The following is a 56,493-nucleotide window of genomic DNA, read 5'->3' on the forward strand; positions in this document are numbered from 1 at the left end:
TGAGGTAGCCGCGGTTGCGGTAGTAGTAGTAGCGCTTGAAAGCGCCCTCGGGAACGATGACGTGCCAGCGGGGGCCAAAGACGTGCTGCGTCTCCGAAAACGCATGCGGGTGCGTGATGCTTGCTGTTGTTACGGTGCCGAAGCGGATCCCGGCTTTGCGCAGCCTGATGGTGAAGTCCACCTCATCGCCCCGAATGAACAGCCGGATATCGGGCAGCCCAACCTTGAAGAACACGTCCGAACGGATCAAGGCACCATTGAAAAAGTGTCCGTCATTCGGAATGAAGCCGATCTTTTCAACCTCAGCGCGGCTGTGGGTCACCTTGCCGTCGAGGCGGAAGAAAAAGGAGAGCCAGTCCGGCTCGCCCGGAGCCATCACCAGCGGGACCACGGCTTCGAGGTCACGCGACTCCGCCTCCTGGATCAGCGTGGCGAGGCACTCGGCGTCGCCAGGCTCGGCGTCGTCGTCCATCATCCAGATCCAGCGGGCACCGCTGGCCATCGCCTTCAGTACCGCGAGGGAAAATCCTCCGGCTCCACCAAGGTTCGCCTCTGAGCGGATGTAGTCAACGTTCTTGTGCGACTCGGCTACGTCCCTCGCCGGTACCGTGCCGCTGTCAACAAGGCAGATGGTCTTTACCGGTGCGGTCTGGCTGTTGATCGCGTTCAGAAGTACTGCGAGTTCCCCGGGTCGGTCAAACGTTACTGCGGCTACTGCAACCGACGAGGGCATCGCGGTTTCCTTTCGTCACGGCGTGGCGCTTAGGGCGTCACTCGGCCGTGTGACGCGAGCCATTCAGCCGTTGGCATTAGTATCTTGAATAGAGTCCACTGTATTACAGCCCCAAGTGGCATGACGCACCGCCTGCGCAGGCATGGCAACGGAGAACTTCCATTAATCAAGAATCAGACCTACATCCATTGAGCCCCCGAATCCCAAGATGCACCGCTGTGGCGCGCCCTCGGGCCGTGGATTCGTCATCGTCTGCGGACGCCCGGTTGGCGCTGCATCCTGGAGCCGCCTCGTGATCATGTACCTGCTTATGGGGCTTACAGCTGCCATAGTGTCGTACTCGGTAACGTGGGGGGCGCGGTTCGTTGGCAATCGCCTCAAGCTGTTCATGCCCATCAGGAGCCGGGACACACACTCGCATCAGGTTTCCAGGCTTGGCGGCGTAGGCATCTTTGCCGGTTGCCTGGTTGCCCTGATCGTTGCCAGTCAGTCCACCTTCGTCAAGGACATCTTCCGCAACAATGACGCCCCGTGGGGAGTCATCGCCGGGGCCATAGTCATTGTCTTCGTGGGAGTTGCCGATGACCTCCTTGACCTGCGCTGGTGGATCAAGCTCATTGGCCAAAGCGCTGCGGCCCTTGTGGTGGCCATCTGGGGCGTCCGCATGACGGTGATTCCGTTTATCTCCGACCAACCCATCCACGTCGGCTCCGAGCTCCTCACCATTATCCTGACGGCCGGATTGATCGTAACCACCATGAACGCCTTCAACTTCATCGACGGCCTGGACGGCCTGGCCGCCGGAGTGGCCATCATCGGCGGGGCAGCCTTCTTCCTGACGGCGTACTGGGTTCACCGGAACAACCCGCAGACTGACAACTCGGACCTGGCTACGCTCCTCACCGCAGTGCTCGTAGGAAGCTGCATCGGCTTCCTGCCCCACAACTGGTTCCCGTCGAAAATCTTCATGGGAGACTCCGGTGCCATGCTGATCGGCCTGCTGATGGCATCGGCAGGCATCGTGGCAACGGGCCAGATCACCTCGGGGCTGTACGACCGGGCGAACGGTATCCCCACCATCATTCCCATCCTGCTTCCGTTCGCGGTGCTCTTCCTGCCGCTGCTGGACCTCGGCCTGGCGGTGGTGAGACGCACGGCTCTGGGGCGTTCGCCCTGGTCGGCTGACCGTGGCCATCTCCACCACAGGCTGATGGATATTGGCTATTCACACCGCACAACAGTCCTGCTGATGTACGTGTGGACGTGCATCCTTGCCTTTGGGGGACTGGCCTTCGCTGTGTTCCCATGGCAGATCGTCCTTGCCGTGGACCTGTTCCTGACACTGGGAATGGCGCTCGTCACGGCATGGCCGTACCTGAGTCGCCGCGGTAACGGTACCTCGGCGTAACAGTGGTTCAGTAATAATTTCTATCTCGTGTAGAATTCAGGGGCAGCCAAAGCTGCCACTCCACCACGCCGCCAGCAGGCACCGACGATTGGGATCTGATGACCTCCAACGCCGAGCACGGACGTTCGTCCGGCACTGCGGCCGTTGGCGTCTCCGGCCCCGCGAAGTCATTGTGGCTTGGCTTGTTAGTGCTGAGTTCTGTCGCGGCTGGTGCAGCCGTTCTTATCACAAGCCTGATCGCACTCGCCTTTAATGGCTCCAGCGCGCTGCTCTCGAGCAGTTTCGGCGGAGCGCTGGTCATGTTCTTTTTCGCCATCAGCCTTTTGATCGGCCATTTTGTTGGCCGGACAAATCCATCAGGTGCCGTTGGGCTCTTCGTAGCCACATACTTCGTCAAGGTGGTCGGCTTTGCCGTCGTCCTCTTTATAGTCGGAGAGCCCGAATGGCTGCACGAACGCTGGTTCCTGATCGGCGCCGTCGTGGCCGTGGTGATCTGGCAAGGCGCAGAAATCCGTGGCTTCAGTAAAGCACGCTTGCAAATCTACAACGACCCCACATCCACCAAAGGCGGCAGTGATGACTAGTCGCAAACCAGGACGCAAAGTCCGCCCCAAAGCTCCCCGCACGGGTACCGGCGCTCCCGGTGTATCAGCGGACGGCCGCGACGGCGGATACAACGCTGGGATTGCCGTATTCAGCTACATCATTGGCGGAATCATCGTCTGGAGTTTGATAGGGTGGGGTCTGGATAATCTGTGGGGAACCCGCTGGATTGTGCTCGCTGGCGCTCTGCTTGGAGCCGCGGGAGGGTTCTATCTTTCCCATATGCACGGCCTTACCAGTTCACGAAAAACTACTGGGCAGAGCAATGCTTCCAGCGGCCCGTCCGATGATGGGAACAGTAATGCCAAATAATTTCACAACGGGGGACGCGGATACGAATTTCGCCGGACCCCTACCAACGCCCAATGACGGACACTGCAGAGAGGAAACGCGTTGATCGCGCTTGCGCTCCCGGCCCAAAATACAGGAGACTTCACTCCTCCTGGAATTAACGAAATGCATCTGCCGGCAATCCTGCCGTGGGGTGCGGCAGACGGATTTTCCAAGCAGATGCTGCTGGTGGTCCTGTCGGTCGTAATTATCGCTACATTCTTTCTGCTCGCTGCGCGGAAGCAGCAGTTGGTTCCCGGCAAGCTTCAGTTCGCTGGCGAAATGGCCTACGGCTTCGTCCGCAACAGTATCGCCAAGGACATCATTGGCGGCAAAGACTTCATGAAGTACGTGCCGCTGTTGTTCAGCCTCTTCTTCTTCATCCTGGTGAACAACATCTACGGCGCCATCCCGCTGTTCCAGTTGCCCACGTTCTCGCACGTCGGCGGCGCTTACGTCCTCGCAGGCATTGTTTACGTCACCTGGATTGCCATCGGCATCAAGAAGAACGGCGTCAGGTACTTCAAGCTGGCAACCGTTCCGTCAGGTGTTCCGTTCTACATCCTGCCCATCGTTGTCCCGATCGAGATCATCTCCAACTTCGTGGTCCGCCCGGTGACGCACAGCCTCCGTCTTTTTGCCACCATGCTCGCCGGCCACCTCATCGTGATGATTGCCGGCTACGGCATCGAGTTCCTCGTGACGCAGGAAAACATCCTGCTCCAGGGCACCTCTGTGCTTGTGCTGGCAGGTGCGATCGCCATGTACATGCTCGAGGCCCTGATCATGGTGCTGCAGGCTTACGTCTTTACGCTGCTGACAGCGATCTACATCGAAGGCGCGCTGCACGCCGACAGCCACTAGGCACCCACAAACTTCCCCTCGCGGGGATGAAGCAACCCAAACAACCTGCCACACGGGTGGCATCTTGAAAGGAAGAAAAATGGAAGGCTCCATCAACGGCTCCCTCAACCTCATCGGCTACGGTCTCTCCGCAATCGGCGGTGGTATCGGTGTTGGTCTCGTGTTCGCCGCTTACATCAACGGTGTGGCACGTCAGCCGGAAGCCCAGCGCGTTCTCCAGCCGATCGCATTCCTCGGCCTCGCGCTGACTGAAGCCCTCGCCATCCTCGGCCTGGTCTTCGCCTTCGTCCTGAGCTAGTCCTCAGAACGAAGCGACAATTCAGAACCGAGAAGATAAGGACGGGTGAAATATGAATCAGCTGATCATCTCAGCCGCCACTGAAGGCGGCGCGGCAGCCAACCCGCTGGTGCCCAACCTGTGGGAAATGTTCGTCGTTCTCGTTGGCTTTGCACTCCTCATGTTCATCGTGGTCAAGTTTGTTGTCCCGATGTTCGAGAAGACGTTTGCAGAGCGCGCCGAGGCGATCGAGGGTGGCATCGCCAAGGCTGAAAAGGCCCAGGCTGAAGCTTCTGCCGCACTCGAAGAGTACAAGCAGCAGCTCACCGACGCCCGTGCCGAAGCTAACCGCATCCGCGAAGAAGCCCGCGCAGAAGGTGCCCAGATCCTTGCTGATCTGAAGGAAAAGGCTGCTGCCGAGTCTGCACGCATCACCGCTCAGGCTCACACGCAGATCGAATCAGAGCGCCAGGCGGCTGTTGTCGCCTTGCGTTCCGAGGTTGGCACGCTGGCCACGACTCTCGCCGGACGCATTGTGGGCGAAGCCCTCGATGACGACCAGCGGGCCGCCCGTGTGGTTGACCGCTTCCTGGCAGAACTGGAGAGCCAGAACGCAGGTGCAGCTAAGTAATGGCAGGTGTATCGAGCGAATCGCTGACCAAGGCTTTGGCTGCGTTGGAAGCTAAGCTTCCTACGGCTTCGCTGCAGTTGGCTAAAGAACTCTTCGGCATTTTGGGAACGGTAGACACGTCCGCTGGCTTGCGGCGTGCGCTTACCGACCCCTCCCGTAACGGCGAAGAAAAGGCGGCGCTGGTCCGGCAGCTTTTCAGCGGCAAAGTGTCCGCTGATGCTGTCGAAATCGTGAGCGGACTGGTCAGCTCACGCTGGGCGTCGGCACGCGATATTGGCGATGCACTCGAGACCCTTGCCGCTTCGGTGGTTATCGCCGTCGCTGAAAACAAGTCGGCCGTCTCTGCCTCAGGGATCACCGGGCTGGAAGAGCTGGAGAATGATCTTTTCTCCTTCAACCAGGCCGTTGCCTCCAACCATGAGGTTCAGCGTGCTCTGTCCGAGCCGCAAGCAAGCGCTGCAGCGAAGGTAGCTTTGGCCGAAAAGCTTGTTCCTGGAGCAGGCGAGGAAGCAAAGGTCCTGATCGGTCAGGCTGTAACCCAGCCTCGCGGCATCAAGCCCACCCGGCTTGTGGCACGCTTTGCGGAGTTGGCAGCCAAACGCCAGCAGCGTTGGATCGCAACGGTGAGCGTTACCCGTCCGCTGACGGAAACGCAGGCCAGCAGGCTTCAGGCGGGGCTCAACGCCCTTTACGGGCGCGAGCTCAAGGTCAACATTAATGTTGACCCCACCCTCATTGGCGGAATCCGGATCCAGGTGGGCGATGAAGTTGTTGACGCTTCGGTCGTCACCCGTTTGGGTCAGTTGCACCGTCAACTCGCCGGCTAAACCGGACAAAGCACAAACCTTACTGATAGAAACCCCGGTCATCGTGAGCAACGATGATCACGAAACAGGAGAGCAGGGACTGCAGATGGCCGAATTGACCATCAACGCCGACGACGTCCGTAATGCGCTGAACGAGTTCGCGGCGTCCTACGAACCCGGAAACGCAGAGCGCGTAGAGGTCGGCCGCGTGACCACCGCAAGTGACGGCATCGCCCGTGTTGAGGGCCTTCCCTCGGTCATGGCGAACGAGCTGCTTCGCTTCGAAGACGGCACTCTGGGCCTCGCCCAGAACCTCGACGTCCGCGAGATCGGTGTCATTGTCCTCGGTGACTTCACCGGGATTGAAGAAGGCCAGGAAGTTCACCGTACGGGACAGGTTCTGTCTGTCCCCGTTGGCGACGCCTTCCTTGGCCGTGTTGTTGACCCGCTGGGCGTGCCCATCGACGACCTCGGTGAAATCAAGGCCGAGACCACCCGCGCCCTGGAACTCCAGGCACCGGGCGTCACTCAGCGCAAGTCTGTGCACGAACCGATGCAGACCGGCCTGAAGGCAATCGACGCCATGATTCCGATCGGCCGTGGCCAGCGCCAGCTGATCATTGGTGACCGCCAGACAGGCAAGTCGGCAATCGCCATTGACACGATCATCAACCAGAAGGCCAACTGGGCTTCGGGAGATGTGACCAAGCAGGTTCGCTGCATCTACGTCGCCATCGGCCAGAAGGCATCGACCATTGCTGCCATCCGCCAGACCCTCGAGGACAATGGCGCGTTGGAGTACACCACCATCGTGGCGTCCCCGGCTTCGGACCCCGCAGGCTTCAAGTACCTGGCACCGTATGCAGGTTCTGCCATCGGCCAGCACTGGATGTACGGCGGCAAGCACGTTCTGATCGTGTTTGATGACCTGTCCAAGCAGGCTGAGGCCTACCGTGCAGTTTCGCTGCTGCTCCGCCGTCCGCCGGGACGCGAAGCTTACCCGGGCGACGTCTTCTACTTGCACTCCCGCCTTCTGGAGCGTTGTGCCAAGCTCTCTGATGAGCTCGGTGCAGGCTCCATGACCGGACTGCCCCTGATCGAGACGAAGGCAAACGACGTCTCGGCCTACATTCCGACCAACGTAATTTCCATTACTGACGGTCAGATCTTCCTCCAGTCGGATCTCTTCAACGCCAACCAGCGTCCTGCTGTTGACGTGGGTGTATCTGTGTCCCGCGTTGGCGGTGCCGCGCAGGTCAAGTCCATGAAGAAGGTCTCCGGTACCTTGAAGCTGGACCTGGCTCAGTACCGCGACATGCAGGCCTTCGCCATGTTCGCCTCGGACCTCGACGCTGCTTCCCGCCAGCAGCTGACCCGTGGTGCGCGCCTGATGGAGCTGCTCAAGCAGGGCCAGTACGCGCCGTTCCCGGTAGAGGACCAGGTTGTCTCCATTTGGGCAGGCACCAACGGCTACCTCGACGACGTTCCCGTGGAAGACATCAACCGCTTTGAGTCAGGCTTCCTGGAGCACCTCAAGCACCGGTCCTCCATCCTGACCACGCTTGCACAGACCAACGTCCTCGACGACGACACCGCTGCCGCACTGAAGACCGCAATCGTGGACTTCAAGCAGGGCTTCTTCGGGGAGGGCGACAACCACTTGGTCGGCGCCGGCCACGAGGAGCACTCGGCCATCGATGAGGCTCAGGTCGACCAGGAAAAAATCGTCAGGCAGAAGCGCTAGTTTCGCTGGCAGGGACTGCCGGGACCCCTCGCGGTTCCGGCAGTCCCGGCCATCGGGATCTTAGGAAAGGATAAGTATGGGAGCCCAGATCCGGGTCTACCGCCAGAAGATCAGCTCGACGACGTCGATGCGCAAGATCTTCAAGGCGATGGAACTGATCGCTACCTCGCGCATCGGCAAGGCCCGCGCACGCGTAGCAGCTTCACTGCCTTACGCGAACGCGATCACCCGCGCTGTTTCTGCTGTCGCAAGCCAGAGCGAAATCGACCACCCGTTGACCACCGAGCCGGAGCAGGTCCGCCGCGCAGCAGTCCTGGTAATTACCTCGGACCGCGGCCTGGCAGGTTCCTACTCGGCGAGTGTGCTCAAGCAGGCGGAGGGGCTAAACGAACTGCTTCACGCCGAAGGCAAGGAAGTCAAGACGTACCTCGTCGGCCGCAAGGCACAGGCGTACTTCGAGTTCCGGAACCGCGAATATGCCCGCGTTTGGACCGGCGGCACTGATGCGCCTGAGTTCGAAACGGCACGTGAAGTCGGCGAGGCTCTGCTTGCGGACTTCGCCACGGAATATGAAGAGGGAGGCGTGGACGAGATCCACGTTGTCTACACCCGCTTCAAGTCCATGGTGACCCAGGAACCCACCGTCGTCCGTCTGCTTCCGCTCGAAGTTGTTGAAGAGCAGGCCGCGTCGGAATCGGAACTCCTGCCGCTTTACGAGTTTGAGCCGGAAACCGAGCGGGTACTTGACGCTTTGCTGCCGCGCTACATCGAATCGCGTCTCTTCGCGGCAATGTTGCAGGCTGCTGCCTCTGAGCTTGCTGCCCGCCAGCGGGCGATGAAGTCTGCCGGCGACAACGCCACGGACCTCATCAAGAAGTACACGCGTCTGCGCAACACTGCCCGCCAGGCTGAGATTACGCAGGAGCTTTCAGAGATTGTGGCCGGTGCCGACGCGCTCAACGCGTCGTAGCAGCCACACCCTCTGTTCCAGCTGTACCTGCACAACAAATAAACTTAACCACGCCATCTACTGAGTGAAGTGAGAGAGATGACTGCCACTGCTACCGAACACGTAGCCGCAACGTCCGGTGCCACCGGCCGTATTGCACGTGTTATTGGCCCGGTTGTCGACGTCGAATTCCCGGCTGACGCAATCCCCTCGATTTACAACGCCCTCACCGCCGAGATTACCCTCAACGGTGAGACCCGCCCCATCACGTTCGAGACCTCCCAGCACCTTGGCGATAACCTCGTTCGCGCCATTGCCCTGCAGGCAACCGACGGACTCGTCCGCGGCACGTCTGTGGTTGACAGCGGCGCTCCGATTTCAGTTCCCGTCGGCGACGGCGTCAAGGGACACATCTTCAACGTTCTGGGCCAGCCCCTGGACATTGCTGAGTCCGAACTGGAGACCACGGAACGCTGGCCGATCCACCGCAAGGCGCCTTCGTTCGCCTCGCTCGAAGGCCAGACCGAAATGCTGGAAACCGGCATCAAGGTCATCGACCTTCTCACCCCCTACATCAAGGGTGGAAAGATCGGCCTCTTCGGTGGCGCCGGTGTCGGCAAGACCGTGCTGATCCAGGAAATGATCACCCGTGTTGCCCGCAACTTCGGCGGTACTTCCGTTTTCGCCGGCGTCGGCGAGCGTACGCGTGAAGGAAACGACCTCTGGGTCGAAATGGAAGAGGCAGGCGTCCTCAAGGACACCGCCCTTGTATTCGGCCAGATGGACGAACCGCCGGGAACGCGACTGCGCGTTGCCCTCTCTGCTCTGACCATGGCGGAGTACTTCCGCGATGTCCAGAAGCAGGACGTGTTGCTCTTCATCGACAACATCTTCCGTTTCACCCAGGCAGGCTCCGAGGTTTCCACCCTCCTCGGCCGCATGCCGTCGGCTGTGGGCTACCAGCCCAACCTGGCTGACGAGATGGGCCTCCTCCAGGAGCGCATCACGTCCACCAAGGGCCACTCCATCACCTCGATGCAGGCCATCTACGTTCCCGCAGATGACTACACCGACCCGGCACCGGCCACGACGTTCGCACACCTCGATGCAACCACGGAACTTTCCCGTGAAATTGCTTCCCGTGGTCTGTACCCCGCTGTGGACCCGCTGACGTCGACGTCTCGAATCCTGGACGCCCAGTACATCGGCAAGGACCACTACAACACGGCTGTCCGTGTGAAGCAGATCCTGCAGAAGAACAAGGAACTCCAGGACATCATCGCCATCCTCGGCGTTGACGAACTGTCTGAAGAGGACAAGATCGTCGTGTCGCGTGCGCGCCGTATCCAGCAGTTCCTCTCGCAGAACACCTACACCGCCAAGCAGTTCACCGGCGTCGAAGGTTCAACCGTTTCCATCAAGGACACCATCGAGGGCTTCACCGCTATCTGCGACGGCGAGCTGGACCACATCGCAGAGCAGGCGTTCTTCAACGTCGGCGGACTGGATGACGTCGAGCGCCAGTGGGCCAAGATCCAGGAACAGACCAAGTAATATGGCTGAGCTTGAGGTTGAGATTGTCGCAGCGGACCACTTCGTGTGGTCCGGAGCGGCCAAGATGGTCAAGGCCCGCACCAGCGATGGTGAAATCGGAATCCTGCCCGGCCACTCGCCCCTGCTGGCGATTCTGGCCGAAGGTGAACTGGCGATCCAGCCTGTTTCCGGTGACCGCATTGCTGTAGTTGTTGACGGAGGTTTCTTCTCGGTCGACAACAACAGGGTGGTTATTGTTGCTGACAACGCCCAACTGGGTGACGCGGCTACTGCGGGGATCCGCTAGCAATACCTTGATGGACGCTCTTGGTTATCCGTTCATCGCATTGGCAACTGTCTTTCTGTTGCTGATTTTCACACTGTGCCTTTTCGGGGTGCGCCGCCACAATCTGCGGCGCGCCCTGGGCACCGTGGAGGCCTCCATTTGCACGGCTGGTAACAGCTGGCAGATGGGGGTTTGCCGTTATCAGGACAATGATCTCGAGTGGTTCCGCCTCGTGTCCCTCAGTGTCCGCCCCAAGCACACTTTCCGCCGCAGTTCCCTAGAGCTGCTTGGCCGACGCAAGCCCACTGAGGCCGAGCTGATCAAGGTGCTCCCCGATTCAGTCATTGTCGAACTGCGTTATGAAGGCCAGGAAGTCTTGCTGGCCATGAAGTTTGATGCCTATACCGGATTGTCGTCCTGGCTCGAAGCCGGACCGGTTATCGGTGTAGGCACCTGGCGTTAGCCCCCGTGGACTTCCTCGCTGACGTCCATCTCACGTCCGGACCGGTCATCTGGCTTGCCTGGCTTGCGGGGATCGCGGGCCTGGGCTACCTCCTCTGGCGTCGGGCATCCCGCTGGCCCCTGAAAGTCCTGATCAGCATTGGGACTGCAGCCGTGGCTGTAGTGTCCGTTCACTGGTTGCTTCTGTATGTTTTTGCCGTCTTTTCTGAATCGCTGCCCTCCGAGGTGCTTGCGTGGTCGGTGCCCGCGGTCGCTGCCTTAGTGCTGTGCCTGGCCCGGCTTCCGCGCTCCGGCTGGCGGGCACGGACCCTCTCAACTTTGTCGATGCTGGCTGTGGTGCTCCTTACAACAGTGCAGATCAACGCATACTTCGGGCTGAACCGTACCGTCAGCGACCTTTTGGGTACGGCTGTAGCGCGGGTTCCGCCCTTGGAACCGGCCCTGATGGCCCGTGACGGCGATCCGCCGCCCCGGGACCTGGCCACATGGAGGCCCCGTGGGGAACCTGCCGACGGCGGGGTGCTGAGGACGGCGCACATTCCGGCTCCCGCTTCCGGATTCACGGCCCGTGACGCCTACATCTACCTGCCACCTGCCTACCTTGACTTTCAGCGGCCTGCTTTGCCTGTGCTGGTCCTGTTCGCCGGTCAGCCGGGAGGTCCGGCTGATTGGCTTACCGGGGGAATGCTGCGCGCACACATGGACCGGTTCGCCGCACAGCACCACGGGATAGCACCCGTTGTTGTGGTGGTGGATCCGAACGGATCGGCCAACGGCAACACCCTCTGTATGGACAGCAGGATAGCGAAAGTGGACACCTACCTGTCCCAGGACGTGCCGAACTGGATTACCCAAAACCTCGACGTCGGGAAGGACCACCGCAACTGGGCGGCCGGCGGATTCTCTTTCGGTGGAACCTGCGCCCTGCAAATGGTCACGCGGCACCCGGACGTCTTCAATGCCGCCCTTTCTTTTTCCGGTGAAAGGGAGCCTGCCCTCGCGAAGGAGAGGCAGAAAACGGTAGAAGCAGCTTTTGACGGAGATGTGGCAGCATTCGACGCACAGACTCCCTTGAATATCATGGCCGAGCAGCGCTTTGACGCCAACGCGGTTTTTCTGGGAGCAGGAGCGGGTGATCAGGAGTTCGTCTCCTATCTCGAGGAACTGTCAGCCGCAGCCCGGAAGGCGGGCTTCGCCGTCGACACCAAAGTTGTGGCGGACACCGGGCACTCCTGGGAGGCAACCGCGGGAAGTCTTCCCCAGGCGCTGGACTTTATGGCCGTGCGCTGGGGGATCGGGTCATGACGTCAACGATCCAGAAGGCCCACCTCAGGAGCAGCGCAGGAAAGGGCCTGGTTGCCGGCACCAGGAGAGCGGCCGCCGCCCATTTCAAAGCGATCCCGTTCACTTTGGCTGTCCTCGGTGTTTTCCTGCTGACCGGGTTGGGGACGGGAAGTGTGCTGTCAGGCCCGCCCGAGTGGTCCTTGGATGTGGCCAGTGTCACAGCGTCAGGTCTGAAGGCGGGCCATTGGTGGTGCATGTTCACCTCGCTGTTTTTTGCCACGAATCCAGTGGCCTACGGGCTGGCCGCGCTCATGATCCTGCTGTTGCTGGGGCTCGCCGAGCGCAATCTCGGCACGAAACTGGCAGCCGCTTTCTTTGCCGCCGGTCAATTCGCCGCAGTGACTCTCTTTTTGTTGGTCACACAGCTGGCCCGCTTCGCCGGTGATGCCTGGCTGGGAGCTATGGTCGATGTCCGTTTGATCGGCCCGTACGGCGCGGTCCTGGCGGCCGCCCTCGCTGCCAGCGGGCGACTCCCGACAGTTTGGCAACGGCGCCTGCGCACGGCCGTGCTCTCGGTGTCGTTGTTGCTGGTCCTTTACATCGGTCATGCCGAGACGGTTGTGGGCCTGCTCGGGGCCCTTACGGGGATCGCCGCAGGATGGTGGATCCAGAGTGATCAGGGAAGGCCACGGCGGCACCGTTCGACAGGCCGTGAGACCCGCAACCTCCTCGCGTTGACCGTGGGAATTTTTGCTGTGGGGCCAATCCTGACAGCTGCCGCCCGCAGCCCCAGCGGCCCTTTGGCCCTGCTGCGGGATGTGGTGCTTAATCCGCTGCCCACGCTGAACCAGCTGGAGGTAAGCTGCGGCGGAACTGTCGATGTCAGTTGCCTTGAGGTTGGCAGGCACGGCTTTGCCGGGCCGCTGGGCTTGGCCTTGGCAGTTGTGCCCGTGATTCTCCTGCTGATCTGCGCTGACGGAATGCGGCGCGGACGCAGGCTCGCCCTTCGGATAGCGTTGACCGTCCAGCTGGGTGTTACAGGGCTTTCGGCAGTGTACCTGTCACTGTTCGCACGGATCCCGCACTCCGCTTCCCACCTCCACACACCGGTGATGAGTTCGGGATTTGTCCACGTACTGCCGCTCGTTGTGGTTCCGCTCCTGCTGGCGGCAGTGTTGTGGGCGAACCGGCGACAGTTCCGGGTGGAGTCGACGTCCCGTGCGCGGCGCAGCGTCACCGCGGTGGTCGCTGGATCCTGGTGTGTCCTGGCGGGATCGTATACGGCGGTCTGGTTCGCGGCAGGCGGGATGGAGCGCGACAGCGGCCTCGGCGGGCTGGGGTCGGAGTTAGCCCGGCAGTTCCTGCCCGTGCCGATCCCAAGCATTTACCACCGCATCTTTGACGGCCGTAATACCTTGGAGGGGTTCCTGTTTGCCTATTCCGGACCCGTCTTCTGGCTGGTGGCGTTATCGGCCGTTTGGCTTGTCCTCCTCCGCCGGCATCATCCAAAGGACACCGCCGAAGAGGATCGGGAAGCAGCCTTGAAACTGATCCGGCAGGGCGGCGATTCGTTGTCCTGGATGGCATCGTGGGAGCCCAACAGATACTGGTTTACCGGAAACCGCGTCGGCGCCATAGCCTACCAACAGCACGGCAGCGTGGCACTGACGTTGGGCGGCCCGCTGGGCCTTGCCCGCCACGGAGAGCAGACGGCGGCCGGCTTTTTGGGCTTCTGCACTGAGCAGGCCTTGATCCCTTGCTTCTACTCCTGCACCGGTGAGCTGTGGCCGTTGTTGCGCGAGCGGGGGTTCAAGAGGGTGGTGGTGGCGCAGGAAACCCGGCTTGCCATCCGGAACCTTGAATTCAAGGGTAAGGAATGGCAAAACGTCAGGACAGCCCTGAACCGGGCAGCAAAGACCGGCGTCAAGGCAGTCTGGGGAACCTACGGAAGCCTCCCGACAGCCTTGCGATCGCAACTCATCGAAGTGTCAGAGGAGTGGGCTGCCCAAAAATCGGTTCCGGAAATGGGGTTCACGCTTGGGGGAATTGATGAGTTGATGGATGACGAGGTGCTGTGTTGCCTCGCGGTGGACGCCGAGGGCTTGGTCCATGCGGTGACCAGCTGGCTTCCGGTGTTCGACGGCGGGAGCCGGACCAGCTGGACGCTGGACTTCATGCGGCGGCGCAGTGACAGCTTCCCCGGAATTATGGAGTTCCTCATCGCCTCCGCCGTTTTGGAACTCCGTTCCTCGGTGGAGGTTATATCCCTTTCGGGTTCCCCACTGGCCCAGGAAGCCCAGGGGTTGCCTCCACACCAAGAGCAAGACGACCTGGCCGATCGTTCAGAGGGGTTGGCGGCGATCCTGGATGTTGTGGGAGGAGCACTGGAACCGGTCTACGGCTTCCGTTCCCTCGCGACTTTCAAGTCCCGCTTCAAGCCCGAATACCGGACCCTCTATCTGTACTACCAGGACCCACTCCAGCTGCCTGCCATTGGCCGCGCGCTGAGCCGGGCCTACCTTCCTGGACTATCGGTACGGCAGAGTGCACGGTTGCTTCGCACGCTGGTTAGGTGAAATTCACCAGCCCGATATTTTCAAGGCCTGTAAAACATTTGTTACCGGACAAGACAAAAGCCCTGTCCTGCAAATGAATGAAATTGATAAAGCTCCGGACGCAAAGATGGTCCCCGGCATGAATGTCGGGGACCATCTTTGCGTTCGCGGTGGGACTAGACCAGCGTTACGCCAGTAGCCTGGGGACCCTTGGCGCCCTGACCGATCTCGAACTGAACGCGCTGGTTCTCATCGAGGGTCTTGAAGCCACCGGTCTGGATTTCAGAATAGTGAACGAAGACATCGCCATCGGAGTCATCCGGGGTGATGAAGCCGAAGCCCTTTTCAGCGTTGAACCACTTGACGGTTCCCTGTGCCATTTATTTCTCCTCATTGTGGAACTTTATATAAGACCGGCACACTTCGTGCTGGACTTGGGTCACTCCGCGAGAAGAATCCTGGCTTGCAACCCGGAACCGGGTTTCAGCTGCAGAAGCTTCGCGCTCGCAACATGTCTTGCGAGCATGAAAAACACCTACACAAAGACTGATATAAGAATTTCACGCGAGCCGCGTCAGGTCAACGGTCAAAACGTGCAAATATGTAAAATTTGCGTGAAAAACACTCGAACTTCAACCGGGTTAGCCAAGCACAGCAGCCGGAACTGCGGTGATGACGTGAGCCGTCAGCGCTGCCCGCAACCAGGACGACAGCTCGCGAGCCTCACAGGTCGTCAGAGGTTGCCTTGGGAGGAGACGAGTTCCATGCATCGAGCTTAGAAGAGGCGTGACTCGCTGTCGTCAACACCGCGCATGGCGTCGTAGTCGAGGGTTATGCAGTCGATGCCGCGGTCGTTGGCGAGGACCTTGGCCTGCGGCTTGATCTGTTGGGCTGCAAAAATGCCCCGGACAGGGGCCAGCAACGGATCCCTGTTAAGCAGCTCAAGATACCGCGTCAATTGTTCAACGCCATCGATGTCGCCGCGGCGTTTCAGTTCAATGGCCACGGTGGCGCCGTTTGCGTCCCTGGCGAGGATGTCTACCGGTCCGATAGCGGTGAAGTACTCGCGGCGGATGAGGGAAAAACCGGAGCCCAGGGTTTCGATCTGTTCGGCCAGCAGCCTCTGCAGATCAGCTTCGACACCGTCCTTGATCAGGCCGGGGTCCAGACCCAAATCATGGGAGGTGTCGTGGAGATGCTCATGGATGTTGATGATGAGGCGATCATCGGTTTTGGCCGACTGAACTGTCCACTGCTCCGTGACCCCTACCTCCAACTCAACTTCGTCCGGGGACGAGACTCTGAGTACGGCAGGAGGGCTCATCCAGTTCAGCGGCTTGTAGGATCCGCCGTCGGAATGAACCAGCACGGAACCGTCAGCCTTGACCAGCAACAGCCTGGTGGCAAGGGGAAGATGGGCTTTGAGTCTTCCGACGTAATCAACTGAACAACGGGCTATGACGAGGCGCACCCGGTACACATTACCGGGTGGCCGCCGTTCGGACTGTCTCAGCGGGCGGGCTCCGAAATGGGGCAGAATGAAACCATGCCCCGCTCCAACCGTCCTCGCCGCCGCCCCGCCTCAGGAAAACCGGGGCAGGGAAAAGCAGGTCCGGGAAGACCTGTCAGACAAGACGGCGGCGAGGTTCCTGAACTGGATCTTGAAAGGGCGCGCTCAGGCTTTACCCGGCGCGAAAGTGCGCCTGACGGTGAATGGATGGTGCGGCCCATGACGGCCAAGAGGGCTGAGAAGGCGTACATCTGCCCGGGCTGCTCCACAGCAGTGCTTCCCGGGATCGCGCATTTGGTCGTTTGGCAGGACGATCACCTGTTCGGAGCGGCCGCCGGGCTCGCTGAGCGGAGGCACTGGCACACGAACTGCTGGACCTCCCGAAGCTACCGCCACCGCTGAAACCGCCACCGCTGAAACCCCGGGCGCTGAATCTGCCGCCGGCAGAGAGGGTGGCTAAGCTGATAGGCATGACTTTTGACCCGGCGTCGTACGCATTCTCCCCGTCCTCAGGCCCCGCCGCGATCCGGGCCTCCACCGTTCTTCCTGCACTGCGCGAAAACGTGGAAATCACCACCGACGACGGGCATGTGCTAGTGGGTGAGCTCGCAGTGCCGGAGTCGGGAGAGATCAGGGCCACGCTGATCACCCTCCACCCGCTGCCCACGCATGGCGGCTTTATGGATTCCCACGTGTACCGCAAGGCCTCCTACCGTCTGCCTGCGCTCGCCGGGATCGCCGTCCTGCGGTTCAACACCCGCGGAACGTCATCCCCCCGGGGGACTAGCCAGGGGAAATTTGAGGAGGGCATCGGTGAACGCCATGACGTGGAAGCGGCCGTCCGCTTCGCCGTCGAACGCCGGCTGCCCAACCGGTGGCTCGTCGGGTGGTCCTTCGGCACAGAACTCGCCCTGATGTACGGTGCAGCGGAACCGGTGGCTTCGCAGGTGGAGGGCGCAATCCTTTTGTCTCCCCCGCTGCACCGGGCAACGGACGTGCACCTGAAGGAGTGGGCTGCCTCCGGCAAACCCCTAAAGGTCCTGGTTCCCGAACACGACGATTACCTGCAGCCGGCAGCAGCGGCGGAACGGTTCAGGCTGGTTCCGCAGGCAAAGGTTGTAGGAGTCGACGGCGCCAAGCACCTGTGGGTGGGGGAGAAGTACGCTGCGCGGGCCCTTAACGAAATCGTGGCGAAAGTGATCGGGGAAGATGCAGCCTCGGAGCTGCCCCAGGAGTGGAACGGGCCGATGGCCACGGCAGCCCCGTAGTGCCTGTTGCTTAGGGCTTGCTGCGCTTAGTGTTTGCCGTTCCCTAATGCTTGTCCTGGCGGACGATGAAGATCTCGCGGACCAGCAGCATGATGGCCGCCGCAGTCGGAATGGCGATCAGGGCGCCAAGGACGCCCAGCAGGCTGCCGCCGGCAATGACTGAGATGACGGCAACGGCGCCCGGCACGGCAACAGCCTTCTGCATGATCCGCGGGGAGATGAAATAGGCCTCGAACTGCAGGTAAGCGAAGTAGCAGATCGCATAGCCGAGCGCGGTTTGCCAACCGGCCGTGAGGGCAATCAGTGTTACGAGGATTCCCGCAATGAGCCCGCCCACCAGCGGAATGAAGGCGAGCAGGGCCACCACAAAAGTCAGCAGTACTGCGAACGGAATGCCAAGCACCGACATCACAATGAAGGCGAAGGTTGCGTTGAGTCCGGCAACCGCCGCCTGGCCGATGACATAGTTGCCGACCGACCCCGTGATTTCCTCCGAGAGTGCTTCCACCCTGGCGCGGCGCGACCGAGGCGCCAGCCGATAGGCCCACTTCTTCATGTTCGGCAGGGCCGCCAGGAAGTAGAGACTCAGTACGAGGACAATCAGGGTGCCGAACAGGCCGTTGGCCACGGTGGATCCGAAGCCAAGAACTCCGCCGAAAATGCCGCCCATTGCTGCGGGATCATTGACGAACTTTTCCAGTTCCTCGGTGATCCGGTCCCGTACGCCAAACTGGTCATCGAGCGTGCGGAACAGATCGGAGTTGATGAAGTCACGGACCCAGACCGGCGCCTGCTCAACAATCTCAGTGACCTGCTCAACGATGGTGGGGATCAGTGTGGCGAAAAAACCGGCGACGGCCGAGGCCAGGACGGCAACGGCAACGAGGATACCCACAGGCCGGGGCAACTTTCGGCCCTCAAGCCAGCGCACCACCGGATCCAGTCCCAGGGCGATGAAAAGCGCCGCCACAATCCACAGCAGCAGCTGCGTCGTGTTGGATCCGATCCAGTAGACCAGCAAAGCCATCCCGACGCCAACGGTCCCCATGAAGCCCACATAGACGGGATGCTGGGCAGACATACGTGGTCCGGGAGCGCCGAACCGCTCAGCGTCTTCCCCGCTTAGCTGTTCGTCATCGATGTGCTCGGGCGGCATTTCGAAGCGCACGCGCGGCTGGGCTCCGGGCAGTGGCTGGCGCAGCCGCCGGATGACCGATCCAAGGAAAGCGGCCCGGGGCGGGTTCTTTGCGGGCCGTTCAACGGAAACAGGTTCCGGGGCAACGGATCCCTGGAGATCTTCCTGTCCTGAGGGGGACGAATCCGTGTGTTCAGTCACAGCTTTTTAGTGCCCTTTTCCGTGCATGTTTCTATGCGTTACACCGCCTTCGGCGCCGGTGTGATGATCATCGCAAACACTATCAGCAGGCCCATTGGGGCCCGGGTGAAGCGCCGCGGAGGGGCGTCGATTGAACGTCGCACCCAACCCCAAACTCAGAGATTGGTAACAAAACGGTTACTATTGAAAGCAAACCCCCGCTGATGATAGGTGATTCTTTGCGTTTCAAGACTGCAGTTGCACTAGTGCTGCTCGGCCTCCTGGTGTTGCTGGCCGGGATCGGACAGAAGACAATCTGGGCCCCGGCCGAGACCGTAACGGCCACGGCGCCCTCGGACTCCGCTGCCGCGCCCCTGACCGTCATAGACCAAAAGCTGCGCACACACGGCGGAGGAACGGTCAAGATCAGCGTCAAGGGCGAAGGCAGCTTCCTGCTGGCCACGGGCCGCCCCGATGACGTCAGCGCGTGGGTCGGAAAAACCGCCCACAACACTGTCTCGGGTGTGTCCGAGGACAGCAAGTCACTGCAGGTGACACACACTGACGGTGAAGCCACGTCACCGACGCCCGCCGGTTCGGATCTCTGGGTGTCCACGGAGAACGCCAGTGGCGACCTCAACTACACCTGGAATGCACCTGCCGACGGCGAATGGAGCCTGTTGCTCGCTTCTGACGGTACAAAGCCGGCGCCGTCGTCCATTTCCATGACGTTCGACAACGACACTTCAACTCCCTGGGCAGTGCCCTTTATGGTCCTGGGTGCGCTGATCATGCTGGCGGGCCTTGCATTGCTGATGTTCAAGCCCAAGCGCGGCAGGAACAGGCGCACAGGTGGAACGGGCGGCATTGACAGCACCCACCCGGACCACGACTCCACGTCTGCAGACCGCGGAAGCGCCTCTGGCTCAACCGCTGTCAACACAACCCGGTTCAACTCCACCATGCGTATGAGCGGTCTTCGCCGGATGGGCTTGGCCCGCGGCGGCTTCATCGTTGCCGCGCTCACTGCCACTGCGGTAGCCGGAAGCGGTGTTGCCGCCCAAGCCACGACGCCGGCTCCATCGCCCTCCGCAGCTTCTTCCGCCCCGGCTGAGCCGGAGGCAGGAGAGGAAGCTCCCGTCCTGTTGGACGCGCAGCTCCGCCGGATCCTGGAGCAGGTAGCCAGCACCGTTGACACAGGCGACGCCGCGAAGGATGTCGAAAAGCTCAGGGGCAGGGTCGCTGGAACCGAGCTGGATGTCCGCGGGCAGAATTACAAGATCCGGTCGCAGGTGGGATCGTATGAGGCCCGCATGCCCGTACGTGCCACGAAACAGCTCACGGCAGTTGTCCCCGGTAAGAGCGATTGGCCTCGGTCAGTACTCGCGGTGACGCAGGGTGAGGGCAACGTGGTCCCGCAGCTCCTCACGCTGGTGCAGGCGGGCCCGCGGGAAAACTACAAGCTGGTGCTCACCACACCGCTGCAGCCGGGAACCACGCTCCCGGCCATTGGGGCTGAGGGCAGCGAGTCCTTGGCCGCCGGTGACAAGTCAGGCCTCCTGTACAGCGGCGAGGAAGCTCTCGCCGGTCTGGGTGATCGCCTTACCAAGGACGACTCCACGTTCAAGGACAAGCTTGTTGAAGGCCAGTCTTCGCCATACATCGCCGACACCCTCGCCTACCAGGCAGATGCGGTGAAGTCGGGACCGAACGGCAATTTCGCCTTCACCCACAAAGTTGACCCGAAGCAGACAGTTGTCTTCCGGACGGCCGACGGCGGCGCCCTGGTGCTGGGCCGCCTCGACTTCGCCTTTGACGGAACGCCCAAGGCCTCCGGCGACAAGCTGACCATCGGGGATGACGCTGCAGTCCTGGCTGGCGGCAAGGAAACCACATCAGGCATGGTCCTGAACTTTGCTGAGTCAGTTGCCGTGTACGTGCCGCCCACGGGTTCCAAGGACCCCATGAAGCTGGTAGCGGCAACCCGTGGACTCATCGGGGCAAGCTTCAAGTAGCATCCCGGGTTGACGCCGGCAACGGCCGGAGTGGCTAGAGTGGAAGCTATGAGTTCGCCAGCTTCCCGCCCTGTCCCTCCGGCCGCTGCCAGTCAGCTGAACCTTCGCGGCGCCGTCGATCTTTCCGCCCTGAAGCAGCGCGCTGCCTCAGGATCGCCTTCAGGTCCGCCCGCCGCCCAGAGTTCCATGCCCGGCTCCGCCGGGGGAGCTGAGCGCCCCGCCGGTGGACGCCCGCTTCGTGTGGCCGCCACGGAAGCGAATTTCCAGGAACTCGTTGAGCTTTCCACCCAGGTGCCGGTTGTTTTCGCACTGTGGGCAGGGTATTCGCCGGGTTCTGAAGCCATGCTTGACGTCCTGGAACAAATCATCAACGGCTATGACGGCCGGCTGGTCCTGGGAACAGCCGATATTGAGGCGTTCCCGCAGCTTGCCCAGGCCTTCCAGGTCCAGGCCGTCCCCACGGCTGTTGCGGTGGTGAAGGGCCAACCCGTACCGCTTTTCCAGGGTGGCGCTGATGAACAGCAGGTACGAAGCCTGTTGGACGAGCTGCTGAAGGTTGCAGCGGCCAACGGGGTAAACGGCAGGATCGGCGGTTCCGAAGAACCAGCCGGGGAACCAGAGCCAGCCCCGCTTCCGCCTTTGCACCAGGAAGCCTTCGACGCCATCGAAGCCGGCGACTTTGCTGCCGCGGCAGCTGCGTACCGGAAGGCACTGGCAGAAATGCCCTCGGATCTGGAGGCCAAGGCCGGGCTGGCCCAGGTTGAGCTGATGGGCCGTTTGCAGGCGCTGTCGGTTCCCGAGGGTGAGGCGCTGCGCAATCTCGCGGCAGACGAGCCGGACAATCTTGAGGCACAGTTGGCGGTTGCTGATCTGGATCTTGCCGGCGGGCACATTGAGGATGCGCTGAACCGCGTGGTTTCGTTTATCGGCAGGAATTTCGGTCCTGAGCGCGAGACTGCCCGGGTGCGGCTCCTTGAATTCTTTGAAGTTGTAGGTCCCTCGGATGAGCGGGTGGCCAAGGCGCGGCAAGGACTCGCCAGGGTTCTTTTCTGATGGGCTCAGTTCTCTTCACGCCTCTGACATTGCGTTCAATGACGCTGCAGCACCGGGGGTGGGTCTCACCCATGTGCCAGTACAGCTGTGGGGCTGAAACCGGCGAAGGGGTGCCCAACGACTGGCATCTGATGCATCTGGGCTCGTTCGCGGCAGGGGGCGCAGCCTTGATTCTCACGGAAGCTGCGGCGGTAAACCCTATAGGCAGGATCAGTCCGCTCGATGCGGGCCTCTACAACGATCAGCAGGCCTCGGCGTGGGAGCGGATCATCCGGTTTGTGCACCTGCATGGCGCAGCTGATGCCAAGATCGGAGTGCAGCTGGCCCACGCCGGACGCAAGGGCTCCACATACTGGCCCTTTTCCGGGCGGAACGGTTCAGTGCAGGAGGCCGACGGCGGTTGGGCCACTGTCGGGCCAGGAACCGGCGCCTTTGACGGCTACGCTCCTCCGTCTGCAATGACTGAAGCGGACATTGAGGGTGTTATCAGGGATTTCGCTGCGGCCGCGATCCGGGCGGTGGATGCAGGCTTCGATACCGTGGAGATTCACGGTGCCCACGGCTACCTGCTTCATGAATTTCAAAGTCCCTTAGTGAACGACAGGACCGACGCCTGGGGCGGCAGCGAGGACGGCAGGAACCGGCTGATGCTCGCAGTCATCGATGCCGTTCGGGATGTTATCCCGGATTCGATGCCTTTGCTGCTGCGCATTTCCGCCTCCGACTGGGCTGAGGGTGGAGTGGAGGTGGACCACGCTGTGCGGCTGGCCCGCCAAGCGGCAGAGCGCGGTGTTGACCTCGTTGACGTCTCAAGCGGCGGCGCTGTGGCGCATCAAAAGATCCAGGCGGGACCGGGATATCAAACTGGCTTCTCCTCCCGTATCCGGCATGAGGCTGACGTCGCCACGGGAACCGTGGGACTTTTGACGTCCGCCGGCCAGGCAGAACACGCTGTAGCTACCGGGCAGGCGGACGGGATCTTCATTGCCCGCGCCGCATTGCGTGATCCCCACTGGTGGCTCAGGGCGGCCTTCGAACTGGGGCACGACATTTCCTGGCCACCTCAGTACCAGCGCGCCAGGCCACGTCACTCTTTCTGACGATTACTCTGCCCGCAGGATTCCTCCTTTCGGACGAGTCCGGCGGAGGCAAGCGGCGGATAGTGTGGAATCATGACTCTTCCTCTGCCGGACCAGCCAAGCCTGCCGCCATCCGTACCGGCTCTGTCCCTGCGAGGGATAGCGAAAAGGTTCGGAGGCAAGATCGCCGTCGACGGAATCAGCCTTGATGTGCCGTCCGGTTCCTTTTTCGGGATAGTCGGTCCCAACGGGGCGGGTAAGACCACCATGTTGTCGATGGCCACCGGGCTCCTGCGCCCGGACTTCGGAACTGCTGTGGTGCAGGGTGTGGATGTGTGGGCGCATCCGCTGGAGGCAAAGAGGCTGATGGGAATCCTGCCTGACGGAGTACGCCTGTTCGACAGGCTGACCGGGGAACAGCTGGTCACATATGCCGGTCTCCTGCGGGGGATGGATCGGGCTGTGGTTTCCTCGCGTGTCCGGGAGCTGTTGGAAGCGTTGGACCTCACCCAGGATGCAGGAACACTGGTGGTGGATTATTCGGCAGGTATGACGAAGAAGATAGCCCTCGCCTCGGCCTTGATTCACGCGCCCCGCGTTCTTGTGCTGGATGAGCCTTTCGAATCCGTGGACCCCATCTCGGCTGCCAACATACGTGACATCCTTGACCGTTACGTCGCTTCCGGCGGGACCGTGATTGTGTCGAGCCATGTGATGGACCTCGTGCAGCGGATGTGTGACCATGTGGCCGTTGTTGCGGCGGGCCGCCTGCTTGCCGCCGGCACCATTGATGAAGTGCGTGCCGGAGCCAGCCTGGAAGACCGTTTCGTCCAACTGGTGGGCGGCCGCAGCAAGACGGAGGGGCTGGAATGGTTGCGCACCTTCTAAGGCTAAAGCTGACGCTGCTCCGCAACAGTTTCCGACGGAGCCCATGGCAACTTATTGGCCTTGCCATTGGCGGCTTGTACGCTTTAGGAACCGCCGGAATCTGCGCCGTCGCCCTGATCCTGCTGCGCTCTGCAGAGGTGGAGCTGGCACAAACATTCGTTGTTCTGGGTGGAGCCACCGCTGTCCTGGGGTGGGCCGTTATCCCGGTGGTGGCTTCCGCCGTCGACATGACGCTGGATCCTGCACGATTCACAACCTTCAGCGTGCCCATGCCCAAATTGCTGGCCGGGCTCGCTCTTGGCGGCTTGATCGGAATTCCTGGTCTGGCCACAGCCGTTGTCGCGCTTTCCACAGTAGGAACCTGGTGGCGTGGCCCGTTGGAGCCAATCGCTGCCCTGGCCGGCGCCGTCCTGGGGGTCCTCACCTGCATTGTGCTTTCCCGGGTGGTTACCACGGCAACCGCCGGCCTTGCTGCTTCCCGTCGGTTCAAGGACGCCAGCTCCCTTGTTTTTATGATTCCCCTCATCCTGCTCGGCCCGCTCGCGGCTGTAGTCACCAGGGGAATAGCTGAGTCGGCGGATTTTCTCCCTGGCTTCGCCAGCACTCTGTCGTGGACGCCTTTGGGCGCAGCCTGGTCACTCGGCGGCGATGTCTCGGCGGGGGACCCGGGCGTGGCGGTCCTGAAACTCCTCATCGCCATAGGGTCGCTTGCCGGCCTGACGTGGTGTTGGAAGGTCCTCCTGGAGCGCGCATTGGTCTCACCGCCCTATGCCGGGAGCTCACGGCGCAAAGGGGGGCATCTTGGCCTGTTTTCCCTCCTTCCGGCCAGCCCCGCAGGAGCAGTCACGGCCCGCGCGTTGACTTATTGGCTCAGGGATCCGCGCTACTCGGGATCGCTGGTAGTCATTCCCCTTTTACCGGTCCTGCTGTTGTTCCAGGGAAGCCAGACCGGCGACTATGGCGTCCTGACGGTGATCGGCCCCCTGACCGCCTTCATGCTGGCCTGGGCAATCTCTGCTGACGTCTCCTACGACAACACCGCCTTCGCCCTGCATCTGGCCAGCGGTGTACGCGGACTTGATGACAGGCTGGGACGGGCGACGGCGTGCCTGGTGTTCGCTTTGCCGGTCACGGTGGCCTTCAGCATATTTCCCTTCGTGGTCACCCAGGACTGGATCAAGCTGCCAGGAGTCCTTGGCTTCTCGCTGGGCATCCTGCTGACCGGGCTTGGGCTGGCTTCTGTGGTGTCGGCGAGATACACCGTTGCGGTTCCCCTGCCGGGTGACAGCCCGTTCAAGAAGCCGCCAGGAAATGTGGCACAGACTCTGGGGGTCCAGTTCGGAGGTATGGGTGTGCTGCTTTTGCTCGTGTCTCCGGAAGGCGTGTTGCTCCTGTTGCAGTTTGCCACCGGGGAGCCGCTGCTCGGCTGGATAAACTTGGCTGTAGGTCCGCTCCTGGGCCTTGTGATGTTCGGGACCGGGGTCCGGCTCGGGGGCAAGTGGCTCGACACCCGCGGTCCGGAACTGCTCGCGCAACTTTCCGTCAACCGGTAGCAGAAAACAGAAAGCTGGCAGATTTTGGAAGTTGTAATCCTGTCCGGGACTGCACGGATAGCATCTTTGGCAGCTGATGCCATTGAGGCGCTGCTCCTGCGGAAGCCTGATGCGGTCCTGGGGCTGGCCACAGGCTCCTCGCCCTTGCCCATCTATGACGAGCTGGCACGGCGGCATGACCGGAACGGACTGGATTTCAGCAAGGCCCACGGGTTCGCCCTGGATGAGTACGTTGGCTTGGAACCCGGTCATGAGCAGTCCTACCGCGAAGTCATTCGGCGTGAATTTACGGACAGGGTGAACATCTCTGAGGCCAACGTGCACACTCCTGATGGTGCGGCAGAGGACATCCCGGCTGCTTGTGAGGCCTATGAAAATGCAATCAAGGAGGCCGGGGGAGTTGACCTGCAGATACTGGGCGTGGGGACAGACGGTCACATAGGATTCAACGAGCCCGGATCATCCCTCGCTTCCAGGACGAGGATCAAGACGCTCATTGAGCAGACACGCCGCGATAATGCCCGCTTTTTTGGCAGCGTGAATGACGTACCGCACCACGTCATCACGCAGGGCCTTGGCACGATCATGGAAGCGCGGCATGTGATCCTGGTGGCAACAGGTGCCCAAAAGGCGCAGGCGGTCCATAACTTCGTCGAGGGCCCCGTGTCCGCTATCTGTGCGGCATCGGTCCTGCAGATGCATCCGCACGCCACCGTCCTCATTGATGAAGCCGCAGCATCCTCCCTCAAACTGGCTGACTACTACCGCCACAGTTATGACAACAAGCCTGCCTGGCAGGGTTTATAGCCCCAAGGGTTGCCAGGCTGCCGCCGACGGCGAGGGACCGTTCCGCCGTCGGCCACCGATGCCGGTCGCGTTACTGTCTGCTCCGGACGCTAAGATGGATGGCATGACAAGCACGACGGATCCCTTCGAAAACGACCCGATGCGCGAGCTCTCCGGAGCCGGGGGCTCCACCGCCACCATTGAGCGCGAAGAACTCCGCCAGGAAGTGGAACCGGGCGACCGGGAGCGGTTCTCGCACTACGTCCGCAAGGAAAAGATCATGGAGTCCGCCCTTTCCGGCGAGCCCGTGATCGCACTCTGCGGCAAGGTGTGGACCCCAGGCCGCGATCCCCAGAAGTTTCCGGTTTGCCCCATGTGCAAAGAGGTCTACGACGGCCTTCGCCCCGGCAATGACGGCGGCAAAGGCTCGGGCGACAAGAAGTAGAATCGCGGGCTGAAATGCCCGGATGTCGTCCAGCCGGGTGCTCTGGAACGTGAGCAAGCCGGCTCCTTGACGCACGGCTGAGAGGCGCCGGCCGTCATCTACGTCTGGTTTCAGACGCAGGTGACTGCCGAAGCCTGGCTGGACTCGTTCTGATTCCCGGCACTTAATTCCCTTGCGCCTGGCCTGTCATCCCGCTGCGCCCGTCAGGCGATTGCTACCTTTGATACGGGAGAACTGTCCGCAGTTCTCTTCCGACCCGGTCCATCCGGAACAGATTGGTGTTTTTGTGGTTATTTGTGTTGCGCTGACAAGAGGTACCCTCCCGGGGAACGTGGGCGCAGCATGACCGAGACGCTCTTTGGCGGACCCACCCTGCCTCCCGCCTACCCGGAGCGGGCCGCCTGGGGAACCGCCCAGAAACTCAGGGCCTGGCAGCAGGAAGCCCTGGACAGGTATTTCACGGCACAACCCAAGGACTTCCTGGCTGTAGCAACCCCTGGTGCAGGAAAAACCACTTTTGCCCTCCGCGTCGCCTCGATGCTTATAGAGTCCGGTGCTGTAAACCGCGTGACCATCGTGGCGCCAACCGACCACCTGAAACGGCAGTGGGCTGACGCCGCAGCCAAGGTGGGGATCGCGATTGACCCTAACTTCAAGAACGCCGACGGCCAGCATGGCCGGGGGTTCATTGGTGTTGCCGTCACCTACGCCCAGGTTGCCAGCAAGCCCATGCTGCACCGGGCAAAAACGGAAGCCGCCCGCACTCTGGTGATCCTTGACGAGATCCACCACGGCGGCGAGGCGCTCTCCTGGGGCGACGGCCTGCGGGAGGCCTTTGATCCTGCAGCACGCCGTTTGTCGCTCACAGGGACCCCCTTCCGCTCCGACACTTCCCCTATTCCCTTTGTTGAGTATGCCGAAGACCGGGATGGCATCCGCCGCTCCAAAGCGGACTATACATATGGTTACGGAAACGCTCTCCGCGACCACGTGGTCCGCCCGGTCATGTTCATGGCCTACTCCGGACAGATGCGGTGGCGTACCAGCGCTGGTGAAGAAATGGCAGCTTCGCTCGGTGAAGCCGCTGTCACCAAGGACGTTACCTCCCAGGCCTGGCGGACGGCGTTGAACCCGGCAGGGGAATGGATTCCGGCCGTGCTGGCCGGGGCAGATAAACGGCTTAGCGAAGTCCGCCGTACAGTTCCCGACGCCGGTGGCCTGGTCATCGCGACGGATCACGAGGACGCAAGGGCCTACGCGGGCCAGCTGAAGAAGATCACCGGTGAATCGCCCACAGTGATCCTTTCCGATGACGCGAAAGCCTCGAGCAAGATTGAGGAATTCACGGCAAGTGACAAGCGGTGGATGGTCGCCGTCCGGATGGTCTCTGAAGGCGTGGACGTTCCACGGCTCTCAGTGGGCGTCTACGCAACATCCACGTCGACCCCGCTGTTTTTTGCCCAGGCTGTGGGAAGGTTTGTCCGCGCGCGGAAGCGCGGCGAAACGGCGTCGGTATTCCTGCCATCCGTTCCCCAGCTGATGGCGCTTGCCAACTCCATGGAGGCCGAACGCGACCATGCGCTGGACCGCCCCGAGAAGGAGGACGGCGATGGCCTCTTCAACCCGGAAGATTCGCTGATGGATGAGGCGAACCGCGAGGAGAAAGCCTCAGATTCGCTGACCAAGGGCAAGTTCGAGGCGCTGGATTCCCAGGCATCCTTTGATCGGGTGCTGTTCGACGGCGGTGAGTTCGGTACCGGGGGCGAAGTCGGTTCCGAGGACGAGATGGACTTCCTGGGCATTCCGGGGCTTTTGGACGCCGAGCAGGTGGGAACGCTGCTGAGGCAGCGCCAGCATGAACAGCAGAGCCGCAAGAAGCTGAGGTCACCGGAGGCAACTGCTCCCGCCGCAGCTGTTCCGGACCACCGCATGCTGATGGATCTGCGGAACGAGCTGGCCAAGAACGTTGCCGCCTGGTCTGCCCGGACGGGTACACCGCACGGCGTTGTCCACACCAAACTGCGAACAGTGTGCGGCGGGCCTCCCGTGGCGCAGGCCAACGAAGAGCAGCTTCAGAGCCGCCTCCGCAAGCTGCAGGATTGGTTTATCGGCCGGAAGTAGCTCTTAGGCGAGGTCGACGCCGCCCAGTTCCATTTCAGCGTAGGCATCGTCGAGATCAGGAGCGATCCCGGCTGTCAGTTCACGCATCACGGTGACCGAGTAGCCCGCCTGGACAGCGTCAAGGGCCGTGGCCATCACGCAGTAATCAGTGGCGAGCCCAACGACGACGACATCCTCCACGTCATGGCTCTGCAGCCAATCGTCCAGGCCGATGGCGTCCTCGTCCGCGGCGAATGCTTCGGCGTCTTCCACAAGGGGCGCCCCTCCAGGCTTCCGTTCACCGGTAGGAACAGCGTCCTCCGGCGCCAGCACACCCTCGAAGCCTGAGTAGGCTGCGGTGTATTGGCCCTTCTGGAAGTAGGCGTCGATGTATTCGGTGTCGAGGTCCGGGTGCAGTTCAGCACCGCGGGTACCGGCCACACAATGCGGGGGCCAGGTGTCAACGAAATCCGGCTCTTCCGCGAAATGGTCCCCGGGCTGGATGTGCCAGTCCTGTGTGGCCACGATGTGGTCGAACTGGTTGTGATGGGCATCCACATACTCACTGATGGCCGCTGCAACCTCTGCACCGCCCTTCACCGGAAGGGATCCCCCTTCGCAGAAGTCATTCTGCACATCAACAATGATCAGGGCACGGGACATTCAGTCCTCCTCGTAAACAGTAGGGATGGCGGGTTCGCCACGCTGCAGGCGGTTGACCACAGGGGGCAGTTCCGCCATTGAATCCATATGCCGTTGGCGGGCCCGGACAACGCCCTCGGGTCCCGTCCAGCCAGGCAGTAGTTCGCCGTTCTTGATGAACTGCTGGAGGAGCATCCTGTCATTTCCGTCGTCCTCGGGGAGTTGGCCGACTCCCAGGATTTCCTGCGAGGCAATGCCCTGCTCATTCAGCCTGCGCAGCGCGTATTTCCGCCCTCCCCTGCTCGCCTTGTTCTTGGCGGCTTTAGCCACTGAGACAAAATTGCCGTCGTCGTCGGTCCGGCTCACCAGTTTGTAGACCATGCTTGCGGTTGGAGCGCCCGAGCCTGTGACCAAAGATGTTCCGACACCGTAGGAATCCACGGGTGCGGACTGCAGCGCCGCGATGGCGTACTCGTCCAGGTCCGAGGTAACAACAATTTTGGTGTTGTGGTTGCCGAGGTCGTCCAGGAGCTGCCTGACCCACTGGGCCTGCGCTATCAGGTCGCCGGAGTCCAGGCGGACGGCGCCCAAGGAGGGCCCCGCAAGCTCGACGGCGGTTCGGACGCCCGCTTCGACGTCGTACGTATCCACAAGCAGGGAGGTGCCGGGGCCCATCGAGGCGATCTGCGCCTCGAACGCCTGCCGCTCCGTGTCATGGAGCAGGGTGAACGAATGGGCGGCGGTGCCGACAGTTTTGATCCCGTACCGGAGGCCTGCCTCCAGGTTTGAGGTGCTGGCGAAGCCGGCGACGACGGCGGCACGGGCGGCCGCTGCAGCGGATTCCTCCTGGGTGCGGCGGGAACCCATTTCGATGCATGGACGGTTTCCGGCAGCCGTGACCATTCGGGAGGCCGCAGAGGCGATGGCGCTGTCATGGTTGAGCACTGACAGGACATAGGTTTCAAGAATGCACGCTTCAGCGAAGGTAGCTTCGATGATCAGGATGGGGGAGTAGGGAAAGTACGCTTCGCCCTCCGCATAACCCCAGACGTCCCCAGAGAACCTGTACGTGGACAGATACTCCAGCGTCTCCTCGCTCACGATCCGGGTGCGGCGCAGGAAATCGAGTTCAGCAGGCCCGAAGCGAAAGTCGGCTATGCCCTCAAGCAGCCGTCCTGTACCGCCAACAATGCCGTAACGGCGGCCGTCGGGGAGGCGCCGGGCGAAGGCCTCGAAGACGCATTTCCGCTGGGCTGCGCCGGAGTGCAGAGCGGCCTGGAGCATGGTCAGCTCGTAATGGTCGGTGTACAAGGACGTCCGGGGATGGTCCCGGCCAGCAGGGGTACTCACAAATTCACTCTAGTCCCCACCGGCTCCCTCGTCTCGCTTCGCTTCGCCGCGGGGCCCGCGCCAGCGTGGGCCCATCCGGCGTGGGCCCAGCATCCCCATAGAATGGACAGATGACCCTCAGCGTTGCGCTCGGCCCCGATACGAGGGAGAGCACCCAGACCGGAACAGTGGTGTCAGCCGATTCCCTGACCGCCCCGGACGTCCCCTGGAACCTCGTGATCTGGAACGATCCGGTGAACCTGATGAGCTACGTCAGCTTCGTTTTCCGGAGCTACTTCGGATATTCGGAGAGCAAGGCGGACAAGCTCATGATGGAAGTCCACAAGAAGGGCCGCTCCATCGTGGCCCACGGCAGCAAGGAACAGGTGGAGCAGCACGCCGTCGCAATGCACGGCTATGGACTGTGGGCCACGGTGGAGAAAGCCACCAGCGGCGGCAAGGACGGCACCTCCGGCAAGGGCAAGGGAAAACGTGGCTAAGGCATTCAAATACGGGCTCAGGGGAATCAGCGGCTACCTCGAACCGGCCGAACGGGAGCTGCTGCGGAGCCTTTTCGCTGACGTCATCGCCATGCTGGAGCCTGAGGAGCGGGAGAACCAGGACCCCCTCTCTGCGCTGATCGGACTCGACATGGAGGTCCAGGAACCCACTGACAGGGCGGTCAGGCGGCTCCTTCCCAACGTCATGAAGGACGACGGCGCCGCGTCACTGGAGTTCCGGCAACTCACGGAACGCTCGCTCCGAGAAGCCAAGATCGGCGCCCTGCGGGCTGCCTCGCTGGGCCTGGACAAGGACGATCTGACCCTGACGGAGACTGACGCGAGGCATTGGTCTACAGCGCTGAATGACGTCCGGCTGGTGCTGGCTGAGCGCCTGGATATCCAGGATGAAGCCGACGCCGAACATGTCCATCTGATGCAGGACTGGTCCCAGGCTGAAGACGTGGAAAGCTACCTGGCCCTCGTATACAACTTCACCACGTGGCTTCAGGAGTCGCTGGTACAGGCGATGGTGCATTCGCTGGACACCCAACCCGGCCCGCGGCGTTGATCAGCACGGAGGTGCCCCACGCTCCGCAGTACTGTCCGGCCTTCCGGTCTCCATGCCAACGCTTAGTGTGACTCAACAGACATGAGCCAAGGGACACATCTAATGGCCGGAGCCAGTGCGAAGCCCTATCCTCGAATAATCATGACTTCAGCATCGAGCATGGATCCGGCAGCGGGAGCTGTAACGGAATCCCAGACAAGCAGCACCTCGTCCACTGCTCCCAGCAATATGGGGTCCCGGCCGATAGGTGTCTTCGACTCGGGCGTCGGGGGACTGACCGTTGCCCGGTCCATCATTGACCAGTTGCCCAACGAATCCATCCTTTACGTCGGCGATACCGCCAACGGCCCGTACGGCCCGCTCCCTATCGCGGAAGTGCGCGCCAACGCCCTGGGCGTGATGGACGAACTGGTGGATTCCGGGGTCAAGCTGCTGACCATCGCCTGCAACTCGGCGTCGGCCGCTGTGCTTCGGGATGCACGCGAACGGTACACAGCCCGTTACGGCATCCCTGTCATCGAAGTCATCCAGCCGGCAGTCCGGCGGGCGGTGGCCGCAACGCGGAGCGGGCGGATCGGTGTCATCGGAACCTCGGCAACAATCGGGTCACGCGCCTACGACGATACGTTCGCAGCAGCTCCGGACCTGGAGATCACATCGGTGGCCTGTCCTGCCTTCGTCAGCTACGTGGAGGCCGGGATTACAACAGGACCCGAACTGCTGGCTGTCGCCCGCGAATACCTCGACCCGCTGAAGTCCGCGGGCGTGGACACTGTGGTCCTGGGCTGCACGCACTACCCCCTGCTCACCGGCGTGATTTCCTTCGTGATGGGCGACGACGTCACCCTCGTCTCCAGTGCCGAAGAAACGGCCAAGGACGTCTACCGTGCGTTGGCCACCCGCGGCCTGGAGCGGAAATCCGTGAGTCCGCCGGAACACCACTTCATTGCGACGGGCGATGCGGAGCAGTTCGAGTCCCTTGCCAGGCGTTTCCTCGGCCCGGAGGTGCTCAGCGTGCAGCATGTAGCCCATGTTGCTGCCCAGTACCCCACCGGCAGCCTGGCGCGGATCACTCCGGAAATGATTGCCGCCGCGCGCTCTGGGGGAGTTCGTCCCCGAACCTCCAATTTTGTGGAAAACTCCATTGCAGGAGGTTCCGCGACGTGAAGCTGACCATAGTGGGCTGTACAGGGTCCTTTCCGGGGCCGGGATCGCCGGCGTCGTGCTACCTCCTGACTGCCCACGATGGCGAGCGGACCTGGAAGATAGTCCTGGACCTGGGCAGCGGCGCCCTTGGCGCCATCCAGCGTTACACGGATCTGGAAGACATCGACGCCATCTTCCTGACCCACCTGCACCCGGACCACTGCATGGACCTGTGCGGGCTCCATGTCGCAGTGCGGTGGAAGCCGGGCGGTTGGGGCCGGGACCGAATACCGGTGTGGGGGCCAGCTGCAACGGCGGACAGGATGGCTACCGCTTACGGGCTTGAGCTCAATCCGGGCATGCATGAGGAGTTCGACTTCAGCAACTGGGCTGAACGCCAACCGGTTGCCCTGGGACCCTTCACCGTTACCCCGTTCGCGGTCAACCACCCCGTCGAAGAAGCGTATGCCTTGCGGGTGGAGGTGACGGAACCGTCCCGGGAAGGGGGTCCTGTAACAAGGGTCCTCACCTACTCCGGGGATACCGATTCGTGCAGCGGGCTGGAAGAGGCGGCGAAGGACGCGGATCTCTTCCTCTGCGAGGCCGCGTTTGAAGAAGGACGCGACGACGCCGTCAAGGATGTGCATCTGACGGGAAAGCGTGCCGGAGAGGCAGCTGCTGCGGCTGGTGCCCGCCGCCTGTTGCTGACGCACATTCCGGTATGGACGTCCCAGACCACCGTCATGGCGGAGGCACGTCCGGTGTTTTCGGGGGACGTGGCCGTGGCTGTGGCTGGAGTGCACTACACGGTGTGAGTGTCTCCCGCCCGAGCCGGGCGAGCCGCCCGAGTCGGGCGAGCCGGTCGAAAGGGCCCTTCAGGCGCGGGCCACGCCATTGGGAGTGGATAAGCTAGGGGCATGACTTCTGAAGCACTGACCACCCCTGTTATCCGCGCCGACGGCCGCACGCCTGACCAACTCCGCCCCATCAGCATCACCCGCGGCTGGTCCAAGCAGGCTGAGGGTTCTGCGCTGATTGAGTTCGGAAACACCAGGGTCCTGTGCACCGCATCGCTGACTGAAGGCGTGCCCCGTTGGCTCAAGGGCGAGGGCCGCGGCTGGGTAACTGCTGAGTACGCCATGCTGCCCCGGGCAACGAACACCCGCTCTGACCGGGAGTCCGTCAAGGGCAAAATCGGCGGACGCACCCACGAAATTTCCCGCCTGATCGGCCGCTCGCTCCGGTCCATCATTGACACAAAAGCACTTGGCGAAAACACCATCGTGCTGGACTGTGACGTCCTCCAGGCCGACGGCGGTACCCGCACCGCTGCCATCACTGGCGCCTATGTTGCCCTGGCCGAGGCCATCCGCTTCGCCCGCGAGAACAAAATCATCTCCCGCAATGCACAACCTCTGATCGATACCATCGCAGCTGTGTCAGTGGGGATCATCGACGGCGTCCCGATGCTGGACCTGCCGTACGTGGAGGATGTGCGCGCCGAGACAGACATGAATGTTGTAGTCACCGGTTCCGGCAAGTTCGTGGAGGTCCAAGGGACCGCCGAGGGAGCGCCCTTTGACCGGGACGAGCTGAACAAGCTGTTGGACCTTGCTCTCCTCGGAACCGGGCAACTGGCAGTCATCCAGCGCGAAACCCTCGCGGAAGCCCCGTGACGGAAACGGCTGGCACGCACCACCCGCTCCTTGTCCTGGCGACCCATAACAAGGGAAAACTCCGGGAGCTGCGCGAACTGTTGCGCGGTCAGGTCCCCGGGCTCGACGTCGATACCCAGGTCATCGATGCCTCCGCCGCAGGTGCGCCGGATGTCCCTGAGACCGGGGTGACCTTCGCCGAGAACTCCCTCCTCAAGGCACGGGCTGTGGCGGATGCGACAGGACTCCTGGCCATTGCCGACGACTCAGGACTGGCAGTGGATGTCCTGGGCGGCGCACCGGGGATTTTCTCGGCCCGCTGGTGTGGCCGGCACGGCGACGATGCAGCGAACCTGGAGTTGCTGCTCGCCCAGCTCTCCGATGTACCTGACAGCCATCGTGGAGCAGCCTTCGTCTGCGCGGCAGCCCTGGCAGTCCCCTCCAGCCCGGGGACAGAGGCTTCCGGTGCCGTAGATACGGGCTCTGACGGTACCCAGGTGGTGGAATACGGCCAGCTTGAAGGGGTGTTGCTGCGTGAACCCCGTGGCGACGGCGGCTTCGGCTACGATCCGATTCTGCAGCCGATCGGCTATGACCGCAGCTGCGCGGAGTTGAGCGCGGAGGAAAAGAACGCGATCAGTCACCGCGGCAAGGCGTTCAGGGCCCTGCTGCCGGCCATCATCGACGCGCTGGCGCGGCACTAAGACCCGCCCGCCCAGACAAAAACGGCCCTCCCCCGCATGAGCTTTGCTGGCCAGCAGCGTTCATGTGGGGGAGGGCCGTCTTTACCTCGTGACCGGGAAGATCAGGAGTTACGGGTTGGTTTTGCGTTCGTTCTCCGGGGCGTGCTCTTCGATGAACTCGTCCACTGCATCCGTGCCGTAGGCCGCGGCCTGCCGCTTGGCCGAGATACCCTTGAGGACCTCGATGCCGATCGGAATGACGGAGACCAGGACAATGATGATGAAGATGATGTCCAGGTTGTCGCGGACCCACGGGATCCGGTCGCCCAGCAGGTAGCCAAGCAGCGTAACGCCGCCGCCCCAGAGGAAGGCGCCGATCACGTTGAACAGGAAGAATTTCCGCTTGCTCATCTGGGCAACACCCACGATCACCGGAACGAAGGTCCTGATGATGGGGACAAACCGGGCCAGGATCAGCGCTTTGCCGCCGTGCTTTTCAAAGAATGCATGGGCCTTGTCCACGTTCTCACGCTTGAACAGGCGTGAATCCGGCTTGTTGAAGATCGCAGGCCCGGCCTTGGAGCCAATGAGGTAACCAGTCTGGTTTCCCACGATCGCAGACACGATGATCAGGGCGGCAAAAAGCCAGATGTTGAACTTGATGGTGTCAGTCGCAACGAGCAGCCCGGCCGTGAAGAGCAAGGAGTCACCCGGAAGGAAGAACCCGATCAGCAGCCCTGTTTCAGCGAAGATGATGCCGCAGACCAGAAGCACTACCCACGGGGCCAAAGCAGGGTCTGCCAGAAAAATCTGGGGGTTAAGCCAGTCAGGCAGGAACGAGGCCAGGTGCGGTTGTACGGGCCCCGCACCCCCCAAAGCGGACACGGCAAAGTCACTCATCGCAGTTAGATTCACGCTTCTAGGTTACTGGACTGATCCTGTGGACTGGCGCACCGGGCCTTCCCGGCTATCTCTTCCCCGTACGGGGAGTCGTGCAGGCCGGCCCTCCTGCCACGGCTAAAGTTGAGCCGTGAGTTTGGACTTTACGGCGATCGACTTCGAGACTGCCAATGGCTTCCGCGGTTCGCCGTGCGCTGTTGGCCTCAGTAAAGTCCGCGGAGGTGTTGTGGTCGAAGAGGCGTCCTGGCTGATGCGGCCCCCGGAAAATCATGACCACTTCGATCACCACAACGTCAGGATCCATGGCATCAGGTCCCAGGATGTGGCTGGACTGCCTCGCTTTGGTGAACTTTTCCCGGAGATCGGTGCATTCATTGGCGGTGATGTCCTGGCCGCCCACAACGCGGCCTTTGACCTGGGGGTCATCCGCTCGGGGCTGGAGGTGTCCGGGCTTGCCGGTCCCGCCTACGACTACGCCTGCACTGTGATGCTGTCCCGGCGCTGTTATTCGTTGGTCTCGAACTCTTTGCCTTACGCGGCCGAAGAGGCCGGAGTGCCTCTCGTCAACCACCATGATGCTGCCGAGGATGCACGGGCGTGCGCCGGAATCCTCATTGACATTGCCGCCCGCAACAGATCCCACAGCATTGGGGAACTTTACCTTTCCCTTGGTTTGGCTCTGCCGCACCAGCCTGCTTTTGATCCGCGGCGTGATGAATTGTCCAAGGCCACGCTGACGGCGCTCGCAGCCCTGGGAGCGGGGAGTGCGCCTTCCAGGCCGTTCCAGTCCGGCTGGCCCGAAGAAGGGGCCAACCCCATGCCCAATGCCGACGCCGAGCCGGGCCATCCGCTGTACGGCCAGACGGTGGTGTTTACGGGGCAGCTCACCATGGCAAGGCCGGAAGCCAAGGTGCGTTCGGCAGAATTCGGTGCGCGTCCGGAGAGCAGGGTCACGGCCCGGACCACGCTGTTGGTTGTGGGCGACGGCTTTGTGGCTGCAGACCTGCGCTCCGGCCGGCTTACCGGCAAAGCCAAACGGGTCCTGGAGCTGCACGATCGGGGACAGCAGATTGAAGTGCTGTCCGAGGGAGAGTTCCTGCAAATGGTAGGCGGACACATGCCTGCGTCCTCGTTCGCCGCGTCCTAGCTTTACTCAGTTCCCGTTCACAGTGAGCAACAAATCTTTTAGCGGGAGCGGAGCTCTCCTACCCTTACAGCATGAGCAGAGTTGAGACGCCGGAGGCCACAGCCCCGGCAGGGCATGTGCAGAGTGGCTGGCGGGCAGCGTTCGCTTTTCCCAATCCAGTCAACGAGTACGCTGCCAGGATTACTGCCGGACTCGTGGTGGCCGTCGCGGTTGTGACATTGCTGACAGGGTTCGGCTGGGGACTGTCCGCAATCGCCGTGGGCTTCTGGCTGAGGGTACTGTTCGGCCCGCGTATTTCACCCTTGGCGTTGCTGTCCGTCAAGGTCCTTGCCCCCCGCCTGGGCCGGGTGAAGCTGGTGCCCGGTCCGCCCAAACGCTTCGCCCAGGGATTGGGGGCTGCGATCTCCACCGCTGCTGCCGTTCTGCTGGCCGCAGGAATGGCGCCGGCCGCGTGGTCGCTGCTGGCCGTCCTGATTATCGCTGCTTCCCTTGAGGCGTTTGCGGGGTTCTGCCTCGGGTGTGTGATCTTTGGTTTTCTTCAGCGCCGCGGACTGATCCCCGAAGACGTCTGCGAGGCCTGCAACAACATCTCGCTCAGGCGCCCGTAACCGTGACGAGCTGAGCCGCCATTCCGCGGATGACCTCCGGAGCTTCAAGAGCGTCCAGCCACTCAGGCGGAAGGCACGCCTCGCCGTAGTAGGCACCCAGGATGTTTCCAGCTATTGAGCCGGTCGAGTCGCTGTCGCCGGAATGGTTCACGGCCAACCGGACCGCTGCCTTGAAGTGCGCTACAGGGTCCGCGCTGTCCCCGTCAGCTGCCGCCGTCGCCAGAACCGAGTAAACCGCGACGGCGAGAGCCTCCTCGGCGACCCAGCCCTCACCGAGCGTCTCCACCAGTTCCTCGGGGCCGAGAATCTTGCCGGAGCCACCTGAGCCAGTTCGGGCTGAAGACCCGGCCTTATCGGCGGCCCCCAGGGCCGACTCCAGTCGCTCCAGGAGCTCCTGGCATGGTTCCGGCAGGCCCCGGATGTAGCCCACGGCAGCCTCCACCGCTTCCTGCAGGCCGTGGCCGCTCACCAGTTCGTGAATAATCAGGCTGAATGCCCCGGCGCTTTGCCGTGCCGAAGGATGGCCGTGCGTCAGCGAAGCGGCGTCGGAGCTGAGTTTGTACACGGAATCCACAGGGATATGCGGGATCAGGCCAAAAGGAGCCGAACGCATGACGGTTCCGCATCCCTTGGAGTCGGGATTTACCGGGCGGTAGACGGTGCCCATCTCTCCAGTTGAAAGCCCGCTGAGGCAAGCGTTGCCCGGAGCCCTGCGGTGTTTGAGGATTTGATGGGTGTCCAGCCAGCGGGGTTGCGGCACGGGAGCCGACGCCGGTGCCGGAACGCCCTGCGTTGCCAGCCACCGCAGATACGCCAGCCACAGGCAGGCGTTAGCGTCGGCACCTATTCCATCGTTTGCCCACTCCAGCACCTCGACAAGCCCATCTACGGTGTAAAGCGTCATCTGCGTGTCATCCGAAAAGTGGACACCGCCGTCGAGCTCGCTGAAATCCTGAAGGCCGTCAGGCCCAAAACGCTCCCTGATCCTGCCCACCGAATCGAACTCCACTGCATAGCCCAGAGAATCTCCCAACGCCCCTCCCAGCAGGCATGCATGAATCCGGGATACGGCTGAAGGGTGCGGACGGCGATCGGGAACTGTGCTCATACGGCAAATTTACCGGGAAATCCCAGGCAGCTTGTCCCGATGACTGGCTTCAGCGCGCGGCGGATTATCAGGGGTGGGTCAGCTCGCGAATTCTTTGCAGGAAAGTCCGAAAAGTAACCGCTGATCAGGACACATTGGTCCGACCCCGGGCGGGCCTGTCCGAAACTGTCACCCCCAGCCGATACGTTAATGGCATGCGTTTACTGCACACCTCGGACTGGCATCTGGGCCGTTCTTTCCACGGCGTTGGCATGCTCGAAGCCCAGCGGTCGTTCATCGACCAGCTCGTGGCTGTTGTCCGGGATGAGTCCGTGGACGTCGTCCTGATTGCCGGGGACGTCTACGATCGGGCTTTGCCTGGAGTGGATGTGGTGGGGCTCTTGGACGATGCTTTGGTCAGGCTGACCGGAGCCGGGGCCAAGGTGGTGCTGACCAGCGGGAACCACGACTCCGCCATACGGCTGGGATTTGCCTCGCGGCTCCTTGAGCGTGGTGGCGTGCACCTGCGAACCAGGGTTTCCGAGCTCGACCAGCCGGTCCTTTTCCGGCTGGATGATGGTGGAACGGGAGAATCAGAGGGCGCTCTGGAACCCGGCAGCAGCCCAGCGGGGGGCCGGCGTGGTCCTGTGCTGGCCATCTACGGGATTCCCTGGCTGGAGCCGCGGCTGGTGGCCGAACAGCTTGGAGCCGGGACGCCAAGCCACTTCGAGGTCACCAAGGCAGCTACCGAGCTCATCCGGGAGCATGTTGCGCAACTGGCAGGGGAGGGACCCGTCCACACGATCGTTCTTGCACACACCTTTGCAAGCGGCGGAATCAGCTCAGACAGCGAACGTGACTTGTCCATCGGCGGTGTCGGAGCCGTTCCCCTGGACCTCTTCGATGGTTTCAGCTACACGGCCTTGGGCCACCTGCACGGCAGGCAAACGCTTTCGCCGGCGGTGCGCTATTCCGGATCCCCGCTGGCATACTCGTTTTCCGAGGCTGGGCATCGCAAGGGCGGTTGGCTCGTCGACGTCGACGCCACGGGGGTAGCGGCCGTGACGGAAGTCCTGTGGGAGGCACCACGGACCCTCGCCGTCCTTCGTGGCAGGATCCAATCGCTCCTGGAGTCCGAGGAATATACGTGGGCGGAGCAGGCCTTCTGCCAGATCACGCTGACGGACCCCCAACGTCCTGCCCAGGCCATGGAAAAGCTGCGAACCCGATTCCCGGACACCCTCGTCCTTGGTTTCGATCCGGAAGGAGCCGAAGTCACAGGAAAGACCAGCTACAGCAGCAGGCTTTCGGAAGCGGAGGATGATCTCTCCGTCTGCTGCGGCTTTTTGGAGCATGTCCGGGGACGCACCGCGGATGATTCCGAGCGGGCAGCCCTGATCGATGTCCTGGACAACATCCGGCTCGAAGAGGCATCGCGATGAGGATTCACAGGCTGGAGATTTCAGCGTTCGGACCGTTCGCCGGGACAGAGCATATCGATTTCGACCGGCTCGGCGCCCACGGGCTGTTCCTCCTCAACGGTGCCACCGGCGCCGGAAAAACCAGTGTGCTGGACGCCATTTGCTTCGCGCTCTACGGGTCCGTCCCCGGTGCCAGGCAGGACGGGAAACGTCTGCGCAGCGATCATGCCGAGCCTTCAGCGGAGCCTCGGGTCACGTGCGAATTCTCGGCACGCGGCAGGCACTTTGAAGTCTCCAGATGGCCTGCATGGGACAAGCCCAGCACGCGCGGAAAGAACGGGTTCACGGGTCAGCAGGCCAAGACACTCCTCCGCGAACGGGTCAACGGCAGCTGGATCGAAAAGTCCGGCCGCAATGACGAAGCCGGCGCGGAAATTACGGAAATCCTGGGGATGGGTCGCGAGCAATTCACCAGGGTTGTCATGCTGCCACAAGGTGATTTTGCCGCCTTCCTCCGCTCCAATGCCAAAGACCGGCTGGAGCTCCTGCAGAAACTGTTCGGAACTCAGCGCTTCGAAGCGGTGGAGCAGGAGCTGCTGCGCCAGGGAGCAGCGGCCCGCCTCAAGGTAGAAGCCCTGACCGGCCAGCTGGGGATGCTCCTTGGCCGCGCTGAGGCCGAAGCGGAATCACTGAAGATAGATCTGTCCGCTGTACCTGATGGCTGCGACGTATTGCCTTGGCTGGCCACCACAGCCGAAGCCGCAGCCGCAGCGCTCCAAAAGACGGCAGATGCCGCGGAAGCCCTGCGCATTGACCGCGCAGGAAGCCTTGAGACGGGCATCGCGAAAAATACCCGTCGGAAGAAGCTTGAGGCAGCCCAAAGGCGCCGATCAGAAGTCCGGCTGGCTGCCCCGGCCCTGGAAGCCGCCCGCCTGAAACTGGAGTTGCACCGCAAGGCCGAAATGCTGCGTGGCCAGCTGGACGCTGTCAAGGCAGCTGAACGGCAGGAACAGGTGGCCGCGGCGTCTTTAGAGACGGCCATGGCAAGCCTCCGCAATGACCGGCTGGAAGGCTGGGACGCTACCGAAAACCAGCAGAACTCATCACCAAGCAATGTCACCGAATCCTTGGAACGGTTGCGCTCATTCTCTGCTGTGCTGAGCGAACGGCTGGCCGACGAGGACCGGTGCGCCGGGCTCCTCCAGAGGAGAACCGAGCTCAGCCTGCTACGCCTGGACCTTGAGGCTCAATGCCGCGCGAATGCTGCGTCGCTGTACAACCTTCGCTCAGAATACGCAGCACTGGCGGCTGGGATTCGCCCCCTTGAGGAGCTCGCCGGAGAAGTTCGCCTCCGCACCAAAGAAGCAGCTGCGGCAGAAGAACTCGTGGAGATCGTCCGTCGTCACCATTCTGCTGTAGCGTCCGTCGCCCGGATCGCTGAACGTCGCCGGGAGGCCAGGGACCTTCATCAGGAACTCCGCCATCAGTGGCTGGACCTTCGTGAGGCGCGGTTGGCGAATGCAGCAGCAGAACTTGCGAGCCATCTCGCCCCTGACGAACCGTGCCCCGTCTGCGGAAGCGCCGAGCACCCCTCTCCTGCAACGTCAGGTCAGTCAGCCTTGGAGGTGGCAGCCACCGAAAAGGCGGCCCAGACTAAAACTGACTCTGCAGAGAAAGCGCTGCAGGCCATCGAACGCGAGCTGTCACTAGCGGAACAGGAAGTGGCCGTACTCGCCGCACAAGGCGGTGATACGGATCCCGTGATCGCCGAACACGATGCATTGGCGTCACAGGAGCGTGCCGCGCTCGCCGTCCGCGCCGCTGCGGACCTCGACCGCGACCGGGACCGCCTGGAGGAGCTGGCGCTCAGCATCTCGGCGGCAGAAGAGGCGCAAGCCACGGCACTCGCCTCCATCGCTGAAACCGCTTCCGCCCTTGCTGAGGTGCAGGAGCAAACAGATTCCCTCGAGGCCGCCCTCACGAATCTTCGGGGGAGCTACCCCAGCATCAACCAGCGGATCCAAGCGGTCCGCGGGACCATCGCGGTGCTGGAAGAAGCCAAGGCAGCTGAGACTGAGGCAGAGAGGGCGGCGGGCCGGGTATCGGAGGTCACCGGGCAGCTTCACAAGGATCTGCCAGTGGTGGGCTTCTCCTCGGTGGAAGAAGCGCGCGCAGTCCTGTTGCCTCCACCGGATGCAGAGACCCTCGAAGCCTTTATCCGGACAGGCCAGGATGAGCAGGCCAAAGTGGAGGAGCTGTTCGCCGGGGAGGACCTGATGCTCGCGGCGAGCGAAGCCGCAGGGGAGGCCTCTGTAAGCAACGACGAGCTTGATCATCTCCGGGAGGCTTCCGTTGCCGCAGATCATGCCGCGAGGGAAGCCGCCCTTGCTGCCGCCATGGCTTCGAAATCGGTACGGACGCTGCGAAACATCCTCGGGGAGTATGGGGAACTGCTTGAGAGCTCGCGAAAACCACGCCAACATGCAGAACTCCTGACCTCCCTCGCAGAAGCAGCCCGAGGCGGTGGTGACAACAACTATCGGATGAGCCTTAACAGCTACGTTCTGGCTGCCCGCTTGGAGCAGGTTGCCATTGCAGCCTCCGAACGGCTCGTCGGAATGAGCGACGGGCGTTACACCCTGCAACACACGGACGCCAGGGCTGCCAAGGGTGCGAAGTCGGGTCTGGGGCTGGAAGTGGTAGACCAGTGGACCGGCCAGCGCCGGGACACGGCAACCCTGTCCGGAGGTGAGTCCTTTATGGCCTCCCTCTCCCTCGCCTTGGGACTGGCTGACGTCGTTCAGCAGGAAGCAGGAGGGATCGACATCGAAACCCTGTTCGTTGACGAAGGTTTTGGAAGCCTCGACGACGAGGCCCTGGAACAGGTTATGGACGTCCTCGAAGGGCTGCGTGACGGCGGCCGCGTGGTGGGACTGGTAAGCCACGTTGCCGAGATGAAGCAGCGCGTCAACATACAGCTTCAGGTGGTCAAGGGCAGGAATGGTTCCAGCCTGCACATAGCGGATACCGCAGAGGCAGCGTAGGCAGGTCCGGCCGGCAATTCTTGGAAGGCTCCCTGACTCAGCTACACTTGACGGGTTACCGGGTTGCGCGCATCGGGCGGAGGGACGATGCGCACTATTGAACGAGCCCGGAACTATGACTACTCCCACATCTTTTTCCCAGCCTTCACAGGATCAGGATCACCTGAGCCAGGAGCTGAAGAACGAGGCCCCAGAGCGCGGAAGGTTCGCGCGGTTGCCTCTCCTCGCAGGCAAAGGCTTCATTCCACTCGGACTGTTCGCCAGGCTCCCACTGGCCATGCTGACTGTCGGTGCCCTGACCTTGGTCACCTCGGTCAGCGATTCGTACGCCATCGGCGGCACTGCAGCGGGGGCGGTCGGTATCGGTTCGGCCCTTGGCGCCCCGGTGCTCGGAGGGCTGGCCGACAGGCACGGCCAACGAATCGTCCTGCTCGCCGCCTCCCTGATCAACTGCGCTGCTGTTCTAGCCTTGATCCTGGCCGCATGCCTGGCGCCCGGAACCGGAGCCTTGGATCAAGGCATGCCGGTTTTACTCGCAGCCTTTCTGGCAGGAGCGAGCTGCCCGCAGGTTGGGCCTTTGGCGAGGGTCCGTTGGATGGCGCTGACAGCACGCGGCAGTACCGTCAACAATGCCAAGGACCTCGATACCGCCCTCTCCTACGAGAGTACGGCCGATGAACTGACGTTCGTCCTGGGACCGGCGCTGGTTGGTGTTCTGGCGAGCCTGGTCGCACCCTGGCTTCCCCTCGCCCTGGCCGCTGCCCTGACAATTACACTGGTTCCGGCCTTTGCCGTGCACCGCACCCATCTTGCGGTACCCAGGAGGATAAAACCCCCAGTTCGGGACAAACCGGTCCTGAACAAGCGGGCAGAGGACGAGCCCGCCGGGGACGAGCCCGCTGCTGACAAACCGGGCAATGACGAGCCCGCGCGTGATCACAAGCCAGGCAAAAACAGCGCCACCAGGTTCAGTGTTGCTGCATCGGTGGCTCTGCCCGTGGCGGCCATGGTTTGTATGGGAACGTTCTTCGGATCCACCCAAACGGCCTTGAGCTCGTTTTCAGCAGGCTTTGCCACATCGGAGATTGCCGGGCTGCTCTATGCAGTGATGGGGCTGAGCTCAGCGGCCGCCGCTCTGTCCGTGGCCTACTGGTCGCGGCGCATCAGCCTGGTCATGCGCTGGATGGTCAGCGCCGGGCTGATGACGGGCTTTGCCCTGTTGCTTATGCTGCCTTCCACAGCCCTGCCCATGATCCTGGTGCTGCTGATCCTGGGACTGCCGGTTGGGCCGCTCATGGTCACCGTCTTCGGCATCGGTGGCCTTGTGGCACCTACCGGCAAGTTGGGAACCGTCATGACAGCACTCGCCAGCGGAATCGTCGCCGGTACTGCCCTGGGATCATCCATCGCCGGGCACCTGGCGCAGGACCACGGCTATTCCACCGCGTTCCTGGTCCCGGTTTGCGCTGCGGCCGGGCTGTTCCTCTTGGGGACGGCAGCCGCCGTCGTACTCCGTGCCGTTCAAAATAAGCGGGCGGGAACCGCCGCATAAAAGGCGAATATGGGGCTGCGACTAGGCCAACTGGGCTTCAATGCGTTCTGCGCTGGCTTTAAGCGCCGCAGCCACCTCTGCCGGATCTTGGGATGAGCGGATGTAAACAACAGCAATGGCGGCAGGACGGCGGCCGGGAACCCGAACGGGAACAGCGAGTGAGGAGACTCCAGCGATGACCTCATCATGGCTTGCCGCGTAGCCGCGGTGCCTTGCTTCCTCAGCCTCTCGGCGGTACACAATCCCGGGCGCCAGGTCTTTCCAGTCCTGCTCGTCAAACGTTGACTGAATGGCAATTCCGGGCGCACCGGCGTTGATCGGATGGCGTGAGCCGGGGTGCTGTGCCACGGCCGCGCCGGAGTGCCTCGGTTCGACGGTTACCAGGGTAATGCAGTCCTGGTGGTCCCACACCGCCACGAATGCTGTCATTGTCAGGGAATTGGCCAATTGCGTCAGCTCAGGCAATGCTGCGGTCTGCAGATCGCGCGATACACCCCTGGCCAGCGCAGCAAGCCCGGGGCCTGGCTGCACACGCCCGCCGTCGTCGCGTACCAGCAGTGAGTGATCCTCCAGCGTCCGTAAAATCCGGTACGCAACAGAACGGTGTACCCCGAGGGCAGTGGAGAGCTCGGCAATAGTCAGGGGCCTGTCTGCCTCCGCAAGGATTTCCAGCGCCCTGATACCCCTGGACAGGGTTTGCGACGGGGAAACCTGGGGAGCGGAATCCGGCGGGCTCTTGGCGGCAAGCGAGTTCATGTGGTCCATCCTAAGTGGCTGCAAGGGCAGGTTGCGGAACCTCTTGTGCCCGGACCCACCTTCCGGTAGCGTTCTTTTTGGGAACTGTAAGTTCAACTATAGAACAAAGCTGTACGAACTATAGAACAAGTCCCAAAGCCGGCCAGAGGAATCATTGATGATTGCCAACCCACCTGAAAAGGGAGAGCTCCCACAAAACGCAGAGCTCCCCGAAAGGGCGGGCCCAGGGAGCACAGCTGACGGACGGGGAGCGCCGGGCAACCACCACTTCCGTGGGAGCCTGGGACGGTTCGCCACGGGAGTGGCCATCGTGACCTTCGACGGCGTCACCAAACGGCATGGAATTACCGTTAACTCGTTCACATCGGTTTCTATGCACCCTCCGCTGGTGCTGGTCAGTATTGCCCGCCACACCAAGGCTCATGACGAGCTTGCCGGCCGGCCATTCACGGTGAACATCCTTGGAGCTGAACAGCGTGAGCTGGCCATGCACTTTGCCGGACGCCTTGGCAGGGAGCCCGTCTGGGTGGAAGGAAGCACGGCGCCCCGGCTTTCGAATGTTCTCGCCTATTTCGAATGCACGCCGTGGGCGGCGTACGACGGCGGCGATCACACGCTCTATGTCGGCCAGGTTGTTGATTTCGACTACCGGAACGGCGACGCCTTGGCATTTGCCAACAGCAACTTCACCACCATCCCCGAGAGTCAGCTGGGGATGGAAGAACTTCTCTGAAAGCGCCCAAAGTATTCGGCACGGCTAAAAGATGACTGGAGAAAGATCATGGGTATCCGCACCGGACAGCAGTACCTGGACAAGCTCAATGCCATGAGCCCCCACGTGGTGATCGATGGCGAAGTTGTCAGTGACAAAGTCGCCGAGCACCCGGCCTTCAAAAACGTAGCACGTTCCTACGCGAAGCTTTTCGACATGCAGCATGATCTGCAGTACCAAGAGGCGCTTACGTACACCTCTCCCACGTCTGGTGATCTGGTGAACGCCTCATTCCTGGTACCGAAAACCCTCGAGGACCTGCAACGGCGGCGAAAGGCGATCTCAACCTGGGCGGAGTACTCCAACGGTTTCCTCGGCCGGTCGGGGGACTACATGAACTCGTCATTGACCGCCTTGGCCACTGCTCAGAAGTGGTTCTCCCAGGCGGATCCCAAGTTCGCCGAGAACATCCGGAATTACTACGAGTGGGCACGGGAGAATGACACCCTGGCTACTCACACACTGATCCCGCCGCAAGTGAACCGGTCCGTTTCAGGCTCGGAGCAGATGGGTGGGCAGTTGTCGGCCCGGATTGTGGAAGAGCGCGAAAACGGCATCGTGATCAAAGGTGCACGGATGCTTGCCACCATAGCGCCGATTGCCGATGAACTCCTGGTCTTCCCGTCCACTGTCCTGCGAAATACCCCGGAGGATGCCCCGTACTCCTACGCCTTCGCCATCCCGAATGACACTCCCGGCCTGCGTTACCTTTGCCGGACGTCCCTCTACAACGGCGGCAGCACCCACGACGAACCCCTGGCTTCCCGCTATGAGGAGATGGATGCCGTAGCAGTGTTCGATGACGTTTTTGTGCCGATCGACCGGATCTTCATGCTCGGCAACCCTCAGCTTTGCAACGCCTTCTACTCGGAAACCGGCGCGGGTGCCCTGATGACCCATCAGGTGGTCACCAGGACCATCGCCAAGAGCGAGTTCTTCCTTGGCCTGGCGTCGGAGCTCGCCGAGTCGATCGGGATCGATGGGTTCCAGCACATTCAGGAAGACATCGCGGAGCTGATTATCGACGTCGAGATCGGTAAGGCCCTGATCCGGGCATCCGAGGCCGACGCGGAGCTTAATGACGAAGGCGTGATGCTTCCCAAATGGAGCACCCTGAACGCAGCCCGGAACTGGTACCCGAAGATCGCCCAGCGTTTCCCGCAGATCATCCGCAAGTTCTCCGCCTCGGGCCTGATGGCTCTTCCCGGTGAAGCGGATGTCAACAGCGACGCCAGGGCTGACATCGAGATGTACCTCCAGGGGAAGACCCGGACCGGACCGGAACGTGTGCGCCTGTTCAAGCTGGCCTTCGACGCATCAATATCAGGGTTCTCCGGCAGGCAATCCCTCTACGAGTACTTCTTCTTCGGTGATCCGGTGCGAATGGCCGGCGCTTTGGTCAACAGCTACGATCGCGGCCCGATCCGTGAACGCGTGCGCGAGTTCCTGCACCGGGAAGACTGACTGTGGGCTTGGTCACAAAAACAAGGTATCCTACTAACTAACTGACCGTTCGATCAGTAAAACGTGTCCGCAGGTACTAGCAGTGCCCCCAGCCATGGAGTTCCAATGACCGCAACTTCCTCCGTTGATTCAGAGACGGGCCCCAGCAGCAAACATGAGGAACGCAAAGTCCTCGCCGGGACGCTGGTCGGCACCACCATCGAGTGGTACGACTTCTTCATCTTTGCCCAACTGACGGGCACCCTGTTATCACCTTTGTTTCTCACACCCCTGCAACAGGCCAATCCCGGATTGGCGCAGATTCTCTCCTTTGCCCTCATCGGTATCAGCTTCCTCTTCCGTCCGCTCGGAGCCGTTGTTGCCGGGCACCTGGGAGACAAGCTGGGACGCAAGGCGATGCTGGTATTCACGCTGGTAATGATGGGGGCTGCCACCGCTCTGATCGGCATGCTGCCTACGTACAGCCAGATCGGCGTTTTGGCCCCGATTCTCCTCATCACCCTCCGGATCCTGCAGGGCTTCTCGGCTGGCGGCGAGTGGGGCGGAGCAGCCCTGATGGCTGTGGAACACGCACCCATGAGCAAGCGGGGCATCTTCGGTGCCTATCCGCAGATCGGTGTCCCCATCGGAATGATCCTGGCCACCGGCCTGCTGTTCTTCCTCAACAGCAGCATGTCCCGGGATGACTTCGCAGCATGGGGCTGGCGTGTTCCGTTCCTGTTGTCCATCGTGCTGATAGTGGTTGGTTACCTGATCCGGCGGGCTGTTGCGGAAAGTCCTGTCTTCCAGGAGATGGCCGCCCGCAAAGCCGAGAGCAGGGCGCCACTGGGTGAGCTCCTGCGCAAACACAAGACCCCGGTCGCCTACACGACCATGATCTTTATCGCGAACAACGCGGCGGGTTACCTGCTGATTGCGTTCTTCATTTCCTACGCCACCCGCTCGCTCCAGATGCCCGCACCGCCGGTCCTCCTCGCCACCACCCTGGCATCCTTTGGCTGGCTGATCTTCACGCTGGCCGGGGGCTGGCTGTCTGACCGGATAGGCCGCGTCAAAACTTTTCTCACCGGCTACGCCATCATCTTTGCGTGGATGATCCCGATGTTCGCACTCATCGATACCAAGGACATCCTGTTGTATGGGTTGGCACTTTTCGTCCTGACTATCGGACTGGGACTGTCCTACGGACCCATGTCGGCTATGTACGCAGAAATGTTCCCGGCTAATGTCCGCTACTCGGGTATCTCGATCGGTTACGCGTTCGGAGCGATCCTTGGTGGCGCCTTTGCCTCAAGTATTGCGGAGTGGCTGCTCCAGACCACCAAGTGGACAGGATCCATCGGTATCTACATCATGATTCTCTGCGTCATCTCGTCTATCGGCGTGATTCTGGCCAAGGAAACCAAAGGAAACCTCCTCGGAATCAGCAGGCACTGAGTCCTCCATCTGCCCGGCATGCACTTGGAGCGGGCAGGAATATCTAAACATTGGACGTGGTCCCCGGTCGCTTTGCGGCCGGGGACCATTCTTTCGCCCGAAAGCTTTCAGTGGGTTTGTGCCGGTACCTTGACGATCAAAGCGGAGATTACGTGCGGCACGGAAAAAGCGATTAGTGGCCAACTGAGTTTTGAAGCTCTATGGGCCAAACCGGAGGAGGAGCGCAATGAACAAGCACGCGTTCGTAGAACGCGCTGAGTTTGGCGATGACGTTTTGTTTTTTCTCGCCGTGCCCGCCAGCTGCGGAAAAGCGGGAAACTGGCGGGGCCGGGCAGATTCCGGGTCCATCGAAGTTGATCTTGAGGAACTGATTGAAGACTTGGCCGAGGCTTTGGCGGAGACGAGATCTGGACTCATATTCGTGATCGACGAGATGCAGGATCTGGATGATGGGCTGATAACGCCCTGTTGAGTGTTCAGCACCTGGCCAACCAGCGTGAGTGGCCGTTTTACATCGACGGGGGCCGGGCTGCCGAACCTTCCTCCGGTACTTAGCGAGACCCGGTCCTACTCCGAGCGCCTTTTCAACTACCGCAGCATAGGGGCTCTTGGTCGTGAAGACGCGGAATCGCCCTCGTTGCGCCCGCCCTCAAATACGGCGCGTCCTTCACCGCCGACGCTAAAGAACTCCTTCTGGCAGCTTCCGGCTCCTACCCATACTTCATTCAGGAGTACGGTTATGCCGCCTGGGAGACTGCACCGGAGAAGGTCGTAACGCTCCACGACGCGAAGATCGGCGTCGAAATCGGCAGAGCACAACTTGATCAGGGCTTCTTCCCGTCCCGATGGGAACGGGCATCAAAGGCGAAGAAATCATTCTTGCGCTGCATGGCAATCGATGGAGACGAGGGTTCCAGCACGATGGACCTTGCCGAGCGGGCTCAGAAAAAGACAGACATCAATGACGATGACCAAGGCATCCCTGGTTCACAAAGGCATCATCTACGCGCCCGCTCTGGGCAGGGTCGCGTTCACTGTGGCAGGCATGGCCGACTACATTTCCCGGCTCAAAGACTGAGCGAACCAAACGCCATCTTGATTTCGGGACGATTCTATTTGAAGAGCGGTCAAGCCCGTTCGGCTAGGGATTTGTAGATGGGTCTTGCCGTCTGGTCCTACTCCACACGCTCCCAGTTCCAGGACGTGGGTGGGGTCTTATTCTCCGGAAGTGAACGGCCGGGGTATTGACTAAGATTTTTCAACTAACTGATTGATTGTCTCCCATGGCGACGGAGCAGACTTTGTTTTGCAGCCAGCTGAGGGCATCACCTTCGGATGTGAAGTATCTGGCTTCGCACTCGATGGGGAGTCGTCGCAGGATCGCATTGGCGATGACTTCATCTACTGGGCTATTGCCGAGTATCGCCAGGGCGGTGAGCGTTTCACCGTCGCAGTACCCGCTGATTGCTTCCCGGCTGACCGCGCCCACGCCCGTGATTATCAGAAGTATGGCCCCAGGTTTTCCGCGCGTGAGTGCCCTCCGTTCGGAGCTGGCACGAAAACAGTCCTCTGTCGTGATGCATGCGGCGGGTTGCAGCGTGATCGAGGTTATCTGTGCGCTTTCCTCGTGTACGCGCACGGTGAAAAGATCCCCGGTCACGGGACTACGGAGTGGAATTCAGGCTGGTTTTGCGGCCCGACAAGACCTTTCAATCGCATTCTCTTCACAATGCCCCCAAACATTTGCTGCAACGAAGAATCCAGTGTGGAGGCGATAGTGGTCCCATCACTCTTCCCTACTTGATGGTGGAGAGGCTACATGGGAAGGCGGCAAGGGTCCACAGTTCAGGGTCAGCTTCTGATGCACGCCCAGTTTCCATGAAGGGACCGCCGCGCTGTGCTCTTGGCCTCGACGCCGAACACCCTGAATAACCGGAATGCCGCCTCTCGGCCTCGAGGCCGCTCCATCCGTTGCACAGATCACCGAAGGAGACCTATTGCTCAAAAACGACCGTTTTCGGACCCGTTGGGTTCAGTGCGGGGATAAGGCCACAGAGCGTACAAGGACTCCTCTACCTCATCGCCGCACTCATGGCACTCCGCCTAACAACCCCTAGCTCGCACCTAACCCACCAACCAGCCAACCTCGACAAACACCTCTGAACAACACTTCGTCCCCCCTTAGGGGCCCAGGCAACGGATCGGCTAACCGGCACCAACGGTGACATCTATTGCTCCGAAAAACGCCGCCACTTATCCCTGCGATCCACAGGCTGGCCCCGTTGTCCCCGCCGGCAGTTGCTGTTATCGCCCCCTCATCGTTCATTTCACCGTGCGGGTCATGCGTACATCGCCCAGACCCGCCGTCACTCGGATCTAGTCAGCGGCTTTCAGTGGCACGGTGATCGACCGGCTTTCGGACGCCGCTTCTAGGGTTTGGTCGGCGGCGTAAGTGCAAGGCCGATAGCGGATTCGACTGCATCGCGGCGCGCTTCGGTTGGATGGACGAGAAGCGACTGGATTGCTTGGATCAGCGCCACAAGCCTAGGCGTTCGGACCGTTGAAAGGCGTGTCATCGAAGTGGCGAGCGATTCCGTGACGAGGACGTCTACGCGGTCCCCGTAGGCGCCTGCGTGAGACCCGTGGGGAGCTATATAGCTCCCTCCGATCGAGATGTCCCCCAGGAGTGCCAGCAGAGGTACGCGGATCCCGTCTGGAACATCGCCGGCCGCAACGGCTGCGATGAAGGGCACCGCATAGGCCGTTGCTTCATATACCGTGCCCTGATGGCAGATGTTCGAGTAGAGCCCCTCACCGATTGCGATCGAAGGGTCAGCTCGAAGCGCAGCTAACGATCGCGCCACGTCGCCTGCGATGCTGAGTGACACGTTGGCGGCACCCAGGGAAACGACGCCTTTTCCGTAGGCGTGCTGCAGTCCGTTCCAGTCGACCTGGTCGAGTTCGTCCAAGGCATCGAAGCCTGTCCCGTTCGGTTGATACGGAGTATCCATACAACTGAGAGTAACCAGGCGAACGCGGAAGGATCCCGCGAGGACTGCTCGTTCGCTTGGCGTGGGAGGGACCATGGTTAGATAACTGACATGGGGAACCGATGGCTGGACCTGGGATCTGGTCTTTTGATCCTGACGCTCATTTCAACTTTCGCTGCACTCACGTCCGGTATCAACCATGAGCCAGAAGACATCCCCGCGTTAGTCTGGCGTCAACGGATCGCAGAGAGGCAATGGACCATGGCAATCACTATGCTCGTGCCCGCCGCCACCGCTGCGGTTGCGGTGATTTCCATGTTTGCCCTTCCGCGCAAACGCGCCAGGATCGTCGGCTCATCGATGGTGACCGTCCTTGCGCTTGCCGCGTTCTTCGCCAGTTGGTGGTTTGGGGACGAGGCCGTGAACTCGGCGAGATACTGGACCGAAAATGTGGACGAATATCGAAGAAATTTGGGCCTTTGATGCCCCAGGCGTGTTCCGGTGATCGACCGGCTGGCGGGCGCTCGTCCAAAGCCAGCTCTGACGGCAACGCCGCTTGCGCACCATGCCTGTGACAAGGGGTGAGACTGGATCTGGAAAGGTAGAACCATGACGCTACGCCTCCGACTCATGACCACCGGCGACTGTGAAGCCCTGGCTGAACTGCAAGTACGCAATCGCGAATTCTTGTCACCATGGGATCCCACCCGGACGGAAGACTATTTCACGGTGGAAGGTCAGCGAGCAGACGTCGAGGCAGCATTGGCACGTCACGGGCGCGGCGATGCGATGCCCTGGGTCATTTTGGATGACGATGGCGCGGTAGCTGGGCGCTTGACGCTCAGCGGCATCACCCGGGGCCCCTTCCAGTCCTGCAGCATGGGGTACTGGCTGTCGGAGGACCGAACAGGCAAGGGTCTGGCGACTGAGGCAGTCCGAGCAGCAGTCGCCTCCGCCTACACCGAACTGGAACTTCATCGAGTACAAGCCGAAACATTGATTGCCAATGTGGCTTCACGAAACGTCCTCGCTAAGACAGGTTTTCAGCAGTACGGCATCGCGCCGAAGTACTTGAAGATCGCAGGCGCATGGCAGGACCACCTTATGTTCCAGCACCTGAACGACAATGTCCGGTAGAGGATCCCTGAGCGTTACGGTGAGGGCGGCAATCTCCGGCACGGAAGCTGTGTTCCAGTGCCACTGACTCTAGAAACGAAGCTGGGTCCAAATGTAGGAGTCTCTCCATCGGGGTTCCTCGAACGCCCATGAAGTCATCACAGCGTGTGCCGCCCGCATGTCAGGAGCACCTGTGCTGAAGTGCTGATCAGGAGTCCCGTCGCGGTATTCGACGAGGTAGGTGCCGTCAGCGTTGCGGGAAGACTGAATATAGGTCTGTTCCGTGACGTCGACCAAACGTTCGACGATTGCGAAGGTTTCGTCGCCGTTCTCAATGTCTTCCAAGAGCATGAACAGTAGATCCTCAGAGGGATCGTCCCAGGTTTCACCTGACTCATTCGATGCCCTGAGCGTCGGTATCACTTGTGTTCCCCTAACCTTTTCCCCGGATGAGCTGCTACTGATGTTCGTAACCTTATCCCTGCGTTTAAAGGGGAGGGGGTCCGCGACCCAGATGCACTCAAAATTCAGTGACGTCGAAGCGTTGTCCGTAAGCCGATCGTCTACCGGCACGCTTGAAAGAGCACCAATTCCGATCGCCCCCCGTCGGCTGTCACCCCGCGAATCTTCGCGAATCGACCGACGGACTGGAAACCCAGAGCCTCGTGCATTCTGATGGAAGCCGTGTTGTGTTCGTTCGCGAAGTAATAAGCGGTCGAAGACTGAGACCAGATCCACTCCACCCGCGCGCTGGTGAGAGCAGAACCGATTCCCCGCCGGCGGGAATTCGGAGAGACGACGACACCCCCTAAATAGTGGCCCGCAGGGGCTTTGCCATCGGGTTCGCCATGGAAGTGCGTTTTGGCTACACCGACGATCTCTTCTTGTATGGACGCTACCAACACGATCCGCTCGCTTACCGGGGCAACCATTTCTGGAGTCCAGCGTGCGCGGTCGCTGGCATCGCAGATCGCGACCACATGTTCCAGGTCGTCCAGAGTCGCCTCGCATATCTGCATCCATAGAGCTTACTGAGGGGCTGGGCGGGGCCGTTAAAGTTCCCGCCAGCCGTAGATCAGACGACGCTTCACCGCCCCGTAAGGATCCTCTTGGGCAATCGGATTGCCCGGTCAGGGTTCGGCTTACGTGCACCAGGACGACATTTAGCGCCGCGAAAATGCCGCCACTTATCGCCGCGATTCACATTCTTACGGAAAGCACAGCTAGGCCCTGCCATAACTCATGTCCGTAAACAAAAGGTTTCAAAACCTTACTGGGAGGGTTTTTGACATGGCAGCGGGAAACGTCATCGGGCCGCCAGGACGGTGAAGGGTCAGCCGGCACTGAGTCCTTGCTGAAGCAGGCCCACTACGTCGTCGTCCCTCAACTGCTCGAAGTGATGGTAGAAAGCGCCCACTGCCCGGAACTTTCCTGGCAGGTGGAGGCAGAGGACGAAGTCGGTGACCCGCTCAAGGGAAGCCTGAGCTTCCACCGAGGCAACAGGTACTGCCACCACCACTGTTGCAGCGCCGGAACCGCGGACAGCCTCTACTGCTGCCCGCATGGTTGCCCCGGTAGCCAGTCCGTCGTCGGCGAGGATAACTGTTTTCCCCTTCAGATCCAGCTTCAGGCCGGGATAGCTGCGGGCGCGGCGTAGAAGCTCCGCGCGCTCGCGGTCTTCCACCTGGTTCAACAACTCCTGCCGGACACCGTGCTCAAGCATCTGGGCCAGCAGGGGTCTGTTGATGATCCGTACCACTCTTCCCTCGGATGCCGGCTGGCCGGCATCCGATTCGTCAGCGGCTGCCGGGGCAAGGGCAAGGGCGCCATAGGCTGTTTCCTCATGGCCCGGGATTCCCAGTTTTCGGACGAGCATGACCCCTAAGGGCAGGTACAGCGCAGCAGCCAATGCTGCGGCCACCGGTACGCCCCCGCGGGCCAGGCCGAGGACCAGGGTGTCAGGCCGTTCACGGAATTGGGGGAGGGCAGCCGCCAGGCGCCTCCCTGCTTCCTCGCGGTCCTCGTAGCGCGTGTTCATCGGGGGAGTTGTCAGACGGAGAGGAACTCGATGGCCGCCTGTTTGAAGACGCGGCTTGTGAGAGCGCTGGTGTGGTTTCGTCCGGGAATCACCAACTGCTCCACCAATGCTCCGGATTTTGAACCGATCGCGGCCAGGTCAGGCATGGTCGCCGCGCGCTCGTCGTTCTCGCCCGCCACGAGGAGGATTGGCACATGGGGGACTGCCTCGGCCGGATCGTAAGGCTCGGCCTTGATGGCTTGCACTAACGAGAGCAGCGCAAAAATGTTGTTGCTGGGAAGCACCAGCGCCATCTTCAGCAGCTGGGCGGTGGAGTCGTCGGCGATGGGAGTCCCGTCGGCCAGGTAATTCTGTGCAGCCACGAGATCGAAAGCCGCCAGCGGGTCTGCCGTGTTCGGGCCGCCCATGACGATCCGATGGACGATCTCCGGCTGCGTGGCACCGAACTCCCACGCCAGACGCGACCCAAGGGAATAGCCGATCAGATCCAGTCCGCTGGCAGGGTCACCATCCTGCACAGGCCGGACGCCGGCGTCGAACGCTATCTGCAGGAGATCCGCACGGATCCGGCTGGGCGTGTATGAGTCCAGATCCTCAGGCGCGCCGCTGCGGCCGTGGCCCGGAAGGTCAACCGTGATGACTTTGCGCCCCGCTGCAAGAAGGGCCTGCAGCCAACCGGTGTCTTCCCAGTTCAATTTGCTGGATGAGGAGAATCCATGGAGCAGCAGGATGGGCCGCAGACCGGCGTCGCGCTCTGGCTCATGGAGTGCCACGTACAGCTGGGGGTCCGTACCCTCGACCGTGTGGGAATGCTGTTCGCCGGTGTGCCTGCCGCTCATCGTGTCAGTCCTCATCAAGTACGGCGCTCAGGCGAACCCGGCGCTTCGGTGCCTCTTCCTTCGGGACAGTGCCCACGATGCCAGCGGTGTTGTCCGGCACCTCAAACACGATCAGGGGTTCGCCGACGTTGATTTTGTCGCCTGGCCCGCCGTGGATACGCACCACTTTACCCGCCTGCGCACTCGGGAGTTCAACCGCGGATTTGGGCCTCGTGCGGGTTCGACGGCGAGACCACCTTGAGGCTTGGAACGTGCGCAAACAGTGCCTGTGCAGTCTCAGGCTGTTTGGCGGGCCAGTCTGATTCTTGTGCCTATCCGG

57 protein-coding genes and 1 pseudogene (2 of these 58 running past the window's edge) are annotated in these 56,493 nt (G+C 61.7%); 41 read left to right on the top strand and 17 right to left on the bottom strand.

Translation table 11 applies throughout. The features are described 5' to 3' along the window. Positions 1-733: the 5' portion of a glycosyltransferase gene (locus M1E05_RS08315; RefSeq protein WP_458111338.1), read on the bottom strand. 164 nt of this gene lie to the left of the window's left edge; only the first 733 of its 897 coding nucleotides appear in the window; its start codon is at positions 731-733; its stop codon lies off the left edge, out of view. A 292-nt stretch (positions 734-1,025) separates the two neighbouring features. On the opposite strand from M1E05_RS08315, the gene M1E05_RS08320 reads away from it, so the two are divergent. The 14 genes from M1E05_RS08320 to M1E05_RS08385 all read left to right on the top strand — a co-directional run bounded on the left by M1E05_RS08320 (position 1,026) and on the right by M1E05_RS08385 (position 14,486). Then, positions 1,026-2,141, top strand: coding sequence for an MraY family glycosyltransferase (locus M1E05_RS08320; RefSeq protein WP_458111337.1), 1,116 nt, complete (start codon positions 1,026-1,028; stop codon positions 2,139-2,141). A gap of 98 nt (positions 2,142-2,239) precedes the next feature. After that, positions 2,240-2,725, top strand: coding sequence for a hypothetical protein (locus tag M1E05_RS08325; protein ID WP_458111336.1), 486 nt, complete (start codon positions 2,240-2,242; stop codon positions 2,723-2,725). Then, complete coding sequence (locus M1E05_RS08330; protein ID WP_458111335.1) at positions 2,718-3,056, top strand: hypothetical protein; 339 nt, start codon at positions 2,718-2,720, stop codon at positions 3,054-3,056. The genes M1E05_RS08325 and M1E05_RS08330 overlap by 8 nt, the downstream gene beginning before the upstream one ends. 81 nt (positions 3,057-3,137) lie before the next feature. Continuing rightward, a complete protein-coding gene (atpB, locus tag M1E05_RS08335) occupies positions 3,138-3,938 on the top strand; it encodes a F0F1 ATP synthase subunit A (protein ID WP_458111334.1) in 801 nt (266 codons plus the stop codon). Between the two features lie 79 nt (positions 3,939-4,017). Next, entirely contained in the window at positions 4,018-4,236 is a 219-nt protein-coding gene (gene atpE, locus M1E05_RS08340) for an ATP synthase F0 subunit C (RefSeq protein WP_011692451.1), read from the top strand. A 52-nt stretch (positions 4,237-4,288) separates the two neighbouring features. Further along, on the top strand, positions 4,289-4,846 hold the full coding sequence (locus tag M1E05_RS08345; RefSeq protein WP_309106537.1) for a F0F1 ATP synthase subunit B: 558 nt from the start codon (positions 4,289-4,291) through the stop codon (positions 4,844-4,846). Beyond that, positions 4,846-5,673: a F0F1 ATP synthase subunit delta gene (locus M1E05_RS08350; protein WP_458111333.1), complete on the top strand. Its 828-nt coding sequence runs from the start codon at positions 4,846-4,848 to the stop codon at positions 5,671-5,673. Before M1E05_RS08345 ends, M1E05_RS08350 begins: the two co-directional genes overlap by 1 nt. A gap of 85 nt (positions 5,674-5,758) precedes the next feature. Continuing rightward, positions 5,759-7,396: a F0F1 ATP synthase subunit alpha gene (gene atpA, locus M1E05_RS08355; RefSeq protein WP_458114523.1), complete on the top strand. Its 1,638-nt coding sequence runs from the start codon at positions 5,759-5,761 to the stop codon at positions 7,394-7,396. A 76-nt stretch (positions 7,397-7,472) separates the two neighbouring features. Then, positions 7,473-8,366 (top strand): F0F1 ATP synthase subunit gamma, encoded by an 894-nt coding sequence (locus tag M1E05_RS08360; protein ID WP_458111332.1) that lies wholly within the window; start codon positions 7,473-7,475, stop codon positions 8,364-8,366. 78 nt (positions 8,367-8,444) lie between these two features. After that, positions 8,445-9,899, top strand: coding sequence for a F0F1 ATP synthase subunit beta (gene atpD / locus M1E05_RS08365; RefSeq protein WP_309106540.1), 1,455 nt, complete (start codon positions 8,445-8,447; stop codon positions 9,897-9,899). A gap of 1 nt (position 9,900) precedes the next feature. Next, positions 9,901-10,185, top strand: a complete 285-nt coding sequence (locus M1E05_RS08370; protein ID WP_247042889.1) for a F0F1 ATP synthase subunit epsilon — start codon at positions 9,901-9,903, stop codon at positions 10,183-10,185. 10 nt (positions 10,186-10,195) lie between these two features. Further along, a complete protein-coding gene (locus tag M1E05_RS08375) occupies positions 10,196-10,627 on the top strand; it encodes a DUF2550 domain-containing protein (RefSeq protein ID WP_458111331.1) in 432 nt (143 codons plus the stop codon). 5 nt (positions 10,628-10,632) lie between these two features. Further along, positions 10,633-11,931 carry an alpha/beta hydrolase-fold protein gene (locus M1E05_RS08380; protein WP_458111330.1) on the top strand — a complete coding sequence of 433 codons (1,299 nt, stop codon included), beginning with the start codon at positions 10,633-10,635 and terminating at the stop codon, positions 11,929-11,931. Next, positions 11,928-14,486, top strand: a complete 2,559-nt coding sequence (locus tag M1E05_RS08385) for a bifunctional lysylphosphatidylglycerol flippase/synthetase MprF (RefSeq protein WP_461164981.1) — start codon at positions 11,928-11,930, stop codon at positions 14,484-14,486. Before M1E05_RS08380 ends, M1E05_RS08385 begins: the two co-directional genes overlap by 4 nt. Positions 14,487-14,641: 155 nt before the next feature. On the opposite strand, the gene M1E05_RS08390 is transcribed toward M1E05_RS08385, so the two are convergent. Next, positions 14,642-14,845, bottom strand: a complete 204-nt coding sequence (locus M1E05_RS08390) for a cold-shock protein (RefSeq protein WP_011692441.1) — start codon at positions 14,843-14,845, stop codon at positions 14,642-14,644. Positions 14,846-15,240: 395 nt separating this feature from the next. Continuing rightward, complete coding sequence (nucS, locus tag M1E05_RS08395) at positions 15,241-15,936, bottom strand: endonuclease NucS (protein ID WP_247042899.1); 696 nt, start codon at positions 15,934-15,936, stop codon at positions 15,241-15,243. A gap of 75 nt (positions 15,937-16,011) precedes the next feature. Here nucS and M1E05_RS08400 point away from each other — a divergent pair, with 75 nt between their 5' ends. After that, on the top strand, positions 16,012-16,377 hold the full coding sequence (locus M1E05_RS08400) for an ATP/GTP-binding protein (RefSeq protein ID WP_458111328.1): 366 nt from the start codon (positions 16,012-16,014) through the stop codon (positions 16,375-16,377). Between the two features lie 68 nt (positions 16,378-16,445). Continuing rightward, complete coding sequence (locus M1E05_RS08405) at positions 16,446-17,243, top strand: alpha/beta hydrolase (protein WP_458111327.1); 798 nt, start codon at positions 16,446-16,448, stop codon at positions 17,241-17,243. 43 nt (positions 17,244-17,286) lie between these two features. On the opposite strand, the gene M1E05_RS08410 is transcribed toward M1E05_RS08405, so the two are convergent. Continuing rightward, complete coding sequence (locus tag M1E05_RS08410) at positions 17,287-18,579, bottom strand: AI-2E family transporter (protein WP_458111326.1); 1,293 nt, start codon at positions 18,577-18,579, stop codon at positions 17,287-17,289. Positions 18,580-18,782: 203 nt separating this feature from the next. Here M1E05_RS08410 and M1E05_RS08415 point away from each other — a divergent pair, with 203 nt between their 5' ends. From M1E05_RS08415 to M1E05_RS08450, 8 genes are all read left to right on the top strand, one after another. Further along, the gene (locus tag M1E05_RS08415; RefSeq protein ID WP_461164982.1) at positions 18,783-20,573 is read left to right on the top strand and encodes a hypothetical protein; all 1,791 of its coding nucleotides are present in this window, start codon (positions 18,783-18,785) and stop codon (positions 20,571-20,573) included. Positions 20,574-20,621: 48 nt separating this feature from the next. Then, complete coding sequence (locus M1E05_RS08420) at positions 20,622-21,626, top strand: co-chaperone YbbN (protein WP_461164983.1); 1,005 nt, start codon at positions 20,622-20,624, stop codon at positions 21,624-21,626. After that, positions 21,626-22,726: an NADH:flavin oxidoreductase/NADH oxidase gene (locus tag M1E05_RS08425; RefSeq protein WP_461164984.1), complete on the top strand. Its 1,101-nt coding sequence runs from the start codon at positions 21,626-21,628 to the stop codon at positions 22,724-22,726. The genes M1E05_RS08420 and M1E05_RS08425 overlap by 1 nt, the downstream gene beginning before the upstream one ends. Positions 22,727-22,798: 72 nt before the next feature. Further along, positions 22,799-23,593, top strand: a complete 795-nt coding sequence (locus tag M1E05_RS08430) for an ABC transporter ATP-binding protein (protein ID WP_461164985.1) — start codon at positions 22,799-22,801, stop codon at positions 23,591-23,593. Then, positions 23,575-25,146: a transporter gene (locus tag M1E05_RS08435; RefSeq protein WP_461164986.1), complete on the top strand. Its 1,572-nt coding sequence runs from the start codon at positions 23,575-23,577 to the stop codon at positions 25,144-25,146. Before M1E05_RS08430 ends, M1E05_RS08435 begins: the two co-directional genes overlap by 19 nt. A gap of 24 nt (positions 25,147-25,170) precedes the next feature. Continuing rightward, positions 25,171-25,953, top strand: a complete 783-nt coding sequence (nagB, locus tag M1E05_RS08440; protein ID WP_461164987.1) for a glucosamine-6-phosphate deaminase — start codon at positions 25,171-25,173, stop codon at positions 25,951-25,953. Positions 25,954-26,047: 94 nt separating this feature from the next. Continuing rightward, entirely contained in the window at positions 26,048-26,377 is a 330-nt protein-coding gene (locus M1E05_RS08445; protein WP_247042931.1) for a DUF3039 domain-containing protein, read from the top strand. Between the two features lie 342 nt (positions 26,378-26,719). Beyond that, positions 26,720-28,498, top strand: coding sequence for a DEAD/DEAH box helicase (locus M1E05_RS08450; protein ID WP_458111319.1), 1,779 nt, complete (start codon positions 26,720-26,722; stop codon positions 28,496-28,498). A gap of 3 nt (positions 28,499-28,501) precedes the next feature. Here M1E05_RS08450 and M1E05_RS08455 read toward each other — a convergent pair whose 3' ends face one another. Beyond that, entirely contained in the window at positions 28,502-29,140 is a 639-nt protein-coding gene (locus M1E05_RS08455) for an isochorismatase family protein (protein ID WP_458111318.1), read from the bottom strand. Next, positions 29,141-30,469, bottom strand: a complete 1,329-nt coding sequence (locus M1E05_RS08460; protein WP_461164988.1) for a nicotinate phosphoribosyltransferase — start codon at positions 30,467-30,469, stop codon at positions 29,141-29,143. Positions 30,470-30,579: 110 nt separating this feature from the next. Here M1E05_RS08460 and clpS point away from each other — a divergent pair, with 110 nt between their 5' ends. The 6 genes from clpS (at position 30,580) to rdgB (ending at position 35,024) form a co-directional block, all read left to right on the top strand. Further along, positions 30,580-30,948 (top strand): ATP-dependent Clp protease adapter ClpS, encoded by a 369-nt coding sequence (gene clpS, locus M1E05_RS08465; protein WP_461164989.1) that lies wholly within the window; start codon positions 30,580-30,582, stop codon positions 30,946-30,948. Continuing rightward, positions 30,941-31,519, top strand: a complete 579-nt coding sequence (locus M1E05_RS08470) for a DUF2017 domain-containing protein (RefSeq protein ID WP_461164990.1) — start codon at positions 30,941-30,943, stop codon at positions 31,517-31,519. The genes clpS and M1E05_RS08470 overlap by 8 nt, the downstream gene beginning before the upstream one ends. Positions 31,520-31,660: 141 nt before the next feature. Continuing rightward, positions 31,661-32,686, top strand: a complete 1,026-nt coding sequence (gene murI / locus M1E05_RS08475; RefSeq protein ID WP_461164991.1) for a glutamate racemase — start codon at positions 31,661-31,663, stop codon at positions 32,684-32,686. Beyond that, a complete protein-coding gene (locus M1E05_RS08480; RefSeq protein WP_458111313.1) occupies positions 32,683-33,480 on the top strand; it encodes an MBL fold metallo-hydrolase in 798 nt (265 codons plus the stop codon). Before murI ends, M1E05_RS08480 begins: the two co-directional genes overlap by 4 nt. A 102-nt stretch (positions 33,481-33,582) precedes the next feature. After that, positions 33,583-34,341 carry a ribonuclease PH gene (gene rph, locus M1E05_RS08485; protein ID WP_458111312.1) on the top strand — a complete coding sequence of 253 codons (759 nt, stop codon included), beginning with the start codon at positions 33,583-33,585 and terminating at the stop codon, positions 34,339-34,341. After that, positions 34,338-35,024 (top strand): RdgB/HAM1 family non-canonical purine NTP pyrophosphatase, encoded by a 687-nt coding sequence (gene rdgB / locus M1E05_RS08490; RefSeq protein WP_461164992.1) that lies wholly within the window; start codon positions 34,338-34,340, stop codon positions 35,022-35,024. Before rph ends, rdgB begins: the two co-directional genes overlap by 4 nt. A gap of 108 nt (positions 35,025-35,132) precedes the next feature. On the opposite strand, the gene M1E05_RS08495 is transcribed toward rdgB, so the two are convergent. Then, positions 35,133-35,903: a VTT domain-containing protein gene (locus M1E05_RS08495; RefSeq protein ID WP_309106580.1), complete on the bottom strand. Its 771-nt coding sequence runs from the start codon at positions 35,901-35,903 to the stop codon at positions 35,133-35,135. A gap of 130 nt (positions 35,904-36,033) precedes the next feature. On the opposite strand from M1E05_RS08495, the gene M1E05_RS08500 reads away from it, so the two are divergent. Next, complete coding sequence (locus M1E05_RS08500) at positions 36,034-37,050, top strand: 3'-5' exonuclease (RefSeq protein WP_461164993.1); 1,017 nt, start codon at positions 36,034-36,036, stop codon at positions 37,048-37,050. A 71-nt stretch (positions 37,051-37,121) separates the two neighbouring features. Further along, entirely contained in the window at positions 37,122-37,658 is a 537-nt protein-coding gene (locus M1E05_RS08505) for a DUF4395 domain-containing protein (RefSeq protein ID WP_461164994.1), read from the top strand. On the opposite strand, the gene M1E05_RS08510 is transcribed toward M1E05_RS08505, so the two are convergent. Further along, positions 37,645-38,766 carry an ADP-ribosylglycohydrolase family protein gene (locus M1E05_RS08510; protein WP_461164995.1) on the bottom strand — a complete coding sequence of 374 codons (1,122 nt, stop codon included), beginning with the start codon at positions 38,764-38,766 and terminating at the stop codon, positions 37,645-37,647. The genes M1E05_RS08505 and M1E05_RS08510 overlap by 14 nt on opposite strands. 194 nt (positions 38,767-38,960) lie before the next feature. Here M1E05_RS08510 and M1E05_RS08515 point away from each other — a divergent pair, with 194 nt between their 5' ends. From M1E05_RS08515 to M1E05_RS08525, 3 genes are all read left to right on the top strand, one after another. Further along, positions 38,961-40,187 (top strand): exonuclease SbcCD subunit D, encoded by a 1,227-nt coding sequence (locus M1E05_RS08515; RefSeq protein ID WP_461164996.1) that lies wholly within the window; start codon positions 38,961-38,963, stop codon positions 40,185-40,187. Then, entirely contained in the window at positions 40,184-43,210 is a 3,027-nt protein-coding gene (locus M1E05_RS08520) for an AAA family ATPase (RefSeq protein WP_461164997.1), read from the top strand. Before M1E05_RS08515 ends, M1E05_RS08520 begins: the two co-directional genes overlap by 4 nt. 115 nt (positions 43,211-43,325) lie before the next feature. Further along, entirely contained in the window at positions 43,326-44,762 is a 1,437-nt protein-coding gene (locus M1E05_RS08525; RefSeq protein WP_458111305.1) for an MFS transporter, read from the top strand. A gap of 21 nt (positions 44,763-44,783) precedes the next feature. Here the strand turns inward: M1E05_RS08525 and M1E05_RS08530 are convergent, their stop codons facing one another. After that, positions 44,784-45,518 (bottom strand): IclR family transcriptional regulator, encoded by a 735-nt coding sequence (locus M1E05_RS08530; protein ID WP_458111304.1) that lies wholly within the window; start codon positions 45,516-45,518, stop codon positions 44,784-44,786. 157 nt (positions 45,519-45,675) lie between these two features. Here M1E05_RS08530 and M1E05_RS08535 point away from each other — a divergent pair, with 157 nt between their 5' ends. The 4 genes from M1E05_RS08535 (at position 45,676) to M1E05_RS08550 (ending at position 49,663) form a co-directional block, all read left to right on the top strand. After that, positions 45,676-46,251 carry a flavin reductase family protein gene (locus tag M1E05_RS08535; RefSeq protein ID WP_461164998.1) on the top strand — a complete coding sequence of 192 codons (576 nt, stop codon included), beginning with the start codon at positions 45,676-45,678 and terminating at the stop codon, positions 46,249-46,251. A 48-nt stretch (positions 46,252-46,299) separates the two neighbouring features. Beyond that, positions 46,300-47,754 (top strand): 4-hydroxyphenylacetate 3-monooxygenase, oxygenase component, encoded by a 1,455-nt coding sequence (gene hpaB, locus M1E05_RS08540; RefSeq protein ID WP_461164999.1) that lies wholly within the window; start codon positions 46,300-46,302, stop codon positions 47,752-47,754. 105 nt (positions 47,755-47,859) lie between these two features. Beyond that, positions 47,860-49,191: an MFS transporter gene (locus tag M1E05_RS08545; RefSeq protein WP_461165000.1), complete on the top strand. Its 1,332-nt coding sequence runs from the start codon at positions 47,860-47,862 to the stop codon at positions 49,189-49,191. A gap of 226 nt (positions 49,192-49,417) precedes the next feature. Then, the gene (locus tag M1E05_RS08550) at positions 49,418-49,663 is read left to right on the top strand and encodes a hypothetical protein (RefSeq protein ID WP_458111300.1); all 246 of its coding nucleotides are present in this window, start codon (positions 49,418-49,420) and stop codon (positions 49,661-49,663) included. A gap of 786 nt (positions 49,664-50,449) precedes the next feature. Here the strand turns inward: M1E05_RS08550 and M1E05_RS08555 are convergent. Together M1E05_RS08555 and M1E05_RS08560 are read right to left on the bottom strand one after the other, a co-directional pair. After that, entirely contained in the window at positions 50,450-50,851 is a 402-nt protein-coding gene (locus M1E05_RS08555; protein ID WP_461165001.1) for a DUF7793 family protein, read from the bottom strand. Positions 50,852-51,620: 769 nt separating this feature from the next. Next, the gene (locus M1E05_RS08560) at positions 51,621-52,202 is read right to left on the bottom strand and encodes a hypothetical protein (protein WP_461165002.1); all 582 of its coding nucleotides are present in this window, start codon (positions 52,200-52,202) and stop codon (positions 51,621-51,623) included. A 90-nt stretch (positions 52,203-52,292) separates the two neighbouring features. Between M1E05_RS08560 and M1E05_RS08565 the strand changes: the two genes are divergently transcribed. Both M1E05_RS08565 and M1E05_RS08570 read left to right on the top strand, forming a co-directional pair. Further along, positions 52,293-52,664: a hypothetical protein gene (locus M1E05_RS08565; protein WP_461165003.1), complete on the top strand. Its 372-nt coding sequence runs from the start codon at positions 52,293-52,295 to the stop codon at positions 52,662-52,664. Between the two features lie 126 nt (positions 52,665-52,790). Beyond that, positions 52,791-53,318, top strand: a complete 528-nt coding sequence (locus M1E05_RS08570; RefSeq protein WP_461165004.1) for a GNAT family N-acetyltransferase — start codon at positions 52,791-52,793, stop codon at positions 53,316-53,318. Between the two features lie 69 nt (positions 53,319-53,387). Here the strand turns inward: M1E05_RS08570 and M1E05_RS08575 are convergent, their stop codons facing one another. The 6 genes and pseudogenes from M1E05_RS08575 to M1E05_RS08600 all read right to left on the bottom strand — a co-directional run. Beyond that, positions 53,388-53,720: a hypothetical protein gene (locus tag M1E05_RS08575; protein WP_461165005.1), complete on the bottom strand. Its 333-nt coding sequence runs from the start codon at positions 53,718-53,720 to the stop codon at positions 53,388-53,390. Between the two features lie 140 nt (positions 53,721-53,860). After that, positions 53,861-54,316, bottom strand: a complete 456-nt coding sequence (locus tag M1E05_RS08580; RefSeq protein WP_461165006.1) for a GNAT family N-acetyltransferase — start codon at positions 54,314-54,316, stop codon at positions 53,861-53,863. A 314-nt stretch (positions 54,317-54,630) separates the two neighbouring features. After that, positions 54,631-55,335 (bottom strand): phosphoribosyltransferase, encoded by a 705-nt coding sequence (locus M1E05_RS08585; RefSeq protein ID WP_458111276.1) that lies wholly within the window; start codon positions 55,333-55,335, stop codon positions 54,631-54,633. An 11-nt stretch (positions 55,336-55,346) separates the two neighbouring features. Then, a complete protein-coding gene (locus tag M1E05_RS08590; RefSeq protein WP_461165007.1) occupies positions 55,347-56,174 on the bottom strand; it encodes an alpha/beta fold hydrolase in 828 nt (275 codons plus the stop codon). Positions 56,175-56,178: 4 nt separating this feature from the next. Then, positions 56,179-56,379: pseudogene (locus tag M1E05_RS08595) on the bottom strand (biotin/lipoyl-containing protein); the annotation flags it as partial. 71 nt (positions 56,380-56,450) lie between these two features. Then, on the bottom strand, positions 56,451-56,493 hold the final stretch of the coding sequence (locus M1E05_RS08600) for an amino acid permease (protein ID WP_461165008.1). The gene runs 1,364 nt beyond the window's last position; only the last 43 of its 1,407 coding nucleotides appear in the window; its start codon lies beyond the right edge, outside the window; the stop codon is at positions 56,451-56,453.

It is taken from the genome of Arthrobacter sp. R4-81, from assembly GCF_054792365.1.

Excerpts from the sequence above, each read along its gene's own strand:
- M1E05_RS08325 (WP_458111336.1), top strand. The coding sequence starts at position 2,240 with ATGACCTCCAACGCCGAGCACGGACGTTCGTCCGGCACTGCGGCCGTT.
- M1E05_RS08330 (WP_458111335.1), top strand. The coding sequence starts at position 2,718 with ATGACTAGTCGCAAACCAGGACGCAAAGTCCGCCCCAAAGCTCCCCGC.
- atpE (WP_011692451.1), top strand. The coding sequence starts at position 4,018 with ATGGAAGGCTCCATCAACGGCTCCCTCAACCTCATCGGCTACGGTCTC.
- M1E05_RS08345 (WP_309106537.1), top strand. The coding sequence starts at position 4,289 with ATGAATCAGCTGATCATCTCAGCCGCCACTGAAGGCGGCGCGGCAGCC.
- M1E05_RS08350 (WP_458111333.1), top strand. The coding sequence starts at position 4,846 with ATGGCAGGTGTATCGAGCGAATCGCTGACCAAGGCTTTGGCTGCGTTG.
- atpA (WP_458114523.1), top strand. The coding sequence starts at position 5,759 with ATGGCCGAATTGACCATCAACGCCGACGACGTCCGTAATGCGCTGAAC.
- M1E05_RS08360 (WP_458111332.1), top strand. The coding sequence starts at position 7,473 with ATGGGAGCCCAGATCCGGGTCTACCGCCAGAAGATCAGCTCGACGACG.
- atpD (WP_309106540.1), top strand. The coding sequence starts at position 8,445 with ATGACTGCCACTGCTACCGAACACGTAGCCGCAACGTCCGGTGCCACC.
- M1E05_RS08370 (WP_247042889.1), top strand. The coding sequence starts at position 9,901 with ATGGCTGAGCTTGAGGTTGAGATTGTCGCAGCGGACCACTTCGTGTGG.
- M1E05_RS08375 (WP_458111331.1), top strand. The coding sequence starts at position 10,196 with ATGGACGCTCTTGGTTATCCGTTCATCGCATTGGCAACTGTCTTTCTG.
- M1E05_RS08385 (WP_461164981.1), top strand. The coding sequence starts at position 11,928 with ATGACGTCAACGATCCAGAAGGCCCACCTCAGGAGCAGCGCAGGAAAG.
- M1E05_RS08390 (WP_011692441.1), bottom strand. The coding sequence starts at position 14,845 with ATGGCACAGGGAACCGTCAAGTGGTTCAACGCTGAAAAGGGCTTCGGC.
- M1E05_RS08400 (WP_458111328.1), top strand. The coding sequence starts at position 16,012 with ATGCCCCGCTCCAACCGTCCTCGCCGCCGCCCCGCCTCAGGAAAACCG.
- M1E05_RS08405 (WP_458111327.1), top strand. The coding sequence starts at position 16,446 with ATGACTTTTGACCCGGCGTCGTACGCATTCTCCCCGTCCTCAGGCCCC.
- M1E05_RS08415 (WP_461164982.1), top strand. The coding sequence starts at position 18,783 with ATGATAGGTGATTCTTTGCGTTTCAAGACTGCAGTTGCACTAGTGCTG.
- M1E05_RS08420 (WP_461164983.1), top strand. The coding sequence starts at position 20,622 with ATGAGTTCGCCAGCTTCCCGCCCTGTCCCTCCGGCCGCTGCCAGTCAG.
- M1E05_RS08425 (WP_461164984.1), top strand. The coding sequence starts at position 21,626 with ATGGGCTCAGTTCTCTTCACGCCTCTGACATTGCGTTCAATGACGCTG.
- M1E05_RS08430 (WP_461164985.1), top strand. The coding sequence starts at position 22,799 with ATGACTCTTCCTCTGCCGGACCAGCCAAGCCTGCCGCCATCCGTACCG.
- M1E05_RS08435 (WP_461164986.1), top strand. The coding sequence starts at position 23,575 with ATGGTTGCGCACCTTCTAAGGCTAAAGCTGACGCTGCTCCGCAACAGT.
- M1E05_RS08445 (WP_247042931.1), top strand. The coding sequence starts at position 26,048 with ATGGATGGCATGACAAGCACGACGGATCCCTTCGAAAACGACCCGATG.
- M1E05_RS08450 (WP_458111319.1), top strand. The coding sequence starts at position 26,720 with ATGACCGAGACGCTCTTTGGCGGACCCACCCTGCCTCCCGCCTACCCG.
- M1E05_RS08455 (WP_458111318.1), bottom strand. The coding sequence starts at position 29,140 with ATGTCCCGTGCCCTGATCATTGTTGATGTGCAGAATGACTTCTGCGAA.
- clpS (WP_461164989.1), top strand. The coding sequence starts at position 30,580 with ATGACCCTCAGCGTTGCGCTCGGCCCCGATACGAGGGAGAGCACCCAG.
- murI (WP_461164991.1), top strand. The coding sequence starts at position 31,661 with ATGACTTCAGCATCGAGCATGGATCCGGCAGCGGGAGCTGTAACGGAA.
- rph (WP_458111312.1), top strand. The coding sequence starts at position 33,583 with ATGACTTCTGAAGCACTGACCACCCCTGTTATCCGCGCCGACGGCCGC.
- M1E05_RS08495 (WP_309106580.1), bottom strand. The coding sequence starts at position 35,903 with ATGAGTGACTTTGCCGTGTCCGCTTTGGGGGGTGCGGGGCCCGTACAA.
- M1E05_RS08505 (WP_461164994.1), top strand. The coding sequence starts at position 37,122 with ATGAGCAGAGTTGAGACGCCGGAGGCCACAGCCCCGGCAGGGCATGTG.
- M1E05_RS08510 (WP_461164995.1), bottom strand. The coding sequence starts at position 38,766 with ATGAGCACAGTTCCCGATCGCCGTCCGCACCCTTCAGCCGTATCCCGG.
- M1E05_RS08515 (WP_461164996.1), top strand. The coding sequence starts at position 38,961 with ATGCGTTTACTGCACACCTCGGACTGGCATCTGGGCCGTTCTTTCCAC.
- M1E05_RS08520 (WP_461164997.1), top strand. The coding sequence starts at position 40,184 with ATGAGGATTCACAGGCTGGAGATTTCAGCGTTCGGACCGTTCGCCGGG.
- M1E05_RS08525 (WP_458111305.1), top strand. The coding sequence starts at position 43,326 with ATGACTACTCCCACATCTTTTTCCCAGCCTTCACAGGATCAGGATCAC.
- M1E05_RS08530 (WP_458111304.1), bottom strand. The coding sequence starts at position 45,518 with ATGAACTCGCTTGCCGCCAAGAGCCCGCCGGATTCCGCTCCCCAGGTT.
- M1E05_RS08535 (WP_461164998.1), top strand. The coding sequence starts at position 45,676 with ATGATTGCCAACCCACCTGAAAAGGGAGAGCTCCCACAAAACGCAGAG.
- hpaB (WP_461164999.1), top strand. The coding sequence starts at position 46,300 with ATGGGTATCCGCACCGGACAGCAGTACCTGGACAAGCTCAATGCCATG.
- M1E05_RS08545 (WP_461165000.1), top strand. The coding sequence starts at position 47,860 with ATGACCGCAACTTCCTCCGTTGATTCAGAGACGGGCCCCAGCAGCAAA.
- M1E05_RS08550 (WP_458111300.1), top strand. The coding sequence starts at position 49,418 with ATGAACAAGCACGCGTTCGTAGAACGCGCTGAGTTTGGCGATGACGTT.
- M1E05_RS08560 (WP_461165002.1), bottom strand. The coding sequence starts at position 52,202 with ATGGATACTCCGTATCAACCGAACGGGACAGGCTTCGATGCCTTGGAC.
- M1E05_RS08565 (WP_461165003.1), top strand. The coding sequence starts at position 52,293 with ATGGGGAACCGATGGCTGGACCTGGGATCTGGTCTTTTGATCCTGACG.
- M1E05_RS08570 (WP_461165004.1), top strand. The coding sequence starts at position 52,791 with ATGACGCTACGCCTCCGACTCATGACCACCGGCGACTGTGAAGCCCTG.
- M1E05_RS08580 (WP_461165006.1), bottom strand. The coding sequence starts at position 54,316 with ATGCAGATATGCGAGGCGACTCTGGACGACCTGGAACATGTGGTCGCG.
- M1E05_RS08585 (WP_458111276.1), bottom strand. The coding sequence starts at position 55,335 with ATGAACACGCGCTACGAGGACCGCGAGGAAGCAGGGAGGCGCCTGGCG.
- M1E05_RS08590 (WP_461165007.1), bottom strand. The coding sequence starts at position 56,174 with ATGAGCGGCAGGCACACCGGCGAACAGCATTCCCACACGGTCGAGGGT.